At 36.6% G+C, this 57671-nt stretch carries 47 protein-coding genes, 1 tRNA gene and 1 other RNA gene (2 of these 49 cut by a window edge); 25 read left to right on the forward strand and 24 right to left on the reverse strand.

The genetic code is table 11. The features are described from left to right. The 3 genes in view from I5M19_RS07385 to I5M19_RS07395 are tightly spaced (at most 53 nt apart) and all read right to left on the reverse strand, a layout consistent with a single transcriptional unit that may run on beyond the window. Nucleotides 1–570, reverse strand: partial view of a sensor histidine kinase gene (locus I5M19_RS07385; RefSeq protein ID WP_200065563.1) — the 5' portion only. The gene continues 225 nt to the left of window position 1, outside the view; 570 of the gene's 795 nt are visible here — the first part of the coding sequence; the start codon lies at nucleotides 568–570; its stop codon lies beyond the left edge, outside the window. Then, the gene (locus I5M19_RS07390; protein WP_200065564.1) at nucleotides 537–1199 is read right to left on the reverse strand and encodes a hypothetical protein; all 663 of its coding nucleotides are present in this window, start codon (nucleotides 1197–1199) and stop codon (nucleotides 537–539) included. The genes I5M19_RS07385 and I5M19_RS07390 overlap by 34 nt, the downstream gene beginning before the upstream one ends. A 53-nt stretch (nucleotides 1200–1252) precedes the next feature. After that, the gene (locus tag I5M19_RS07395; RefSeq protein WP_200065565.1) at nucleotides 1253–1642 is read right to left on the reverse strand and encodes a hypothetical protein; all 390 of its coding nucleotides are present in this window, start codon (nucleotides 1640–1642) and stop codon (nucleotides 1253–1255) included. 317 nt (nucleotides 1643–1959) lie between these two features. On the opposite strand from I5M19_RS07395, the gene I5M19_RS07400 reads away from it, so the two are divergent. Genes I5M19_RS07400 through I5M19_RS07410 form a run of 3 tightly spaced genes read left to right on the forward strand, consistent with a single transcriptional unit; the run spans nucleotide 1960 to nucleotide 13391 of the window. After that, nucleotides 1960–8556, forward strand: coding sequence for a polyketide synthase (locus I5M19_RS07400; protein WP_200065566.1), 6597 nt, complete (start codon nucleotides 1960–1962; stop codon nucleotides 8554–8556). A gap of 9 nt (nucleotides 8557–8565) precedes the next feature. Beyond that, the gene (locus tag I5M19_RS07405; RefSeq protein WP_200065567.1) at nucleotides 8566–12597 is read left to right on the forward strand and encodes a non-ribosomal peptide synthetase; all 4032 of its coding nucleotides are present in this window, start codon (nucleotides 8566–8568) and stop codon (nucleotides 12595–12597) included. A gap of 38 nt (nucleotides 12598–12635) precedes the next feature. Next, nucleotides 12636–13391 (forward strand): 4'-phosphopantetheinyl transferase family protein, encoded by a 756-nt coding sequence (locus I5M19_RS07410; RefSeq protein ID WP_200065568.1) that lies wholly within the window; start codon nucleotides 12636–12638, stop codon nucleotides 13389–13391. A 49-nt stretch (nucleotides 13392–13440) separates the two neighbouring features. Here I5M19_RS07410 and I5M19_RS07415 read toward each other — a convergent pair whose 3' ends face one another. Then, the gene (locus tag I5M19_RS07415) at nucleotides 13441–14844 is read right to left on the reverse strand and encodes an alpha-L-fucosidase (protein WP_200065569.1); all 1404 of its coding nucleotides are present in this window, start codon (nucleotides 14842–14844) and stop codon (nucleotides 13441–13443) included. A 190-nt stretch (nucleotides 14845–15034) separates the two neighbouring features. On the opposite strand from I5M19_RS07415, the gene I5M19_RS07420 reads away from it, so the two are divergent. The 6 genes from I5M19_RS07420 (at nucleotide 15035) to I5M19_RS07445 (ending at nucleotide 18641) form a co-directional block, all read left to right on the forward strand. Next, on the forward strand, nucleotides 15035–15463 hold the full coding sequence (locus I5M19_RS07420) for a MerC domain-containing protein (RefSeq protein ID WP_200065570.1): 429 nt from the start codon (nucleotides 15035–15037) through the stop codon (nucleotides 15461–15463). A 34-nt stretch (nucleotides 15464–15497) separates the two neighbouring features. Beyond that, nucleotides 15498–15941 carry a Fur family transcriptional regulator gene (locus tag I5M19_RS07425; RefSeq protein WP_200065571.1) on the forward strand — a complete coding sequence of 148 codons (444 nt, stop codon included), beginning with the start codon at nucleotides 15498–15500 and terminating at the stop codon, nucleotides 15939–15941. A gap of 101 nt (nucleotides 15942–16042) precedes the next feature. Next, nucleotides 16043–16867: an N-acetylmuramoyl-L-alanine amidase family protein gene (locus I5M19_RS07430; protein ID WP_200065572.1), complete on the forward strand. Its 825-nt coding sequence runs from the start codon at nucleotides 16043–16045 to the stop codon at nucleotides 16865–16867. Between the two features lie 87 nt (nucleotides 16868–16954). After that, nucleotides 16955–17728 (forward strand): TerC family protein, encoded by a 774-nt coding sequence (locus I5M19_RS07435; protein WP_200065573.1) that lies wholly within the window; start codon nucleotides 16955–16957, stop codon nucleotides 17726–17728. Between the two features lie 28 nt (nucleotides 17729–17756). Further along, nucleotides 17757–18197 (forward strand): phosphatidylglycerophosphatase A family protein, encoded by a 441-nt coding sequence (locus I5M19_RS07440; protein WP_200065574.1) that lies wholly within the window; start codon nucleotides 17757–17759, stop codon nucleotides 18195–18197. A 9-nt stretch (nucleotides 18198–18206) separates the two neighbouring features. Next, complete coding sequence (locus tag I5M19_RS07445) at nucleotides 18207–18641, forward strand: GNAT family N-acetyltransferase (protein WP_200065575.1); 435 nt, start codon at nucleotides 18207–18209, stop codon at nucleotides 18639–18641. A gap of 33 nt (nucleotides 18642–18674) precedes the next feature. On the opposite strand, the gene I5M19_RS07450 is transcribed toward I5M19_RS07445, so the two are convergent. Then, complete coding sequence (locus I5M19_RS07450) at nucleotides 18675–21107, reverse strand: alpha-ketoacid dehydrogenase subunit alpha/beta (RefSeq protein WP_200065576.1); 2433 nt, start codon at nucleotides 21105–21107, stop codon at nucleotides 18675–18677. A gap of 159 nt (nucleotides 21108–21266) precedes the next feature. Here I5M19_RS07450 and I5M19_RS07455 point away from each other — a divergent pair, with 159 nt between their 5' ends. The 4 genes from I5M19_RS07455 (at nucleotide 21267) to I5M19_RS07470 (ending at nucleotide 24978) form a co-directional block, all read left to right on the forward strand. Continuing rightward, on the forward strand, nucleotides 21267–21668 hold the full coding sequence (locus tag I5M19_RS07455; RefSeq protein ID WP_200065577.1) for a DUF1573 domain-containing protein: 402 nt from the start codon (nucleotides 21267–21269) through the stop codon (nucleotides 21666–21668). Nucleotides 21669–21792: 124 nt separating this feature from the next. After that, nucleotides 21793–22989 (forward strand): pyridoxal phosphate-dependent aminotransferase, encoded by a 1197-nt coding sequence (locus tag I5M19_RS07460; protein ID WP_200065578.1) that lies wholly within the window; start codon nucleotides 21793–21795, stop codon nucleotides 22987–22989. 112 nt (nucleotides 22990–23101) lie between these two features. After that, nucleotides 23102–23472, forward strand: a transfer-messenger RNA (tmRNA) gene (gene ssrA / locus I5M19_RS07465). Nucleotides 23473–23766: 294 nt separating this feature from the next. Continuing rightward, complete coding sequence (locus tag I5M19_RS07470) at nucleotides 23767–24978, forward strand: hypothetical protein (protein WP_200065579.1); 1212 nt, start codon at nucleotides 23767–23769, stop codon at nucleotides 24976–24978. Nucleotides 24979–25218: 240 nt separating this feature from the next. On the opposite strand, the gene I5M19_RS07475 is transcribed toward I5M19_RS07470, so the two are convergent. Next, on the reverse strand, nucleotides 25219–26787 hold the full coding sequence (locus I5M19_RS07475; RefSeq protein ID WP_200065580.1) for a PAS domain-containing sensor histidine kinase: 1569 nt from the start codon (nucleotides 26785–26787) through the stop codon (nucleotides 25219–25221). Nucleotides 26788–27018: 231 nt separating this feature from the next. Then, nucleotides 27019–28221, reverse strand: coding sequence for a hypothetical protein (locus I5M19_RS07480; RefSeq protein WP_214653033.1), 1203 nt, complete (start codon nucleotides 28219–28221; stop codon nucleotides 27019–27021). A 181-nt stretch (nucleotides 28222–28402) separates the two neighbouring features. Here I5M19_RS07480 and I5M19_RS07485 point away from each other — a divergent pair, with 181 nt between their 5' ends. Together I5M19_RS07485 and I5M19_RS07490 are read left to right on the forward strand one after the other, a co-directional pair. After that, entirely contained in the window at nucleotides 28403–28981 is a 579-nt protein-coding gene (locus tag I5M19_RS07485) for a nitroreductase family protein (RefSeq protein ID WP_200065581.1), read from the forward strand. 191 nt (nucleotides 28982–29172) lie between these two features. Then, a complete protein-coding gene (locus I5M19_RS07490; RefSeq protein WP_200065582.1) occupies nucleotides 29173–29985 on the forward strand; it encodes a murein L,D-transpeptidase catalytic domain family protein in 813 nt (270 codons plus the stop codon). A gap of 25 nt (nucleotides 29986–30010) precedes the next feature. Here I5M19_RS07490 and I5M19_RS07495 read toward each other — a convergent pair whose 3' ends face one another. After that, a complete protein-coding gene (locus I5M19_RS07495; protein WP_235985778.1) occupies nucleotides 30011–31477 on the reverse strand; it encodes a L,D-transpeptidase scaffold domain-containing protein in 1467 nt (488 codons plus the stop codon). 218 nt (nucleotides 31478–31695) lie between these two features. Between I5M19_RS07495 and I5M19_RS07500 the strand changes: the two genes are divergently transcribed. Continuing rightward, nucleotides 31696–32226 (forward strand): DinB family protein, encoded by a 531-nt coding sequence (locus I5M19_RS07500; protein ID WP_200065584.1) that lies wholly within the window; start codon nucleotides 31696–31698, stop codon nucleotides 32224–32226. On the opposite strand, the gene I5M19_RS07505 is transcribed toward I5M19_RS07500, so the two are convergent. The 9 genes from I5M19_RS07505 to I5M19_RS07545 form a co-directional block, all read right to left on the reverse strand. After that, nucleotides 32216–32845, reverse strand: coding sequence for an HAD family hydrolase (locus tag I5M19_RS07505; RefSeq protein ID WP_200065585.1), 630 nt, complete (start codon nucleotides 32843–32845; stop codon nucleotides 32216–32218). The genes I5M19_RS07500 and I5M19_RS07505 overlap by 11 nt on opposite strands. Nucleotides 32846–32858: 13 nt before the next feature. Continuing rightward, nucleotides 32859–34112: an MDR family MFS transporter gene (locus I5M19_RS07510; RefSeq protein ID WP_200065586.1), complete on the reverse strand. Its 1254-nt coding sequence runs from the start codon at nucleotides 34110–34112 to the stop codon at nucleotides 32859–32861. Between the two features lie 86 nt (nucleotides 34113–34198). Then, nucleotides 34199–35293, reverse strand: a complete 1095-nt coding sequence (aroC, locus tag I5M19_RS07515) for a chorismate synthase (RefSeq protein ID WP_200065587.1) — start codon at nucleotides 35291–35293, stop codon at nucleotides 34199–34201. An 80-nt stretch (nucleotides 35294–35373) separates the two neighbouring features. Then, complete coding sequence (aroA, locus tag I5M19_RS07520; protein WP_200065588.1) at nucleotides 35374–36687, reverse strand: 3-phosphoshikimate 1-carboxyvinyltransferase; 1314 nt, start codon at nucleotides 36685–36687, stop codon at nucleotides 35374–35376. 8 nt (nucleotides 36688–36695) lie between these two features. Continuing rightward, nucleotides 36696–37820: a chorismate mutase gene (locus I5M19_RS07525; protein ID WP_200065589.1), complete on the reverse strand. Its 1125-nt coding sequence runs from the start codon at nucleotides 37818–37820 to the stop codon at nucleotides 36696–36698. 56 nt (nucleotides 37821–37876) lie between these two features. After that, nucleotides 37877–38782: a prephenate dehydratase gene (locus I5M19_RS07530; RefSeq protein ID WP_200065590.1), complete on the reverse strand. Its 906-nt coding sequence runs from the start codon at nucleotides 38780–38782 to the stop codon at nucleotides 37877–37879. Nucleotides 38783–39013: 231 nt separating this feature from the next. Then, entirely contained in the window at nucleotides 39014–39916 is a 903-nt protein-coding gene (locus tag I5M19_RS07535; protein WP_200065591.1) for a sterol desaturase family protein, read from the reverse strand. Between the two features lie 2 nt (nucleotides 39917–39918). After that, a complete protein-coding gene (gene aroB, locus I5M19_RS07540) occupies nucleotides 39919–40977 on the reverse strand; it encodes a 3-dehydroquinate synthase (protein ID WP_200065592.1) in 1059 nt (352 codons plus the stop codon). Between the two features lie 2 nt (nucleotides 40978–40979). Next, entirely contained in the window at nucleotides 40980–41186 is a 207-nt protein-coding gene (locus I5M19_RS07545; RefSeq protein WP_200066120.1) for an RNA-binding S4 domain-containing protein, read from the reverse strand. A 103-nt stretch (nucleotides 41187–41289) separates the two neighbouring features. Between I5M19_RS07545 and I5M19_RS07550 the strand changes: the two genes are divergently transcribed. Beyond that, complete coding sequence (locus I5M19_RS07550) at nucleotides 41290–42480, forward strand: proline dehydrogenase family protein (RefSeq protein ID WP_200065593.1); 1191 nt, start codon at nucleotides 41290–41292, stop codon at nucleotides 42478–42480. On the opposite strand, the gene I5M19_RS07555 is transcribed toward I5M19_RS07550, so the two are convergent. Then, nucleotides 42467–42946, reverse strand: coding sequence for a DinB family protein (locus tag I5M19_RS07555; RefSeq protein WP_200065594.1), 480 nt, complete (start codon nucleotides 42944–42946; stop codon nucleotides 42467–42469). The two genes, I5M19_RS07550 and I5M19_RS07555, sit on opposite strands and share 14 nt — an antisense overlap. Before the next feature lie 258 nt (nucleotides 42947–43204). Beyond that, nucleotides 43205–43837: an HAD family hydrolase gene (locus I5M19_RS07560; protein ID WP_200065595.1), complete on the reverse strand. Its 633-nt coding sequence runs from the start codon at nucleotides 43835–43837 to the stop codon at nucleotides 43205–43207. Between the two features lie 63 nt (nucleotides 43838–43900). On the opposite strand from I5M19_RS07560, the gene I5M19_RS07565 reads away from it, so the two are divergent. Beyond that, nucleotides 43901–43974, forward strand: a tRNA-Ile gene (locus I5M19_RS07565). Between the two features lie 576 nt (nucleotides 43975–44550). Then, entirely contained in the window at nucleotides 44551–44982 is a 432-nt protein-coding gene (locus I5M19_RS07570; protein ID WP_235985779.1) for a DUF1810 domain-containing protein, read from the forward strand. Nucleotides 44983–45069: 87 nt separating this feature from the next. Here the strand turns inward: I5M19_RS07570 and I5M19_RS07575 are convergent, their stop codons facing one another. Beyond that, entirely contained in the window at nucleotides 45070–46236 is a 1167-nt protein-coding gene (locus tag I5M19_RS07575; RefSeq protein WP_200065596.1) for a glycosyltransferase family 2 protein, read from the reverse strand. A gap of 337 nt (nucleotides 46237–46573) precedes the next feature. Here I5M19_RS07575 and I5M19_RS07580 point away from each other — a divergent pair, with 337 nt between their 5' ends. The 4 genes from I5M19_RS07580 (at nucleotide 46574) to I5M19_RS07595 (ending at nucleotide 49966) form a co-directional block, all read left to right on the forward strand. Next, a complete protein-coding gene (locus I5M19_RS07580) occupies nucleotides 46574–47050 on the forward strand; it encodes a hypothetical protein (RefSeq protein ID WP_200065597.1) in 477 nt (158 codons plus the stop codon). A gap of 156 nt (nucleotides 47051–47206) precedes the next feature. Then, nucleotides 47207–47662, forward strand: coding sequence for a hypothetical protein (locus tag I5M19_RS07585; protein WP_200065598.1), 456 nt, complete (start codon nucleotides 47207–47209; stop codon nucleotides 47660–47662). An 11-nt stretch (nucleotides 47663–47673) separates the two neighbouring features. Continuing rightward, on the forward strand, nucleotides 47674–48330 hold the full coding sequence (locus I5M19_RS07590; protein ID WP_200065599.1) for a hypothetical protein: 657 nt from the start codon (nucleotides 47674–47676) through the stop codon (nucleotides 48328–48330). Then, nucleotides 48305–49966, forward strand: coding sequence for a response regulator (locus I5M19_RS07595; protein ID WP_200065600.1), 1662 nt, complete (start codon nucleotides 48305–48307; stop codon nucleotides 49964–49966). Before I5M19_RS07590 ends, I5M19_RS07595 begins: the two co-directional genes overlap by 26 nt. A gap of 79 nt (nucleotides 49967–50045) precedes the next feature. Here I5M19_RS07595 and htpG read toward each other — a convergent pair whose 3' ends face one another. The 4 genes from htpG to I5M19_RS07615 all read right to left on the reverse strand — a co-directional run bounded on the left by htpG (nucleotide 50046) and on the right by I5M19_RS07615 (nucleotide 55457). Continuing rightward, nucleotides 50046–51929, reverse strand: coding sequence for a molecular chaperone HtpG (gene htpG / locus I5M19_RS07600; RefSeq protein ID WP_200065601.1), 1884 nt, complete (start codon nucleotides 51927–51929; stop codon nucleotides 50046–50048). Nucleotides 51930–52101: 172 nt separating this feature from the next. After that, on the reverse strand, nucleotides 52102–52689 hold the full coding sequence (locus I5M19_RS07605; RefSeq protein WP_200065602.1) for a thioredoxin family protein: 588 nt from the start codon (nucleotides 52687–52689) through the stop codon (nucleotides 52102–52104). Nucleotides 52690–52750: 61 nt separating this feature from the next. Continuing rightward, entirely contained in the window at nucleotides 52751–54112 is a 1362-nt protein-coding gene (locus I5M19_RS07610) for a sensor histidine kinase (protein WP_200065603.1), read from the reverse strand. Further along, nucleotides 54102–55457, reverse strand: a complete 1356-nt coding sequence (locus I5M19_RS07615) for a sigma-54-dependent transcriptional regulator (RefSeq protein WP_200065604.1) — start codon at nucleotides 55455–55457, stop codon at nucleotides 54102–54104. The genes I5M19_RS07610 and I5M19_RS07615 overlap by 11 nt, the downstream gene beginning before the upstream one ends. A gap of 287 nt (nucleotides 55458–55744) precedes the next feature. Here I5M19_RS07615 and I5M19_RS07620 point away from each other — a divergent pair, with 287 nt between their 5' ends. Together I5M19_RS07620 and I5M19_RS07625 are read left to right on the forward strand one after the other, a co-directional pair. Beyond that, complete coding sequence (locus I5M19_RS07620) at nucleotides 55745–56998, forward strand: efflux RND transporter periplasmic adaptor subunit (RefSeq protein ID WP_200065605.1); 1254 nt, start codon at nucleotides 55745–55747, stop codon at nucleotides 56996–56998. A 101-nt stretch (nucleotides 56999–57099) separates the two neighbouring features. Further along, a protein-coding gene (locus tag I5M19_RS07625) for an ABC transporter ATP-binding protein (protein WP_200065606.1) crosses the window boundary here: on the forward strand, nucleotides 57100–57671 show its 5' portion. It continues 106 nt past the right edge of the window; only the first 572 of its 678 coding nucleotides appear in the window; it begins with the start codon at nucleotides 57100–57102; the stop codon falls past the right edge of the window.

Raw genomic sequence — 57671 nt, forward strand, 5'->3', positions numbered from 1 at the left:
TTTAATGGTATTATTTAATAACTCTTCTAAAACCCGATATATTGCGGTCGCGGTATGACTATCTAAATTACCTAATTCATTATCCGCATTGTTCAATATAGCGATATCTAATTTACCCGACTGGTTAATTATAGTGCAGTGTTCGGTTATTGCTGCCACCAATCCGTAATAAGCCAGGGTAGTAGGAGATAAGTTGTGAGAGATATTACGTACATCTTTTACTATTTTATCAATAGTGTTTTTGCTCGACTTAATAAACTCTACGTGATGCACATCATTTTCATCTTTAGGTTTAAACATTTCAATAATGAGTCTAAGTCCGGATAACATTGTACCTACATCATCGTGAAGATCCTGCCCGATACGTTTTCGCTCGGCCTCTTGTGATTCAATTACCGCACGTAAAAGCTCTTTTTGATGAGCAATCTCCGCCTGTTGAAACTTCTGTCGTTGTTTTAAAAGCTTATTTTGATTGCGTATGGAGTATAATATAAAAGAAACAACAAGTAAAAATGTCCCTGCTATGCCTAAAATTATTAAGATGTAAATATTGTCGTTTTTGTTTTGCATTTATAAAAACCTATAGCAAACAAAATATACTCCAATGCTAATATACTTTCAGAAACGCCGAAAATAATATGAATTAAAGTATGGTTTGCTTTTAAAATGTAATTTGAAGATACAAACATCAAAAGACCACTTGCGTAGTAAAGAAGCAAGCCAGTGTTTATCCAATTATAACAATTATCCGCCCAATTTACATTAGTATCACTATCATTTTGTTTAAACAATAATTGCATACTATATAAAGCTATCAATATAGCCCCGATAGGTCTGGTATAGCTATTAAATTGTTCCTTATTTTGGATAAAAAGTAAATTTATGATACATAGGATAGCGAATGTTATTGCAATGGCTATTAACTGTCTTCTCTTTTTTTTATCATAAAAAATCATGAAATATAATGACAAGCAACAAAATTCAAAAATCCCATAAAGATGATAAATTAAAATAGAATTGCCACCGTAGATTATGTAGATGCGATTAATAAGATTAATAATTGCAGAAATAAGTACATACCAAAATATAACTTTTAATGCCTTAGGCAGATATTTATATTTAAAAACTGCAAAGAATATTGGCAATAAAGCTGTAGATGGAATAATATAGTGTGTATAAAGTCTGTAAAAGTTAAACATAACAATATTTATAAGCCTTAAATATATTAAAGCTTATAAATATTTGTCATAAATTATTGGCATAAATCGCTTTCAGTATCACATTCCGGAGGGCATGGCTGCGTCATATCATATACGTTGCTTTGTCCGTCGCCGCCAACACCACCATCGGTATCCGGAACTATTACTAATATATCTTTGCCATCTACCACAGGTACCAGCATTAATTTTGCTGTTTTTGGATCATTAGGTGACTCTAACCCAATATATGCTCTTACTGCTTCTGCATCAGGGTTATATAAAAGGATGTTTTTAAAGTCAATAATTGGAATTGAAAATGATTTAATATTAAATTCCTGTTGAGAAGTTACTAAATAGTTTCTCCAGTTTTCAGCCAATTGTATGGCATAATCTACAGGGATTGTTCCTTCAGGTCCGCTTGATGAATTGTTTTCGTTACTCATGTAAAAATTAGTGATATTGTTAAATAAATATTAAAAGATGTTTAAAAAACGCCTGAAATTACCGCTTTAGATATCAGTATTAAACGATTTTTTACGAATGAACAAAATGAACAATGTTATTTGCAGCAATAAATTAACTTTCACTTTAATTGAAAGTTATACGCTATTCATGATATGCTTATAGTTATTATCTGTAGATTAAAATGAAAATTTTGGAGAATTCTATGTGCTCCCTACAACTAAAATCTCTATATTAATGCCGTTTTTCGATCTTAATTTAAGATGGAAAATTTAGAACCTGAACTTCGTGTATTAAAATGGATATTCTATCAGCTAATAGTTATTTGGGCAATTCTGATGAATTGCTTCTTCATCAATTATTTGAGCAACAAGTTGAACAAACGCCGAATACTATTGCTGTACAGTTTGATGATGAAAAACTTACTTACGCCCAATTAAATGCCAAAGCTGACCATCTGGCAAGCGAAATAAGCCAAATCGCTCCCGAATCTTTAATAATAGGTGTAAGTACAAGTCGTGGTATCGCAACTATTATTAGTGTTTTGGCTATCCTGAAATGCGGTAAGGCTTACCTGCCACTTGATCCAACCTATCCTAAAGACCGACTCGAGCAAATTATAAATGATTCTGGCGTAAGCTTATGTTTAGCTCCGTCTAACGAAGATATTTTATTCAAACATCTGTCAATTAACATTCTTCCTTCGGATAAATATTATGATACTGTAGAATTTACTGCAAACAATAAAAAAACGACTGTTGCTTATGTGATATATACTTCCGGATCAACCGGTAAACCCAAAGGTGTTTGCGTTGGTCATTCAGGTGTTATCAACCTTATCCTGTGGCATAAAAAGCACTCAAAACTCAGGGATGGAGACCGCACTTTGCAATTTGCACCTTTGAGTTTTGATGAGTCGGTAAAAGAGATATTTTGCACCATAACCATTGGCGGTACACTTGTATTAGTGGACAACGAGCGTCGTTTGGACCCATACCGTTTATTAAGATACGTAGACGAGCAACAAGTGAACCGCATGATATTGCCATTTGTTGCTTTGCAATATTTTACCGAAGCGGCAGATGTTGAAAAATTCTATCCTGAAAGTTTGCAGGAGTTTATCACAGCTGGTGAACAGTTAAAAATAACGCCCCAAATTGTAAGATTTTTCGTTGCCCTGCCTCAATGCGATTTTTATAATATGTATGGCCCAACAGAGGCGAGTGTTACAAGCACGTCTTTACATTTAGAGGGATCGCCTTACTATTGGTCATTATTGCCTGCTATAGGTAAGGCTATTGATAATACGGAGATGTTTGTGCTTGACGAACAGCTTAAATTACTGCCTGATGGTGAAGTAGGTGAGTTGTGTATCAGCGGTGCCAACCTGGCTTTAGGTTATTTGAATAGAAAAGATCTTACCGGGGAGAAATTTATTGATTGGGAATACGCGGGTAAAATTATACGCATCTATCGTAGTGGTGATTTATGCCGTGTGTTAACCGATGGCAATATTGAATATTTAGGACGTAAGGACACCCAGGTAAAGATAAGGGGTAACAGAGTAGAGATAGGAGAGATAGAAGTATTACTAAACCATCTGCCCGGCATTCAGCAGGCGGTAGTTATAGCCAGAGAAGATAATCCGGGTGACAAAAGACTTGTTGCTTACCTGGTTTCAATGCTTGGTAAAGGCAATACGGCCCAAATTAGAGATATTATTGAGCAGAAACTGCCTGATTATATGATGCCGTCGGCTTTTGTGTGGCTTGACGAATTGCCTAAAACAACGAGCGGAAAGGTTGACAGGAATGCATTACCAAAACCCAATTTAAAAAGACCAGAATTAAACAACGTATTCCATCCACCATCTACTTACACTCAAAAGCGGTTAACTGAACTATGGAATGATCTGCTTCAGTTAGAGAATATTGGCATTAATGATAATTTTTTTGAACTTGGTGGAAATTCGCTTATAGCTTTAAAAACTATAACCGCATTAAAGAAGCAATTTGGTTACCAATTGCCCGTAACAAAATTATACCAATTGCCGACTATCAGCGGTATAGCAGCTCATTTAGATGGTAAAAGTAACACAGCAACAGAAGTCGTATTACCAAAATCACCTGCAAAAAACAATACGGATGTAGCTGTAATAGGAATGGCAGGCAGATTCCCCGGGGCAGATACTATTGAAGAACTTTGGAATATTTTAATAGAGGGTAGAGAAACAATTAAATTTTTTACTGACGCCGAGTTAGATCCATATATTCCTTCTTCAATAAAAAACGCATCTAACTATGTTAAAGCTCGCGGGATCATTAACAAGGCTGATGAATTTGATGCAGCGTTTTTTGGATTGAATCCAAAAGTAGCCGAATTGATGGATCCTCAACAACGTATCTTTTTAGAGATAGCATGGGAGGTGTTGGAACAAACCGGCTATTTGCCTTCGAAGTATAAAGGATCTGTAGGAGTTTTTGCCGGTTGTGGTAACAATACCTATTACATTAACAATGTAATATCAAACAAGGAATTGATAAATAATGTTGGCGAATTTTTAGTTACTACGCTTAACGAAAAAGATTACATTGCCAGCCGTACCGCTTATGAGTTGAATTTAAAAGGCCCGGCAATAAGTGTGCACTCAGCCTGTTCAACTTCATTGCTGGCCATTGCAGAGGCGGTGGGAAGTATTCGATCTGGCCAGTGCGATGTGGCCTTGGCTGGTGGGGCATCAATTACATCTCCAATAAACAGCGGGCATTTGTATCAAGCAGGTACAATGCTGAGCGCCGATGGACATTGTCGTTCATTTGATGCCAGAGGTGACGGGACAGTGTTTAGCGATGGGGCTGGGGTGGTGTTGTTAAAAAGCCTCGCCGAAGCCGAAAAGGATGGCGACACTATTTACGCTGTTATTAAAGGGGTAGGATTAAATAATGATGGTGCGGGTAAAGGAAGTTTCACAGCCCCTAATGCAACCGGACAAGCCGGAGCAATTAAAATGGCAATCAATAATTCGGGCATTTCCGCGGGTGATATTAGTTATGTTGAGGCGCATGGTACGGCAACTATACTGGGTGACCCAATAGAAATAGAAGGGCTTAAATTAGCTTTTGGTCAGCAAGAAAAAAAACAGTATTGTGCAATTGGTTCTGTAAAAAGCAACCTGGGCCATTTAACAGCCGCTTCGGGCGTAGCAGGTTTTATAAAAACTACGCTTTCCTTACACCACCGGCAAATTCCGGCTTCCATAAATTATGACACTCCCAATCCTAATATTGACTTTGAGAACAGCCCTTTTTATGTTAATACACAATTGACTGATTGGGGTAATGGGGAAAAACTTATAGCAGGAATAAGTTCATTTGGTGTTGGAGGTACTAATGTTCATGTAATATTAGCAGATTACTTACAAGCCCCTAAAGTTAGTTCTGCCGGGCGCGATGTTCAACTTATTTCCTGGTCTGCAAAAACCGAGAACAGTGCCGAAAACTATCGGGAGAAGCTAGCAGAATACATCAAATGTAATCCTGAGGTTTCAATTGCGGATATAGCTTATACGTTACAAAACACTAAAGAAAGTTTTAATCAACGATCTTTTGTATTAGCTGACAGTAGAGATGATCTTATCAATAAACTCTCTGCTACTGATGGTGTAAATTCAAACAAACTTACGATAAAGGGCAACGAAGTTGTTTTTCTCTTTCCTGGTCAGGGATCGCAGTTTGTGAATATGGGAAAAGACTTGTACGAAAAGGAAATAGTATTTAAAGAAGCGGTAGATGAGTGTGTTTCATATTTAAAACACACCATACAGGAGAATATTTTGGAAGTAATATTTAATAATAGTACAAAAGATGAGGCTGAAACTGCTCTAAAAAATACACTCTATACTCAACCGGCATTGTTTATAATATCGTATGCAACTGCTAAACTATGGATGAGTTGGGGCATTATGCCAACTGTACTTACCGGACATAGCATTGGAGAATTTGTGGCTGCACATTTTGCCGGAGTATTTTCGTTAGCCGACGCTGTTAAGTTAATAGGCGCAAGGGCAGAAATAGTTAGTAAAGCCGAAGCAGGAAATATGCTTTCTGTCAGATTGCCTGAGGAACAGCTAAAAGCGATATTGCCGGATACACTTTCAATAGCTGTTATTAATACCAGTAAAACATGCGTGGTTGCGGGCGCGACGGAAGAAATTAATAAGTTTTCTGAACTGCTTGATAAACAAAATATCGCAAGTCGTTTATTGCAGACCAGTCATGCTTTTCATTCCGCTATGATGGATGATATTGTGGAGCCGTTTGAGGCGATAGTAAAGCAAATAAAATTAAATCCGCCTGTAAAACCGATAGTATCGGCTGTTACCGGTAAATGGCTGAGCGAAAAGGAAGCTACAAGCGCCACGTATTGGGCACAGCATTTAAGAAATACGGTACGTTTTGCCGATGCTGTTTCCTTTGTAACCGAAGACGAAAGCCGTATACTACTGGAAGTTGGACCGGGAAATGTTTTGGCTACGTTAGTTCGCCAGCAAACTGCCGGTAAAGAGGTGAAGGTTATTGCTGGTTTTACAAAAGAAGAACCATTTGGATATAATTCAGTTTTAAAAGCTTTAGGATTATTATGGCTTAACGGAATTGAGCCGGATTGGAAAGCTTTTTACGGTGAGCAAAACCGTTTAAGGGTTGACTTGCCAACTTATGCTTTTGACAGAAAGCGTACCTGGGTAAACCCTGCAACGCTTGTTAATACCGTAATGCCAACTTTTGAGGTTAAATCAGAAACGCTAATTGAAAATTCAACCGAAATACCCGTAATTATGGCGGATAGAAAAAATACATTAATTCCTAAGCTAAAAGCGATCTTTGAAAATGCATCAGGAATTGATATAGATAGTACAGATGTCAGCTTTGTTGAGGCAGGCTTTGATTCGCTTTTGCTCACACAAATCGCTACTAATCTTAAAAAGGAATTTAATGTACCTGTTACTTTCAGAAAGCTTTTTGAAGATTATAGCTCGTTGGAATCATTAGCACTTTACCTTGATGAGGTTTTACCCGCAGATAGCTATCAACAAGAGGTTACGTCTCAATTTTTACAATCGCATAATCAAATTATTACCCCGGCAGGCATAAACGGGGCCAACCCTGCGTTGGATATGATAGCCCAACAATTACAAGCTTTAGCCAACCAGGTTGTCAACTTACAAAATGGGAATCATCAAGCCATCCGCCCATCAACAACGACAAAACCCTCTGCAAATGGCCATGCGCTGTCTGCTGTTTCACAGTTCGATCTTACACCTGAAGAACATATAGAAGCAAAAAAACCTTTTGGAGCAACAGCCCGGATAGAAAAGCATGTACAGGGGTTAAATGATAAGCAACAAGCTTTTTTAGAAAAGCTTGTCATTGATTACAATAAGAAAACGCGCGGTAGTAAAGATCATACTCAAAAGCATAGGTCTTACATGGCCGATCCTCGGGTAGTGAGCGGCTTTAGGCCACTTACAAAAGAGATAGTTTACCCGATAGTTGTAAATAAGTCGAAAGGTAGTCGCTTATGGGATATTGATGGTAATGAATATATTGACGCCTTAAATGGTTTTGGCTCAAATATGCTCGGTTATCAACCGGAGCCTGTAAAAAAAGCTATACAGGAGCAATTGGAAAAAGGTTACGAAATTGGGCCACAGCATGAATTAGCAGGTGAGGTGTGTGATCTGCTTTGTGAATTTACAGGATTTGATCGTGCTGCACTTTGCAGTACAGGCTCTGAAGGCGTTTTAGGCGCAATGCGCATAGCACGTACGGTAACAGGTCGTTCTATTATTGTTGCATTTAGCGGTTCATATCATGGTATAATGGACGAGGTTATAGTACGCGGCACCAAAAAGCTACGTACAATTCCCGCAGCTCCGGGTATTATGCCCGAAGCTGTACAGAATATGCTGATACTGGATTATGGCACAGAGCAATCGCTGCGGATAATTGAAGAGCGCGGTCACGAAATAGCTGCGGTATTAGTGGAGGTAGTACAAAGCCGTCGACCTGAATTTGTACCTGTTGATTTCTTAAAAAAATTACGAAAAATTACCGCTGCAGCTAAAACCGCGTTGGTATTTGATGAAGTTATTACCGGTTTCAGAATGCATCCGGGAGGTATGCAGGCTATATTGGGCATTAAAGCAGATATAGGCACATACGGCAAAGTAATTGGCGGTGGTTTACCGGTGGGTGTAATAGCTGGTATTAAGGAATATATGGATGCACTTGATGGGGGATATTGGCAATACGGGGATAGCTCTACGCCGGAAGCCGGTGTTACTTACTTTGCAGGTACATTTGTAAGGCATCCCCTGGCGCTTGCAGCTACAAAGGCCTCGTTACTTTATATGAAAGAGAAAGGCCCCAACTTACAACAGGGTCTAACTGATAAGACCACTTACCTCGTAAAAGCCTTGAATGAAATTTGTCAAAAATATAATACGCCATGCTTTGTGGCACAATATGGCTCTTTATGGAAGCTGAAATATAGAGAAGAATATCCTTACAGCGAATTATTTTTTACACAAATGAGGTTAAAAGGAATTCATATTTGGGATGGTTTCCCTTGTTTTATGACTGATGCACATACACAGGCCGACATAGACACTATAATAAAATGTTTTGAAGAATCGGTAAGTGAATTAGTTGCCGCTGAGTTCATACCCTCAAGTGATTCTTTTGCTGATGTTGCCGCACCATTTGTAGAAAAAAGATACGATGACAGGAATGTGCCGCCCCTTCCCGGTGCGAAACTCGGACGTGATAAAAACGGAAATCCGGCGTGGTTTATCAGTGATGACAAAATGCCCGGAAAATACATTCAGATTAAATGATAATTGAATTTGGAATTAGAAATTTTTACTAAAAACGGCCTTCCTGTTGATTTTGACCCGTTTGCAGGACCCGAAATTTTATTGATTGCCCCGGCAACAGAACCACAGATAGAGATTTGGACTTCCTGTTTAATAGGTGGTTCGGATGCAAGTTGTGCTTACAATGATTCCGCTTCATTGTTGTTAACCGGCCCGTTTGACGACAATGCCATGCGCCTGGCTTTACAGGCATTATCAGATCGCCATGAGGCATTACGCACCGTATTTAGTGGAGACGGTAAGACTATCTGTGTTTATAATAATCCAAAAATTAGCTTCGATTATCATGATATCTCCACTCAGGAAGCTGAACAGAATGCATCATTTATACAAAATTATGCAAGGCAAAATGCAATCACTCCAATGGACCTGGTATATGGCCCGTTGTTTAAAACGGCTCTGTTCAAATTAAATAATGATGAACATTATTTAACATTTATTGCGCATCACATTATCTGCGACGGCTGGTCGGTAGGAGTAATTTTACAAGACCTGAGTAAACTTTATACAGCCTTTGCAAAAGGAATAGAACCGATATTGCCTCCGGCCCCACAATTTAGTGATTATGCGGTTGATCAATCATTTTCAGAAGAAGATGCAACTTTGCGAGAGAACGAAGCTTTTTGGATAGATCAGTTTAAAGGGAGCGACCACCTGCTGAATTTACCAACAGATAATCCGCGACCAACATATCGTACTTTTAAAAGCAATCGTGCCGATTTTAATTTAGAAGCCAATTTGGTTAACGATATTAAAAAAATGGCACGTAAGGCGGGCAGCAGTTTTGTTACCGCGTTGCTTGCTGCTTTCGAAGTTTTTTTACAACAAATAACAACTCAGGACGAAATTATTTTAGGCCTGCCCTCTGCGGGGCAATCTGCTACAGGCAATTACGGCCTGGTGGGGCACTGTGTAAATTTATTGGCTTTACGTACCATACCTGACAGAGAACTGCAATTTGTTGACTATTTAAAACAGAGAAAGACTGCCATACTTGATGCTTACGAGCATCAGCAGTATACATTTGGGAGTTTGCTGAAAAAACTAAACATTCCTCGCGATGCATCACGTATACCACTCGTCCCTGTAGTGTTCAATATAGATATCGGCATGGATGAGGGGGTGGATTTTTACAACCTTAAACACCAGTACATTAACAATCCAAGAGAATACGAAACATTTGAGATATTCCTGAACATTACCGATCAAAAGGATGGATTGATATTAGAATGGTCTTATAATTCCCAGTTGTTTAGCCCTGAAACCATCACACGAATGATGGATGAGTTTGAGTATCTATTAAGGCAGATTGTTAAAAATCCGGAGATTATGATCGGAAGAATTCCGACTAAAGATGCACAGGAAATTAAAAATAAATTACAATTATGGAACAATACTAAAGTTAGCTATCCCAAGAATAAATCGCTTTCTGCCATAATTAGTGATACAGTTACAGTCAATTATGAAAACGTTGCCTTACAGTTCTATAAGCAAAAATATACTTATAAACAGCTCAACGAAAAATCTAATCAGCTTGCTCACGCCTTAATAAAATTTGGCCTGAATAAAGGAGATCGTGTTGCACTGTTAGTTGACAGATCTGAAAAATTAGTGGTAGCATTATTGGCAATAATGAAAGCCGGGGGGGCATATATTCCGCTTGATCCGCTTTTCCCGGTTAACCGGATTAATTATATGTTGACGGATTCGGATGCGAAATTACTGCTGACTGAAAGCAATTACAGCGGACAGTATATTCATGGCAATGAAGTTTTACTTGATAATGTTTGGCACGAACTTGCCGAATACCCTTCTAATGAACCCGATGTATGTATTAAAGGCGACGATTTGCTTTATATATTATACACCTCAGGATCAACGGGTTCACCCAAAGGGGTACAAATTGCACATCATAATGTGGTTAACTTTCTGTTGAGCATGCAAAAAGTCCCCGGTATAACACCTCAAGATAAATTACTTGCTGTTACTACCATTAGCTTTGATATAGCCGGGCTCGAAATATTTTTGCCCCTCATAACCGGGGCCCAACTTATATTAACTGATGCAGTTATAGCCAAGGACGGCTTCGCTCTGCTTGAGATAATTAAAAATCAGAAAATTACCCTAATGCAAGCTACGCCATATACCTGGCGGATTTTGTTAGAGGCAGGTTGGCAAAATCAACCGTTAAAAGCAATATGTGGAGGCGAAGCACTGCCGCTTGATCTTGCATCGAGGATACTTGATCGTGCATCATCACTATGGAATGTATATGGTCCAACTGAAACCACCATATGGTCAACAATAAAAGAAATTACTAATGCTGACGAAACAATCACAATAGGTAAACCAATAGATAATACGAGTATTTATGTATTAGACAGGTTTCTTAATCCCATAGCACCAGGAGTTGCGGGAGAAATATACATTGGTGGCGAAGGAGTGGCAAAAGGTTATTGGAAAAAACCGGATCTGACAGCCGAAAAGTTTATAGACGATCCATTTTCGGCTATTTCCGGTGCAAAAATGTATCGTACGGGCGATATTGGAACTTTTACCAGTGATGGAGAATTAGTTTATCTGTCAAGAACAGACAATCAGATAAAGATACGCGGTTACAGAATTGAAACAGGTGAAATTGAGCACTATCTTTCAAAGATTAGCGATATAAAAGAAGCAGTTGTTGTAACCAGTGCCGATTATAATGGCATTCAAAAACTGGTTGCTTACGTAGTAGTTTATGACAATACACTGAGTGAAAACAATAATGAGAATATAAGCAATTGGCGTATTGAATTGCATAGTTCACTACCTGATTACATGATACCTGATAATTTTATTATTATATCCGAAATACCATTAACACCTAATGGTAAGGTGAATAAAAAGGCACTTATTACTCAACAGCCATTAATTGCTGCAAACATTGGCCAATATATTTCCCCACGCACTGATACCGAAAAATTAGTACATGATATTTGGAAAGAGTATTTAGAAATTGAAAGGATAAGTGTACTTGATAATTTCTTTGAACTTGGCGGGCATTCCTTAATAGCAGTACAGGTGATGGCGCGTATTGAGAAGGAAACCGGTAAACGTTTACCATTAGCAGTACTGTTTGAAAATTCTACGATAGAAAAACTGTCGCTTGTGCTGCAGAGGGATGGTCGTTCCATTACATGGGATTCTTTAGTACCTATAAAGCCAAAAGGTAATAAAATGCCTATTTATATTGTGCATGGTGCAGGTTTAAATGTACTATTATTCAATACATTAGCTAAACATATGGATGATGACCAACCTGTATACGGTTTGCAGGCAAAAGGGCTAAACGGGGTTGATGAACCGCTTAATAGAATAGAAGATATTGCAGCACACTATATTTCATCTATTATGAGCCAAAATCCGGACGGGCCTTACGCTCTTGCCGGCTTTTCATTCGGTGGCATCATAGCGTTTGAAATGGCCAGGCAACTGGAAGCGTTAAATAAAGAGGTAAAAATGTTGGCGATGTTTGACACATACGCTTATCGCACACCGCATTATGATCCATGGTTATTAAAGCATTACAAACGGGGCATGTATTTTGGACGCAAGCTTTGGTATTCTGTAACGTTTCAGGAAGGTTTTATTAAAACCATTAAGCACAGAAGCAAAGCACTTAAAAGAGGGGCGACCCGCTTTTACTGGCGATTTAGATATGGTAAAGAACAAAAACAAACAGGTTTTTTTGGTTATTCTAATAAAATTGATCAGATGAATGATATTGCCCAAAAACACTATAGAATACAACCATATGAAATAACAATAGAGTTGTTTAGAGCAGAAGTACGTTCATTTTACCTTGATGATTTTGAATATATGGGGTGGAAGCCCTATGCGCTTAAAGGAATAAATATTCATAATATCCCCGGTGAGCATAACACGATATTTAAGGATCCAAATGATAAAGTTTTTGCTAAAATATTACAGGAGTGTTTAGATAAAGCGGTTAAAAGATAAATCATAGTTTAATACCTGGTATTTCAAGAAGTTTGCGCATGGGAATAAAAATTGGTTGGATTGCAGATAGAATAGTGTGGAAGAACTCGTTTTTAGAATATCGCATTAAACCCAATGAAATGCATATTTGGCGCATAAATATTGATGATTTTATTAACCAGACTGATTTTTTAATCCGCCTGCTAAATAATTCGGAAATTGAGCGTGCAAACAAATATTTCAGGGAAAACGACAGGATAAGATTTATAGTAAGCCGCGGAATGCAACGGTCTGTTTTAGCGAATTACCTAAATATTCCGGCGGCGGAACTAAGATTCGCTTTGTCAGAAAATAAAAAACCGTACATTTTAAACACCAATCCCGATAATGTCCGGTATAATATTTCACATTCCGGATGTTGGATATTATTGGCTATTTCATCTACAGAGGTAGGATGTGATGTCGAATATGTTGACCCTTTATTAAAATTTAATGATGTAATTAAAGATCACTTTAGTACCCAAGAAACCGAATATATTGGTAAGGACAACTCCACTAAAAAGTTTTTCACTTTATGGACACGTAAAGAGACGATTTTAAAAGCCACGGGCGAGGGGTTAGGAGATATTTTAAGATCTGTACCATCACTAAATGGCGAACACCCATTACCAGATAACATTTCCGGTCATAACAGCGAACTTATGCTTTTGAGTTTCAATCTGGATGTTGATTACGTAGCCAGTGTAGCCTCTTTTAACTCTAATACTTTTCCATTATTTATTGATGCCGGTTTTTTAAATAAAGCATGTTATTAATCTAATTACGGAAAATTGCAATAATCTTCTTTGGCTTTAAAATACTTAATTACCTTCTTTCATTATAAACACCAAATTCGGCTATGGAAACCTGGTGATCTGCTTTATCTATCCAAACCCTTACCTTATTTCCCCAAACTCTGTTAAAGCGGTTTATTTTAACCTTAGCACTGTTCTCGGCAGATAAAATAGGTGTCCATTTGCCATCTTTTAAATATTCCAGATGATATTTGGTAATGTTTGGTTTCTGTTCGGCTATTGTAATATTATTAAAAGCGATATCGTGCCCGAAATCAACCTCATACCAGGGCTTTTCTACTTTAGGATTCGATACCCACGAAGTTGTAAAGTCATCGTCGTTGGCAAAGTCCATTATTTCAGAGTCATCACTCCAACTGGAATTCGCCATTTTATTTTTCGCCAAATTGGTAGATATTATCGGCGCACCTGTTGGCGTTAACTTTGGTGCAGGGCCATCATTATGCCATAACTTACCAATCTGCTTAAGTGCTGCTAAGGCATTATCATCAATTAACCCCTCCGTGTTTGGTGCAACATTGAGGATAAAATTGCAATCAACTTTATTTAAGGGTATAATATTATCATTAACTAACTTCACCGGATCTTTAACAGGCGTGGTAGGAAATGAAGTTTTCCAAAACCAGTTTTGGTTAAGAGGGAGGCAGGCTAGTGCAGGCATACGATTAGTTTCCTTAGAAACTCTTTGACCGGCACCCATTTCATAGGTTTTTATATCTGTATAATACAAACCTTCTGCGGGATATTTTGCACCATTCAGATCCATTAATACACAATCAGGTTGTAATGATTTTACCAGATAATAAATATCTTCAAATTGTATATCATCATAGGATATTCTTGACCAGGGAGCATCCCAGCCATCAATTATTAAAGCTTCAATTTTTCCATAGTTGGTTAATAGTTCGGTTATTTGTGCTTTTACCATCTCAAAATCTTTTTGAGTAATGGCATTGGGCCGCAAGCGATGATGGGTATCTAATATAGAATAATATAGCATTACTTTAAGGCCGTTTGCCCGGAATGCATCTGTAAATTCTTTAACAACATCCCGTTTAAGTGGACTGTTCATTACATTGTAATCGGTGGTTTTAGTATCCCAGATGCAAAAACCGCTGTGATGTTTAGTGGTAAGACAACCGTAACTCATATTTGCAGATTTAGCAGCTTTTGCCCACTGATCACAATTTAATTTTGTTGGGTTAAAAATAGTTGGTGATGCGTCGGGGTCCGGCCAGTCTGCATTCATATAAGTGGGGATATTAAAATGAATGAACATGCCAAATCGCAAATCAACGAATTTCTGCTGAAGTACTGTTAATGATTGAGGCTCTTTAATATTTTGACAAGTTGCAGGAGCAATATTGATTAATAAAATTGTAAAAACTGATAAAGCAAATAATTTGATAGACATATTTATAATTATAAAAATATGTGAGCAATATACTATTTAGAGGTTTTATTAGCTAACATCCATCAAAAAACATGAATGAAAATATGTGATGATAAAAACGCAATCGTCATAGATATGTCGTAATACACATAAAATTAACTTTTTGACATGCTAAATGAAATATTGTTGCATTTGTGATTATATTTGCAACATGAGATCATCTAAGATGAACCTTAAAAAATTGGATAATATTGGAATGACGGCATCGACTTTATGTGCTATACATTGCGCAGCTGTACCCATATTTTTTACCAGTTTACCACTTGTCGGTCTGGGTTTTTTAGCTAATCCATGGGTAGAATGGATAATGATATTATTTGCGCTTTTAGTAGGTGTTTCATCTATAGGAACATCCGTAAAAATTCATCATCGCTTATTGCCGTTGATATTATTAATTGCGGGTTTTGTAACAGTGATTGCGGGCCATTTGCTCATTAGCGGCTGGCTGGAAGCCGTGGTAGTGCCATCTGGGGGGATAGTAATTGCGATAGCGCATTTTGTAAATTATAAATACGCCGGTACCTGCCAGGCCGGAGATAATTATTTTCATTTAAAACATGATCATTCCAACCACAATTAATTGTGTTATTTTGGTATAATTACAGCAAATTAGAATGACACAGGTAAAAAACACCTTCCAATTTGAAGATATGCTGAAAAAGCATCATTTGAAAAAAACTGCTCCGCGTTTAAGGGTACTCTCCATGATGTATTCAAAAACTACAGCTACATCACAACCCGATCTTGAAAATGTAATGCATGATATTGATAGGGTTACACTATATCGTATTTTAAATATTTTTGAAGAAAAAGGAATAATTCATAAAGTATTCGACTTGAATGGAACTGCTAATTATGCAGTATGTTCATCCGGCTGTCAGGAAAATCACCATCACGATGAGCATCTGCATTTTAATTGTACACGATGTAAAAATGTTTATTGTATTAATGACCTGTATTTACCGGGTTTAACACTACCTGAAGGTTTTAAAGCCGAAAGCTTTACCTTATATGCTAATGGCATATGCCCCAAATGCGAAAAAAAACCTCATCATTAATATTAGTAATATTTGCAATAATGTTGCATAACAGTAAATAATTTTATTACTACAGATATTATTTTATCAAAATATACGTTAAGGCTAATTTCATTATATAAATGCTTAAAAGACATTTAAGACTATTAATTGTAATTGGTCTATCAGTTTTACCGTTCAAGGCAATTTGTTCTGTTACATATTTAACGGACACCATCAAAATTCAAGGATTTAAATTTAAAACAATTGTTATTGATGCAGGGCATGGCGGTAAAGACCCCGGTGCTCATGGTAAATATTCACAGGAGAAAAATGTGGCCCTGTCTATAGCCAAAAAATTACAGTTAGCCATACAAACCCAGATAAAAGATATAAATGTAGTGATGACCAGAGCCGATGATACTTTTATTGAGTTGAACAAACGTTCTGATATCGCCAATAAAAACCAGGGCAACTTATTTATATCCATTCACTGTAATTCATCACCAGAAGGAACAGCAAGCCGACCTAATAAACGAAAAGGAGTAATGTTACTGGTTTATGGTTTTCATCGGGTGCAGGAGCAGTTAGAAGCTGTAAGAGAAAACGCCTCTATATTTGCAGAGAAAGACTATAAGGATAATTATAAGGCATATGATGAAAATGACCCCGCCAATGTTATAGTCTTAAAAGCATTTACACAAAAATATCGTAAGCAAAGCATACTATTTGGCGACTTGCTTAATAATGAATTTAAAAATACCGACAACAGAGAAAGTGTTGGTGTAAAGGAGCAGGGGGTATTAGTGCTGGCGCATAGTGCGATGCCCGCTGTATTAATTGAAACAGGGTTTATTAATAACCCGGATGAGGAGGAATACCTGAATTCGGAACAGGGACAAAATGAAATAGTACAATCTATAATAAGAGCTGTTCAAGCTTATCGTATTTCAATCACTGCACAATAACTTTTAAGTTATCAAATTACCAATTTTGTTAATTTAAATTAACAGATACTATATTTGCCGCTATCCGCAGATCACTAAAATAACCAGATGGATTTTTTACATACCCTGTTAGGCGATGATATAAAGGCAGGGTTACTTATAATTCTGAATTTAATTGTTATTGAGAGTTTACTTTCTGTTGATAACGCAGCGGTGCTTGCAACTATGGTACTTGATCTGCCAAAAGACCAGCGTAGCCGGGCATTACGTTATGGAATAATTGGTGCATATGTTTTACGAGGCATTTGCTTATTGTTGGCATCATGGTTGGTGAAAATATGGTGGCTTAAACCATTAGGAGGTATCTATTTAATTTATTTGGCAGTAGATTATTTCAAGTCAAAAACCGGTGTTGATAATAATGATGAAAGCATTGATAAAAATAAAAATTGGCTTTATCGTTCTACAGTTGGATTGATAGGCACATTTTGGGCAACAGTTGCTTTAGTAGAATTAATGGATCTCGCCTTTTCCATTGATAACGTTTTTGCCGCAGTGGCCTTTACCGATCATGTGTATTTAATTTACATAGGTGTTTTCATAGGTATTTTGGCAATGCGTTTTGTTGCTCAGGCATTTGTTAAATTAATAGAACGTTTTCGTTTTTTAGAACTTGCGGCATTTATAGTAATAGGTATTCTGGGCATAAAGTTAACAGCTTCTTTGTATACGCATTTTTGGCCAGAAACGGCATTCTCATTATTTATTGAAAAAGATAAAGCGGATGTAATTGTCTCTATTTTTACTGTTGCAATATTTGTTATTCCTGTGATAACCTCTCTGTTATTTAATTTCCCCAAAAAGAATGCTAATTCAAAATGAAAGTAGCTTATAATTATAATCTATATAAATGCATAAATTAATTGCATCCATATTTGGAATAGGTTACGTAAAAGGCGGCGGTACACTGGCTGCCATAGTAACCTGCCCGTTGATTTATTGGATCTGGCAATGGCATACGCCTGCTGCCCTACCGGTAATTACTTTGTTTATAACTTTATTGGGTATATATGTAGGCGATAAGGTGGAGCCCTATTGGGGAAAGGATAGTTATAGGGTAGTGATTGATGAAGTTTCGGGAATCTTGGTAACGATGTTATTTATTCCGGCTAACTTATATTTGTTATTATGCGGGTTGATATTATTCCGTTTTTTTGATATTTTAAAACCATTATACATTCGTAAAATGGAAAAACTGCCGGGTGGTACAGGTGTAATGATGGATGATGTTTTAGCCGGAATTTATAGTAACATTGTATTACAAGTAATGGTTTATTTTTTAAAACTCTGACCATCTAATATGGAATCTTCAATAGACATAAAATATCAACGTGAAAACGTACTTGCCCCCCAAGAGTTTATTGATGTTTTAAAGCGCAGTACTTTAGCCGAGCGCCGGCCGGTAGCTGATGTTGATAGAATAGAAGCCATGTGTAATAATGCTAATCTCATTATTACTGCACGTAATAATGGGAAACTGGTAGGTATTGCGCGATCGTTAAGTGATTTTGCATTTTGCACTTACCTGTCGGATCTGGCAGTTGATGAAGCATTTCAAAAAATGGGGATAGGCTTAAGACTTATCCGTGAAACTAAAATACATTCTATTAATGCCAAACTTATCTTACTGGCGGCTCCCGCAGCAATTAATTATTACCCAAAAACAGGTATGACCCATCATCAACATTGCTTTTTGTTGGATGATATCAACGATTTGAAAGTAAGCGATAAATAGTATACAATAGCATTTGATTAAATATCGCGCTGTTTAATAAATAGCAGGATATTTTGCCGGATTAGCCTCATGCATCATTTTATAAACCGCTTCAATCACATCATCAACAGATGGTTTGCTGAAGTAGTCGCCATCAGAACCGTATGGAGGACGATGTTCAGCAGCACAAAGTGTTTTTGGCTGTGCATCTAAATAGAAGTAACCATTTTGGGCCTCAATTACTTTTTGCAGAATATAAGCAGATCCTCCGCCAGGAATATCCTCATCAATCACCAATAATTTGTTGGTTTTTTGTAAGGAAGTGCCACAAGTATTATCTGTATCAAAAGGGTAGAGGGTTTGCGGATCAATAACTTCTATATTTATACCCATAGAGGCAAGTTCCTCGGCAGCTTCCATAACAATACGCAAGGTAGAGCCATATGTAACTACAGTTACATCAGTTCCTACTTTTATCACTTCGGCCTTGCCAAGTGGTATTGTAAATTCGCCGACATTAGCAGGCAACTTTTCTTTTAAGCGATAACCATTCAGACATTCAATAACTAAAGCTGGCTCGTCACCGCGTAAAAGCGTATTATACATACCTGCGGCTTGCGTCATATCTCGAGGTACACAAATGTGAACACCTCTCATAGAGTTAAGTATAATTCCTAAAGGCGATCCCGAATGCCATATCCCCTCTAAACGATGACCGCGTGTACGTACAATAAGCGGTGCTTTTTGCCCACCCCTTGTACGATAGCTCAGGCTGGCCAGATCGTCACTTAAAACGGTTATGGAATATAACAGATAATCAATGTATTGAATTTCAGCAATAGGTCTTAAACCACGCATGGCTAAGCCCATACCCTGGCCTATAATAGTAGCTTCGCGTATACCGGTGTCAGTAATACGTAAATCAGAATATTTCTTTTGCAAACCTGCAAAGCCCTGATTAACATCACCAATCGCGCCAACATCTTCACCAAAGGCTACAATGGCTTTATCACGTTCAAAATTGGCGTCAAAACATGCGTTCAATACTTCTCTGCCATCTTTTAGAGGAGCATCGTCAGCATACTCCGGGGCAATAACCGGTACCAGCAATGGCGATTGCGGTGTCCCTGTAAACAGCTTGGAATTAAACCGTTCTGTATTTTTTATATTCTCATCTGCAAGCCAATTAAGCAAAGCCTGTCTTTCCTCCGTTTGTTCATGTGGTGTTAGGCGCAAAGCTTTACGCACGGTTGCAATAGTATCCTTACGACCGGGGTCAATACAAGTTTGCAGGGAGGTAGTTACAGCAATCAGATCATCCTTTTTTGAAGATTGATTGGCCATTTGTTGAATAAGGTGTACAGCAGTAATGTTTTCCGATTTTATCTCATTCTCCAAATCGGCCCATGCTTCACGCTGGCATTCCCTTACGTGCTTTTTGGCATTCGCCTCCAGTTCGTCTATTTCTTCGGAAGTAGCAATCGCCGATTCTATCATCCAATTGCGCATTTGCTGCAAGCAATCATGTTCGTTTTCCCAAGCCAGACGTTTTTTTGATTTATAACGCTCATGCGAACCCGACGTTGAGTGGCCTTGAGGTTGGGTCATTTCAATAACATGGATCAAAACAGGTACATGTTCCTCGCGACACAATTTAATGGCATGTTCGTAAGTTTCGCAAAGCGCTACATAATCCCACCCGGGTACTTTAAAAATTTCGTATCCGTTACCATCCTCATCACGTTGAAAGCCCTTAAGTACTTCTGATATATCTTCTTTAGTAGTTTGAAGATTTGCAGGAACAGAGATGGCGTATGCATCGTCCCACACTGAAATAGCCATGGGGACCTGTAATACTCCGGCAGCATTAAATGCTTCAAAAAACAAACCCTCGGAAGTTGAACCGTTTCCTATTGTACCAAAAGCAACTTCGTTTCCATTTACTGAAAATTGTTTCAGATATTCAAGTTCTTTATTCTTACGGTATAACTTTGATGCATAAGCTAACCCTAATAAACGCGGCATGTGACCACCTGTAGTGGAAATATCCGCAGCTATATTCATGGTTTCTGACTGGTTAGTCCAGTTTCCATCTTTATCAATATAACGGGTTGCATAGTGGCAGTTCATTTGCCGGCCCGCAGATGCAGGATCTTTATCTATATCCGGATTTGCATATAACTGAGCAAAAAATTCCTTCAGGTTGCTAATGCCGGTAGCAAACATAAAAGTTTGGTCGCGGTAATAACCTGCACGCCAGTCGCCTTTACGAAAAGCCTTAGCCATAGCCAGTTGTGCAACCTCTTTACCATCACCAAATATGCCGAACTTAGCCTTACCTGTTAGAACTTCGCGCCTGCCAATAATACTCGCCTGGCGGCTTTCAAATCCAACACGGTAATCTGCAATCACGATCTTCCTGAAATCGTCAAAACTTAGCTCAGCAGCAGTTAAACTGTTAGCTGTATTTAATACAGTTTCGGGCATATAAAATTTTGTTTAGGCGGTAAAATTAGGAAATTCTATTCTGTTTTTTGGTATAATCGGCCTTAAATCGGTTATTGTATGGTATAAAACGCATTGTTTTTACAATAGTTTTAAATTTACATTAAACCTTTTATATTTGTAATAAGCAAATATATAACTATGAAAAAAATATTGATGATATGCGCGGTACTTATTGGCTTTGCCTTTACCGCATCTGCCCAAGATAATGAAAAAGCTGAATTTAAGTTCAACGAAGAAAAACATGATTTTGGAAAAATACCGCAAGGCACACCTGTTACAACCGTGTTTGAGTATACTAACGTAGGTACTCAACCACTTATCTTAACAGAAGTAAGACCTACTTGTGGCTGTACCATAGCTGATTATACTAAAACACCGGTTAAAAACGGTGAAAAAGGTACAATAAAGATCACTTACAATGCAGCTGTAGTTTCGGCCTTTAATAAAACCATTGTGGTTACCTCAAACGCGAAAACACCTGTTAAATATTTGAATATTGTGGGTGAAGTTGTAGCTAAACCTGCGGTAAGCAGTAAGTAACAATTTTAATTTAATATTATATAAGGTATCGGAGAGTTCTCCGATACCTTTTTTATTTGATTTTGTTTCGCAAAAATACTATAGGATATAGATTGAGATTTAACTGCTTTTATTAATTTTGCGCATGCCAAAAATATCGCAAAAGGGGGTACAAATGCCCGCTTCGCCCATTCGTAAATTAACCCCGTTTGCTGATAAAGCTAAATTAGAGGGCAAAAAAGTATATCACTTAAATATTGGTCAGCCGGATATTGAAACACCCGAAGGGATGTTGAGTGCCATTAAAGGAATAGATTTTAAGGTGTGGGCCTACACACCATCAGAAGGAACTTTAAGCTATAGGAAAAAACTTACCGGGTATTACAACAAAATAGGTTATAACATCTCCCCGGAAAACATCATCGTAACAACCGGAGGATCGGAAGCCATTACTATAAGTATGATGGCCTGCCTTGACCCGGGTGATGAGGTGATAATCCCCGAACCATTTTACGCCAATTATAATGGCTTTGCCAACCAAAATGATATCATAGTAAAACCAATATTATCATATATAGATAATGGTTTTGCCTTGCCGCCTATAGCTGACTTTGAAAAATTAATAACGCCTAAAACAAAAGCTATAATTATTTGCAACCCTAATAACCCAACAGGTTATTTATACTCGAAAGTAGAATTAGAGGCTTTAAAGGAATTAGCGTTAAAATACGATCTATATATTTTTGCAGATGAAGCTTATAGAGAGTTTTGTTATGACGGACGGTTATTTATATCTCCTATGCATTTAAGTGGACTGGATGAAAATGTTATTGTGATGGATACGGTAAGCAAGCGTTACAGTGCCTGCGGAGCCAGGTTAGGATGTTTAATAACCAAGAACAAGGCTGTGATTGCAGCAGCGCTAAAGTTTGCACAGGCAAGGTTAAGCCCAGGTATGGTGGAGCAGATAGCAGGGGAGGCCGCTGTAGATACCCCCGATGAATACTTTGAAGCCGTGAATAAGGAATATACGCTTAGGCGTGACACGTTGGTAAATGCACTTAACAAAATGGATGGTGTTTATTGCCCTAACCCGGGAGGAGCTTTTTACGTGGTGGCAAAGCTGCCAATTGACAATGCTGATAAATTTTGCCAATGGATGCTGGAAGACTTTAGCTATAAAAACCAAACTGTAATGATGGCGCCCGCTACAGGTTTTTACAGCACACCGGATGCCGGGTTAAATGAGGTTAGGATGGCCTATGTATTAAATAATGACGATTTAAACGAGGCCATGATATGCCTGGCAGAAGCGTTAAAGATTTATCCCGGCAAACGGTAAATTAATTTAGCAACAACGGTGGAATAGCTTTTGCAAACAGCAAACTAAAAATACGTATATTTGTAGTTGGATTATCTGCTACTGAAACTAACCATTGCTACTCTAACAAAATGGGGTCGACCGGAATTGACAGGATGGAGATAAATAGGTAAGCATGCAGCGCGTTGGGTGAATTAGCGCTATAATCTGAACGCTCAAACTTACAAATGGCGAAAATAACTACGCCTTAGCTGCCTAATTTAGAATTAGAATAGCTTTTGTCCCGCCGGTTTTCGGTTTCATTGGATCGGCATACGGGGCATCGAAAAATGAAAATAGCCTGCTTAAGGGTGTGGTAAGCAAGCGAAATAAAGCATCTAAGGAATAAGGTACAGGTAAGCGGTTAACCTTCCATATTCCCGACAATTAAATAACAGCTAAGCATGTAGAAAGCTTATCTTATACCATGTTTGGACGAGGGTTCGAATCCCTCCGGCTCCACAAAACGTTCGTAAGTTACTAAACACTTGCGAACGTTTTTATTTAATAATTAGCCGCAAATCAGATAGGAAATGGTTTGTTATTTATTTAGTAGCCTCCACCGAATCACTTACCTTAAGTTGAACGTCTGTTTAGCTTACGTTTTTGTTAGAAGGCACATCAATTTGGATACAAAAAAATAAATGAAAAATTATTATGGAATAATCTCTCAATTTGCATCATCTATTTATAAAATTAACTGCTTCGATTTGAATACCTATTATACAATATCAACTAAATTGAATCAGATCTAGGCTAATGAAGAAACCAATAATAGTTTTACTTTTAATATTATTGTCGTTTCAAGTTGTTCTTTCACAAACGAAAGAAATTAAAGGCGACACCGCTTATTGGTACAAAAGAAATAGGGCATTTCAACGAACTTTGAAATTAAAGGATTTTGAAACATCAACTGATGAATTCAATTTCAGATTTAGCTATTATGGTCAAATAATTGAAATTAAAAAAGATAGTTTTAACATTAATGGGAATATAACAAATTATATTTATCATACTAAAAAAGCAAATAGAGGTAAAGTTGACACCTTATTTAGCAAAATAATTTTATCGCCAGAAAAAGCTAAAAGCATCTATAACGTTATTGTAAACTCTATGATTTTAATATTGCCGTCTGATAAAGAAATAAAGAATTGGCAACATGGAGCTGACGGAATTACTTATTTCGTCGAATACTCTGATAAAAAAAACTATTGGATAAAAAACTACTGGACGCCTTCAGCGCAAGACTCTATTCCCGAAGCACTAATAGTACTGAGTTTTATTAAAAAACTTTCTGATTCATTGAATTTGGAAGTGACCTACAAAACCTTTAAAAACGGCTTACCAAAGCAAGGCTGTTATAATTCAGGAGGGATGACAAATACTTGTTATAATTCAAATGCTTTTGAATTAGGATATAGCGGAGCAACAAAATTACCATTAGGATTTTACACTTCATATAGTGCCTCATATATAGGCAAAACAAAAGTAAATTCGGGGGTTGTTCTACAATACAATTTTGACAATAACAACTTTTACCACTTGAATTTTCAGATTTCAAAATGGAATATACTAGGTAAAGAATCCCAGCTTTCTGATTTCATTGTTTATAACTATCAAAACAGAAAACTTGATATTGACTGGCCAAACAATAATTTTCAAAATCATCAAATTGTATATGGATTAAACCTAAAAAGAAATTTTAGTGTAAGAACCGGATTGGACTACTTAATAAATAAAAATAAAAAACTCGGAGTTTATTTATATGCGTCCAAATATCTTCGCAAACCAAACATTAGCACAGAATTATCATCCTCTATATTTAACAATCAGATAAATTACAAAGCGCAAATATTTAGATCTTTCAACTTAAACCGGATACTGATGGTAAACCGGATTACTTTAGGATTGGCTTATGAAGAGTTTATGCATTATAACGATGTTTACTTTAGCATTAGATTATCATTATAAACTACAGGCGCATTAGTTTTCCTTTTTGAATCTTTCTGTCGCTTCAATCGCATCAAGCAAATCTATAACCAATATTAAAAAAATCTTCATTTTAAATAGCAGATTCAGAATTGGTTCTTAGGCAATCGGCCCGGCTCCACAACATCTTTCTTATTAATTTTAATTCCTTTAAAATATCGGTGCGAAATTCGATATAATTTGTCACTACAGCTCTTTGGGAGTAACTAACAGTGTTTAAATTTAATTCTCTATTCCGGGGGGCGGCAGCAAGGTTAATGGGAAGGTAAGTGTGAATGTGGTTCCTTTATTTAATTCGCTTTTAACTGTAATATTACCACCGAGTCTTTCTACTTGCATCTTTACCATAAATAGCCCCATTCCTTTACCTTCAACACTCCAGTCAAAGCGCTTATATAAACCAAATAAATGCACCCCATGTTTAACCAAATCAATGCCTTTGCCATTGTCACTTATATATATGTAAATGTTTGTTTCACTTAGTTTACTTGATATATTGATAACAGGTTGTATATCCGTTTGCCGATACTTTATACTGTTTACTATTAAATTCTGAAATATACTATACAAGTAACTTTTTAAACTTAATAAACTGCTTATGGTACCGAAGTCATAATTGATATTTACATTATTTTTAGTGATAATATTATTGATGCTCATTTGTATCTCTTCCAACAGTATAGGTAACGAAACTATTTCAATCTTATCATTTACTTCGCTATTTACCTGTAAAATGTTATTAAGATCAATAATTACTTTATCCATATTATGGACTGACGCAGACAGCGCGTTTAGAATTTCTTTATTCTCGATATCGTTTGAATTTGCAGACCTTAATAAATTTGACAAACCAATTATATTGGCTACAGGTGCTCTTAAGTTATGCGATACTATATAGGTGAACTGTTCCAGATCCTTATTTCGTTGTACAAGATCCGCTGTCATTTTTTCGCGTTCTTCTTCAGCGTTACGCGCTTTGGTTACATCCTTAAAATTACAAACAATTGCACTTATGTTAACATCATGCAGCATATTAGTAAACGCACTTTCAATCCACAAATAATAGCCCTTTTTGTGTCTAACACGATTAGTAATCTTATACGCATGTCCTGGTTTCGTAAGTAAGTAATCAAAAAATAACTTAACACGTTCCACATCCTCCGGATGAACAATATCTACAGCATTGCCGGTAGTATCTTTATCTCCCCATCCGATGATTCGTTCACAGGACATACTTCTGTAAAAAACTTTTAACGTACCATCAAATAATGTAATACCATCATAGCTGTTTTCTATAAGCTTCCTAAATCTTAATTCATTAGCAATTATCTTTTCAGTATTTACCTTCACACGCCTTTCCAATTCGGCATTTATTGCGGCCTTCTTTTCCTCAATTTTTTTACGTTCGGTAATATCCCGGGTAACCTTAGCAAAACCAATTAAATGACCATTATCATTGTACAAGGTTGTAAAAACAACATTCGCCCAAAAAGCTGATCCATTTTTCCTTACTCTCCAACCTTCACATTCATATAACCCATTTTTCAATGCCTGATTAAGATTGTGACGTAAAAGTTGCTTTTGCACATCATCAGAGCGATAAAATATAGATATATGTTTTCCAATGACTTCATGAGACTTATAACCCTTTATATTCTCGGCACCTTCATTCCAGCTTAAAATAAATCCGTTAGGATCAATCAAGAATATAGAGCAATCTTTTAAACTGGCTACAAGCAGCCTGAATAATTTTTCGTCTACACTTCGGTTTTCATGGTCAGAAACACTCACAGGAGTATGATAAACGGGCAAGTTGTTTGATCATTTGCCGGACATTAAAATATATTATAGTTTATAAGGTGTGAATCAAATTAAAATCCTTTAGCACACTTGCTAAATTAATAACACCTATTATTTTTTGCAATACGTATTTCTACTTGATTTTATCCTCTTTTATTAAAACAGATACAGCCTATATTTATAAGTAATATAAACACCATGATTAACAATTATAGAGGTAAATTATGGCTGCGGATTATATTGATACACTACCTCGTAGGGTTGATTACGCCATTTGGATGATACCTGACCAATATGCAGATCTTCCTTCTGAGGAGTAGGTTCGCAAAAAGAATAAAAATTACCTTTATAATTTAATGATGTGCCTATAGGTTTTGTAAACTGAACGGCCATGGTGATATGACTCGAATAAAGTACGGCTATCATAGGTAAATTATAAATCTCCTTTACCAGGTAAAAAAACAATGCAGCCCTGTCGTCACAATCGCTGTATTTTGCAAACAAGGTTTCTTCGGGTGATAAACGCTTTTCTTTTCCGTAATTACCTTCATCATCTTCATACAAAAAAGCCGACCGGGTAAAATGCATTAAATAATCAACACCTTTTACGGGTGTCATTCCTTTTAAATTCCTTTTTAGTAATGGAATTAGCGAGGCATAAGTTTCCCTGCTAAGTGGAATATTAAAATAGGTGCCAAAATCAACCACCGGATAATTAGCAAAAATGGTTTCAACATCAGGATTAAGCTTAATGTTAAAATTATAGGTTTTATGGTGATATGTAAATTGTAATTCCTTATCGGTATACGCTTCGGGTTTAAAGTCAGGCATTTTAGTGACCTGATATGAAAAAGCTTTGCCCTTGTCTGCAATTATAACACTTATCGGCTCCGGGCGATCCTGATTAATATTATATCCCGGATAATCATGATAATTTAAACAAATGTACTTTTTACCTTCTATCATAAAATAGGGGATATCTGAAACATCCTCATTATTTAATACATAAAATATTACTTTATCTTTTGTTAATGCTAAACGAGCATCATATCCTGACTTTCCTAATAAAAACCATTTATATAAAGTGTAACGCCCGTAATTATCAGCTTTGGGACTAAGTTGTTGAGCTGTTTTGCGAATGAGTTGATAAAAAAGCCAATCATTTAACTCATGCCTTACTTTATAAGCAATTAATGAATCAATTAAAGGCCGGTAGTTTACTATATTTGCCGTATTATAAAACGCTGAAGTAACTTCTGATGTTAACAATTTTGGCACATCAATTAAGAAAGCCTGATCAACCTCACTGTTAAATGTGCCATCGTAAAATTCAAAACATATTCTTTGCTCATTATCACGCCCATATAAATTATAGGTGATAACAGTAAAAAATAAGATATAATATATTTTACGGATATAGATCATACACTGGTTAATGTAAATTTACATATAATTTACAATTTAATAACATTAAATTAACATGAAATGTTGATGTATAATACACGTAAATTTAACGTTGGAAACAATAGGCTAAACCTATTTTAAAGTATTTAATAGGCGTTATTTACAACATTTGCCTATTTTCGCACTTAAAATATATACAACAATGGAAAACAATTTCTCTGCAATTGCGAATACAATAAAAAACCGTCGTACTGTTAAAACGAGTATGATGAATGGTAATAAAATACCTAATGGTCATATTGCCTCTATATTAGAACTTGCCGATTGGGCACCTACACACGGATTAACTGAACCATGGCGTTTTGTGGTATACGCAAAACCGGATGAGTTTTGTAAACAACATGCAGAATTATACAAACAATATACACCTGAGGAGTCGTTTAATCCAACAACGTATAATAACCTTAGCAACATGGGTAGCAATGTTTCACATATAATAATACCGATCATGAAACGCGGCGATTTGCCAAAAATTCCTGCTTTTGAAGAAATTGCAGCTGCTTCATGTGCGATACAAAATTTACTATTAGGTGCAACGGCATTAAATATTGCATCATTTTGGAGTACAGGCGGGATGGCCTTAAAACCAGCCATGGCTGACTTTTTTAAATTACACGATGAGGATAAAATAATGGGAATACTTTATTTAGGATACACTGAGGAACATTTGGAAGGCAGACGTAAAATTCCTGTTGAAGATAAAATCGTCTGGAATCAATAAGAAATTGACTTTAGATTTAATTCATTTCTAATAGAATTACTTTTATAGAAATTTATTTTCATAAAAATACATTATTATATTGCTGTGACGATAATATATATAGCATTATTTATATTTGTATATCACAATTAACACCCATACCAAAGCCTGTTAACCTTTTTATTTAAGTTATTAATTAAATTCGGAGAATTATGAGAAAGAATCTGTGGTGGATATTTAGCACATTATTGTTGTTTGCTGTAACAGTTATAAGTTGGAGACCGGCAAGTAATAGTGATATAATTAATACAAATACTAAATCATCAGTAACTGTAAATGGTAAACTTACTGCCAAGGAATTATTTGAACAATATGTTTCCGATATCTATCAAACAGCTAACTTACAACAGGCAGGCCTTAATTTAGCCGTATTTCAAAAAGCGGTTACAGGATATACCAATCTTAAATTAAGTAATAAATTAGATCAAAATAGTTCAATTATTACAGTTGTTGATTTTACAAAATCAAGCAAAATTAAACGCATGTGGATAATTGATATGCTTAACAAACATTTGATATTAAATACCTGGGTTGCACACGGACAGGGTAGTGGTGGTGATATTGCTAAAGAATTTTCTAACAATAATGAATCGCACCAAAGTAGCTTAGGTTTTTATTTAACCAACGAGGTCTATTTTGGTAAACATGGCCGTTCATTACGTTTAGATGGACTTGATGCAGGAATAAATAGTTCTGCCAGAGCACGTGGCATTGTTATTCATGCAGCTGACTATGTTAGTCAAAGTGCTATAAACCAATTAGGACGTTTAGGACGTAGTTTTGGTTGCCCTGCGGTTTCTCCCGAGGTATCAGAAACCGTAATTAACACCATTAAAGGCAAAAATATGTTTTTTATAAATGGTAACGATGTTAATTACGATTCTAAATATCTTGATGAAACGGAAGCTGCTAATTATATAGCAGATGTTTTAAAACCTGCTGATAATTCAATTGCTAAACTTTAGTTTACATTAACTTATTTTTATAAAATTATAAATTCCCGGCAAGTTGATCTGCCGGGTTTTTTTTGTTCATTATTTTTTGCATGTGTGCATATAGTACAATATCTAATCCGTAAACGTCCGGGCGAAATTGAATTGTGCCATTTTCATCTTCCCAACATGTCATATAGGTAATATATATTGGTGTTTTATTTGGTAAAGCTATAGTAGTAGGATCGGGGTTATCTTCTCCCATATCCTTAACTATCGTCTCATATTTAGAAGTGTTTCCAAATAACTCGTGTGCTAATCCCTGTGGGTTGCCTAAACGCACACATCCATGACTTACAGCCCGCATACTATTGTCGAATGCTGCTTTTGCAGGTGTATCATGCAGGTATACACTGCTTTGATTATTGAAGAGGAATTTTATTTTACCCAAAGCATTATCGTTTCCCGGGCGTTGTTTAAAGCTATATTCATCTTTATTTACTGATGACCAATCAACAGTCTCCGGATTTTCTATTACTTCACCATCTTTATAGGCGTCTATATTATTATTTGCTAAGTAATATCTGTCATTTGCGGCATGTACAATAATTTCCTTACTGGCTATACTTTGCGGTATGTTCCATACCGGATTGACCTGTACACTATGGATAACACTATTCAATTGAGGCGTTTCTCTGCTGAAAGGACGATCTACTTTATCGCTTTCATCATATTCTACAAGAGTATTGGTTTTATCAATATTACGTCCCTCACCAACACAAACTTTCATGTTTAAAACTGAGTGTCCGTTATCCATTACATCAAGCCTGTAGTCAGGGATATTTACCACAACAAATTTACTGGCTGTAGGCTTGTTTTTCCATCTAAGCCTTTCCATATTAACAACTAAATACCGGGCGGTTTCTTTAACTGTCATACCTTTTGCTTGTCCACCATCGGTAAGCATTTTTTGCAGAGCCAGATATTGGGGATCCTTAGGTTGTATACTATCTAAATAATGTTTTATATCCGCCGTATGAAATATTTGTGACATTGATGCACTATCAGGTCGTTTAGTTTCTGTATAATACCTCGCATATATTCTTCTGGGGCTAACAATACCAAATTGCATGGCATTGGAATAGTTTATTAAAGAGTTGGCTGATAATAGTTCCAGCATTGCCAAATCATGGTATGCTTCATCTAAGGTTTTTATTGCTTTTTTATCCTGAAATTTCTTTTGTAAGGCTTCTATCTCATCGGCTTGAAAAAGCTCCGGTTCAAGACCATGTTGGGTAACTTTATAAAAATAATCTGAACTTAAATCAATTTTGTTTTTAAGTATATGATCGATTGATAAAACCGGATCAAATCCGTTTTGAGTGTAAAATGCAGTGATTAATTTAGGGTTAGCCAGATTGTCCTTTTGCTCAGCTAATACTTTTTCAAACACCGCTGCGAATTCATCGGGAGTGGCGCTTTTAAAAACCTTATTTTTAGTTTCCTGAAACAATTGCTTGCCCATATCTGAGCGGCTTTTTTTACAGCTCTGAAAGGTAAGTGTAATTGTAAATATTGAAATTAACAATAAAGCAATTGTAATTTTCTTTGATGTATGTTTTGATATCATATTGAATTTTAAAATATTTTTAAATTATAATACAATCCCCATACCACTAAAAAATCGTATTGCACGTTACAGGTAATATAAGTTGATTGATTACAAGTTTTTATATTTACAAAATGGAAAAAAGCAAACTTTCTGAGCGATGGTTAAGGGGGCCTTTACCAAGTATCCCTGCTCTTTTACAACCAATAGCACATGCTTTATTACAAGCTAAAGATGAGGTAAATAGCATAATGAAAGACTTTCCAGAAGAACTTTTATGGCTTCAAGTTGCCGGACTAGCTTCTCCGGCATTTCATTTACAACATATGAAAGGTGTAATTGACAGGTTATTTACCTATGCAATGGAAAGCCAATTAAATTACGACCAGCTAACTTATTTAGCAGAAGAAGGAAAACCGACTACAAAACTATACACTTTAAGCCTTTTAATAAAATCTTTCAATGATCAAATTGATACAGCGATTAAAGAGTTAAGCAATGTAGATGAAAACACATTAACAAAACATTGTGAAGTAGGACGCAAAAAGTTGCCCTCAACTGCTATCGGGCTGTATGTGCATGCAGCTGAACATATTATGCGACATGTGGGTCAGTTGTTGGTTACCGTAAAAATATCGCGCGAAATGAATACGATTAGCTTATAATATTAATTATAGAATTATAACTGGCGCTTCTATAGGTTACAGACGCATTAACGTGCATATCTTTGGGATCAAATAAAAAAGTATCAATACCCAACTCATTAGCCGCTTTTATTTCAGACTGCGGATCATCACCTATTACCAGTACATCATTTATTGTATAATGGTTTTCCTTTATTATTTTAAAAAATACATCTTTTTTAGTTTCAGTAGACTGTTCAGGATCAACTATATATATTCCTTTAAAATCAGCCTCAATACCTAACATCTTCACTTTACTCGTTTGTAATTTTGTAAAGCCGGTTGTAACCAAATACTTGTCAATGTTAATAGATTGTAAAGTTGCGTATTGTTCATATGGTACCATTGGCTCGTTAAAAGTGATATTCTTAAGTAATTCAATTCCTTTTGCTGTTAATTCCGCGCCGAAACCAAACTCATCCGCTACGTGCTGATAGGGGCGACGTGTAAGTTCATCTTTTGCTTTTGTGATACCATGTCTGCTTTCTTCCGGCAGTTCTTCATCTATCAGCTGAAACAAACGTCCGAATAGTTTATCTGCAATGGAGCTTACCGGATAAATGGTATTATCTAAATCCAGGATCAATACACGTTTTTTCATCTTATGTTAAATGTTATATTATAGCTAACTCAGCATTTTCATTAAGTGCATCCATTAGCCTTTTATCATTGTTTCTGAAACGGTACATTATAATTAATCCCCCGGTTACTATTAGGCAAATTGCACCGAGTAACCACCAAAGTAATTTAAAATCACCGTAAACAATTACCTGACTACCTAAAGCAGGTGCTATTACCTGCGCTGTAGACCAGGATATGGTATATAGCGCAGCATACTGCCCCCGGTTATTATTATTGCTTCGTGCTATCCAATAAGAATTCATAAAAGGCATACTCACCATTTCACCCATAGTAATTACAACTACTACTATAACGCCTGCAAAAGCAGACGGAGGTAATACATTAAGCAGCACAAAGCCAAAGCCGGTAATTATAACACCATATGTAATGTAGATGAGCGTGTGTTTTTTGCCTTCCAGATAATTGATAAGTACCATCTCCACTAAGGCTATTAATAAGCCGTTAAGCGCAAGTAAAAACCCTATAAACCGTACATTAAAATGCCATTTTAATTTATAAAACACAGGTTCCATAATAAAAAACTGAAAAAAGCATATACTGAACAAGGTGATAAGAAATATAAACAGTAGATATACCTTGTCTTTGTATGCGGAGGAAAGAATAACAACTTCTTTATTATTATCAGAAGGTTTAGGAGTGCCGGAGCGGGGGATAAGTTTTAATAACAATAATCCCGCAAAAATATTGGTACAACCATCAACCCAGAATAATAAATGGTAATTAAATGATGCTAAAAAACCGCCTAACGCGGCACCCACCGCCCATCCTAAATTTACTGCCAGCCGGTGTAAAGAGTACGAACGTGTTTTGTTTTTCGGGGCACTATAATGAGCTATAGCTGTTGAATTTGCGGGGCGAAATGCCTCATTACAGAAACTCAGCACAAAAGTTCCTATACCAAGAGTGATAAAAGTATGCTGATAACCAACTAAAATAAACATTAAGCCACCGCTTATTAATGCAATGGCTTGTACATCATAAAAACCGAATTTATCGGTTAGTTTGCCACCCGTAAAGGCACCAATAATGGAACCCAAACCAAATAAGGCCATAATATAACCTGCCTGTACCACCGTGAAATGCAATTGGTTGATACAGTAAATTGTCATGAAGGGGACAACCATAGTGCCGCTACGGTTAATGAGCATCACAATACTTAAATACCAGTTGTTTATTGATAAACCACTATAGGCATTTTTGTAAATTTTAATAACAGAGGATTGCATGGCCAGCAAAAATAAAAGCACTCGTAAATATCTATCGAATATTATCGAAAACAAGAAATTAATTATAATACCAAACGCAAAGTAAGCTATGCCAACTTTGCGTTTCTGTTTCTTAACCAGTGGTCAGCTATAACCAATGCCGCCATGGCTTCAACAATGGGGACGGCACGCGGCACTACACATGGATCGTGCCGGCCCTTACCAGATATTTCTGCGGAATTTCCCTGACTATCAATAGTTGCCTGATTGTGCATTATAGTAGCTACCGGTTTAAACGCAACCCTAAATTCAATAGGCATTCCGTTACTTATTCCTCCCTGGATGCCTCCTGAAAAATTAGTGCGTGTTTGAATATTACCGTCACTGTCTTTTATAAAAATATCATTATGCTCTGACCCCCGCATTTCGCTGCCGGTAAAGCCCGAACCAAACTCAAAACCATGTACAGCATTAATACTGAGCATGGCTTTGCCTAATTCAGCATGCAGCTTATCAAATACAGGTTCACCCAAACCAACCGGACAATTTTTTATATAACAACTTACCTTACCGCCAACAGTATCGCCCTGTTTTCGTATGTCATCAATAAAATTGATCATTTCTTCGGCAGTTGCGGGATCAGCGCATCGTACAATATTTTTTTCGCGCGCAGTTAAAAAATCATTTGCATCATCAATAATTACGTTAGGCGCGTTTATTTTCCCTACACTGCTAACGTGCGCTAATATTTCAATTCCGGCAGTTTTTAATAAAAGTTTAGCTAACCCTCCGGCTGCTACACGTGCAGCTGTTTCGCGGGCCGATGAGCGGCCGCCGCCACGATAATCACGAATACCGTATTTAGTTTGATAGGTGTAATCGGCGTGTGATGGCCGGAAGACATCCACATTGTGTGAGTAATCTTTGGAACGCTGATCTTCGTTCGGTATCATCATAGCGATAGGAGTACCGGTCGTCTTTCCTTCAAAAGTACCCGAAAGAATTTTTACCGTATCACTCTCTTTACGCTGAGTAGTAATTTTTGATTGACCGGGTTTACGCTTATCCAACTCCGCCTGTATATAATTTATGTCGATATCCAGTCCTGCTGGGCATCCATCAATTATTACACCGATAGCTTCGCCATGCGATTCGCCAAAAGTTGTTATTCTGAATAACTGACCGAATGAATTACCTGCCATAAATATTTGCTTAAACCCCTATAAGTTGAGGAGCGATCATAAACTTATTAATTATTATTACACTAAAAAAACACGACCTTTTAGTTATGCTGATACTCGGGTTTAAATCCTGCTTTTTCAAGATCTTTCCAAAACGCAGGGTATGATTTCTCTACAACATCAGCATCCTCTATCTCAACCTTGTTAATTAGCATTGCCAAGGGCGCAAATGCCATTGCCATACGGTGGTCGTCGTAAGTGTTAATGAATATACTATCGGGTATAAACCTTTCACTACAATCGAGCTTGTAAACCTGTCCATTTTCTATCAGCTTAACGCCTATTTTAGCTAATTCTGTTTGCAAGGCTAAAACACGGTCAGTTTCCTTTATTTTTAAGGTCTCTAATCCGGTAAAACTTGCTTCATGACCTAAAGCCGCACACACTACAATTAGCGTTTGTGCAAGATCCGGACATGCTTTCATGTCGAATATTTTACGAATAACCGGTTTGGCTTCTTTGGTCAACTTTACCCCACCATCTTTAAATTGTGAGGTAATACCAAAATTAGCCATAATCTCGGCGATAACACTATCACCCTGTAAACTGTACGGCGTAAGCCCAGGTAAAAATAATTCTGCCTCATCGCTTAAGGCTGCTATAGCATACCAATAAGATGCTGCACTCCAATCCGGTTCAATATGTAAAGAAGTTTCAGCAAAGTCCTGATGAGGTATAGAGATGATATTGTCTGTCCAGGTATGACGTATATTTGCCTGCCCTAACATTGCTAAGGTCATTTCCACATACGGACGAGAGGTTAACTCACTTTCTATATGCAATTCCAAACCAAAAGGCAGTTGGGCAGCGATGAGTAACAATGCAGTTATATACTGGCTGCTTATGTTACCTTTAATACTGATCTTACTAGTTAGCTGCTCGAAACTGCCTTTCAGTTTGATGGGAGGATATCCTTCTTTCTCTTCGTATTCAATATTGGCGCCCAGTTTTCTAAGTGCATTAACCAATATACCAATTGGTCTCTGCTTCATACGTTCACTGCCTGTTAATATAATATCATTATCACTTATGGCATAATAAGCGGTTAAGAATCGCATAGCTGTTCCAGCAGGGCCAATATTTACTGTTTCCGTTTCCTGTTTGGCTTCAATAGCTTCTACTTCGTTTTTCTCGTCAGTTCCTATTACCACTTTTGGACTTTCTGAGCTGGTTCCTTTAAGAATTCCGGATAAAGTAACTGTGTCCGCTGCATCTGAAACGTTTACTACCTTTACCTTACCATTACTTAATGCCTCAATGATAAGGGCACGATTACATTCGCTTTTCGATCCTGTTAATTGTACAGTTCCTTTTACATTTCCATTGTGTTTGGAAAGTATAATACTATGCTTCATTTTACCGATTAGGCGTGTGTTAATTTTTCTGTAGCTACTACCTGGCTTTTATTCATTATTTCGGTTTGCTTGCGTATAGATTCACTGTGTATTAGTTCCAGTAATTTCTCAGTAAATTCTGTACTTAATTTTAAGGCTTTAGCATAGCTGGTACGTTTGTGTAAAATTTCATCCCAACGGTTAACCTGTAAAATGGTAATGTTATTATCTCTTTTATAGGTTCCAATTTGCTCAACTATCTGCATTCGTTCAGCCATTTTTTGTATAACCAGGTCATCAATTTTATCTATATTATTACGCAGGTCCGCTAATTTGTCATTGATCTCTGCGTTACGGGTTTCGGGTTTCCGCAACGTTAAATTGGCTATCAATTCTGCCAAAGCAGCAGGTGTTACCTGTTGTTTCGCATCAGTCCATGCCACACTTGGGTCAATGTGTGATTCAATCATTAAACCCTGCATATCCATATCCAGTGCTTTTTGAGAAATGTAAGGGATAAGGTCGCGGTTACCTGAAATATGGCTCGGATCGCAAATAATGGGTAAACCAGGCGCATGTGTCTTAAGGTTAATAGCCAAATCCCACATGGGCTCATTACGGAAGGCAGATTTTTCATAAGACGAGAATCCACGATGAATGGCTGCTAATTTGGTAATGCCTGCGTTATTAATACGCTCTAAAGCACCTATCCATAAAGTAAGGTCGGGGTTTACCGGATTCTTTACCATTACCGGAATATCAACCCCCTTTAATGCGTCTGCAATTTCCTGTACAGTAAAAGGGTTAGCGGTTGAACGGGCGCCAACCCATAAAATATCAACACCTGCGGCTAACGCTTCTTCAACATGTTTAGCAGTTGCAACCTCAACTGTTGTTGGCAAGCCGGTTTCTTCTTTCGCGCGGTTCAGCCATTTAAGACCAATGCTTCCAATACCTTCAAACTCTCCTGGTCGTGTACGTGGTTTCCATATTCCGGCTCTCAGGGCAGTTACTTTGCCTGTTTTTGCCAGTAAATGTGCTGTTGCTACTAATTGATCTTCTGTTTCGGCACTGCATGGGCCGGCTATAAGAAGAGGCTCTTTACCTGTTTGTATCCAGGATTCAAGGGGCTGTATGTTAAGGTCTATTTTCATATCGTTTTTTTGTTACGGAAATTTAAATTTTAGTTATTCGTATGTTTTTAATAATGTTAATTCTGATCTAATTTTTTTATATTGATATATCTTTTTGGTTTTTCAGATTTTAGCAATGGAGGAGTGGGATCTTCTTCAAAACGCTCATATTCACCCAGAATATTAAAGTTGTGGGTGTATTTTAATATCTGTCTTATAGCGGCATCGTAATTTTTGGTATCGTTCCATTCTATATCCACGTAAAAATTATATTCGTTACGTTTACCTAAAACAGGCATGCTTTGTATTTTACTCATATTAACATTTTCCTGTGCGAATATGTTAAGTACTTTAGCTAAAGCACCTACCTCATTACTTACCTGAAAACATAGAGATGCCTTATTCGCTTTTTTCTTTTTAACATTTTCGTGGGTTGTTAATATCAAAAACCTCGTGAAGTTTTTCTTGTTCGATTCAATCCTGCGCTCCAAAACATCCAACCCATAAAGCTTTGCTGCTAAAGTGTTAGCAATAGCTACTGTGTCGTCAAGTTGTTCGTCACGGATACGTTTAGCACAAGCGGCAGTATCGTTACTTTCTACTATTTTTAAATGCGGATATTCATCAAAAAAATCAATACACTGACGTATGGCAATAGGGTGGGAGGTTACGTATTTTATATTTTCGAACCGCACTCCCGGTAAAGCCATAAGGTGCAATTGTATAGGAACGTAAACTTCGCCAACAACCGGAAAAGTATAGCTTAAAAGTAAGGAGTAATTTGGCAATATGCTGCCCGCAATGCTATTTTCAATAGCCATTACCACATAATCAGCTTCTTTGTTTTGTAATGCCTCAAAGGTTTGCTTGAATGAGTTACATTCAATGGTATGTATTTCTTCGCCAAAATATTTAAAGGCGGCTTCTTCATGGAATGAAGCACGTATTCCTTGTATAGCAACTCGAGGTCTTTCTGTTTTCATATTTGCTTTAAAGCAAAAAATCCCGGCTTTTGGGCCGGGACTTTTTATTTTTATGTATATTTTGTTTTGTACATATTAGTCCCGGCTCTTACTTGTAAAGTAAAAGTAGTAACCATAAAAATATGCACGTGAATTATTCATTGTTTTTGTTATGGCGTAAATGTACAAGTAAAAATTAGTTTGTCAATAGATAATTTTATTTTTTGTAAAAAAACTCCCCTCAACAAAATTTTATTCGTTTTTTAAGTTAGTTTTTAAATATTCACGTTGCATAACTCTTGCTGTTTGAGTTACTCCGTCATGACTCCAGCCAGGTGGGTAAAACAAATACCGAAGTTTATTTTTATATCCGGGCGCATTTTTTACATCTTTCAACAAATCCCTCCATTCATGAAAGACAATATTTACGGGTCCAATGTTTTGTGGTTGTTTAGTTAATCCGTACTTAACTGGTTCAGCCGGATCCTCATCATTAAAGGTACCGAACAGTCTGTCCCATACAATAAACATCATACCCATATTTTTATCCAAATAAGGAATATTTGAAGCATGGTGCACTCTGTGATGAGCAGGTGTAACAAATATTAACGCATACCATTTTGGCAATGGAATATGATATTGTGTGTGTACCAAATTACCATATAGTTGTGTTAATAAATATGCGTAAAGTATATCAACTGCTGTAAAGCCCATAAGAGCGAGAGGCAAATAAAAAAAAGTGCGGTATAAAGGTTCAAATACTGTTGAGCGAAAACCAGTACTAAAATTAAAATACTCGGAGGAATGATGTGTAACGTGCATAGCCCAAAATAACCGGCAATAATGACCAGTATAATGAAGCACCCAGTATAAAAAATCCTGTATTATGACCAATACTATCCAGTAAAGCACCGAATTTCTTATTTGGAATAATTTATACTGATAAACAAAGCTTAGTAAAACAAATGCACTTCCATTTACCGCTAAATTTAAAATAAAAGCAAGTGCAGTTAAATATATATTGGTAAGTGTATCCTGTTTTTCGTAGTAATGCCTGTTCTCACGATAACTTAGCCACATTTCCACTATTGTAAGTAATATAAGTAAGCCTACCAGTATCACTACAGCTTCGTTTCTTGTGTCTAAATGGGGCATCTTTATAAGGCGGCGTAATATCTTAAACTATTATAAAGTTCTTCTTCAGTACAAATATTATCAATACTAAATTGTCCTATTCTGGTAAGGAAAGTGCAGTTTATTTTACCGTTAAGGTTTTTCTTGTCCATTTGCATTATTTTAAATAATGCGTCAAAATTATTTTCATGCAACTGGTATTTGGGATATAGCGTAGTTAAAGTTGCTGTAATATCCTGTAAGTCGGCGTCCGGAAGGTCGGCGTTTTTATTTGACAGCCATGCTTCGCATATCATTCCTATAGCTATTGCTTCGCCATGTGATAAAGGAACCTGATCATTTAACAATGAATAGGTTTCTACCGCATGACCAATAGTATGACCAAAATTCAATGCCTTACGTATGTTCTTTTCGGTTGGATCTTCCAGTACGATCTTGTTTTTAATTTTTACAGAACGATGTATCAATTCTGGAGAAGGTTGGGTAAGATCATTCTGTTTTAGATCGGCCCACAGCTGCGCATCAGCAATTAATCCATGTTTCAGTAATTCAGCAAGCCCTGAAAGTATTTGTCGCGGTGGTAATGTTTTTAAGAATTCATTTATCATAAAAACCGCTTTAGGTTGGGCGAATGTTCCTACAATATTTTTAATTCCCTCTATATCAATACCTGTTTTGCCACCAACAGATGCATCAACTTGGGAAAGCAGAGTAGTAGGTATATGCACAAAATCTATCCCTCGCTTATAGGTTGATGCCACAAAGCCCCCCATATCACTAATAACCCCTCCGCCTAAATTTATTATAAGGCTATTACGATCAGCACCAAAATCGATCAGCATTTTCCAAACACCAATGCAAAAGTCAATATTCTTACTTTCTTCTCCGGCGTTGATCTCAATAATATCATAATTATCAAATTGATCAATTTTTTCCTTTACTACCGGCAAACAGTATTTACCTGTATTTTCATCTGTAAATATAAAAAAACGAGAATAGCCGGATTGTTTAATAAAGTTTACCAGCTCAACTATACTATTATCAAAATAAATAGGGTAATTATTGCTTTGTATAATTTCCATAATTATATTACTATGATCTTTTCACCCCGGAATTCCACAACATCACCTTTTTTAACTTTCAGGCGTTTACGATAATCTATAATGCCATTGTATTTAACTTCTCCGTCTTCAACAACTATTTGAGCTTCGCCACCTGTTTGCACCAAATTAAGTGCTTTAAGTAGCTGTATCATGGGGATATATTCGCCTGTTACCTTAAATTCCATCATGGCAGGCAAAAATAAACTATTCATGTGATAATGAGTTATCATTTTATAATTTTGCACAAACGGTTTAGATGGCTAAATATGGTCGATAAGCCATAAAATACACATGAATCAAAAAGATAAATTATCATTCGAAAATACCGAGATCGCTTTTCGTCACTCATCAAACGCTGACCTTAACCGCGCTTATTGGTTATTTAAAGTCATTAACGTTAATTTTTTAGTAAAGATTGGTCCACCTATTACCAACTTTGCCATTAAGATAGGCTTACCTATAAAGAGTTTAATTAAAGCAACCATATTTAAACATTTTTGCGGTGGTGAAACCATTGAAGAGTGCGAAAAAACCATAAAAAACCTTGCGCAGGGTGGGGTAGGAACTATACTCGATTATTCCATTGAAGGTGAGGATGATGAAAGTGTGTTTGATAATACACGTGATGAGATCATCCGTACGATAATTACTGCCTCAAAAAAAAGCGATATACCGCTTACTGTTTTCAAGGTTACTGGTGTAGGACGCTTTTCACTATTAGAAAGACTTGATGAAAACTTAAAATTAAGTGTTGATGAACAATTGGAATGGCAAAAAGTGCAGGATCGTGTGCTTGCTATTTGTGAGATGGGACATTCGTTAGGTGTTCCTGTAATGATAGATGCTGAAGAAAGCTGGATCCAAAAAACAATTGACAATCTGGCTATAAATATGATGCGCTTTTTTAACCGCGAAAAAGCTATTGTATATAATACCTATCAACTTTACCGCCATGATAAACTGGCTTCTATAATTATTGATCATGCAACTGCCGAGGCAGAGGACTTTATTTTAGGTGCTAAGATAGTACGAGGTGCATACATGGAAAAGGAACGCAAAAGAGCAGAAGAACAAAAGTATCCATCACCAATACAGCCGGACAAAGCATCTACCGACAGAGATTATAACGATGCTTTAGTTTTTTGTGCTGACCATATAGATAAAATTGCTTTTGTTGCAGGCACGCATAATGAAGAAAGCTGCAGGCTTTTGGCGGATATGTTAAATAAAAAAAAAATTAACCATAGAAATCCGCATGTTTATTTTTCACAATTGTTGGGTATGAGCGATAACTTGAGTTTTAATCTTGCCGATTCAAATTATAATGTAGCTAAATATGTACCCTATGGGCCTATTAAAGCTGTATTACCTTATCTTTTTCGTCGCGCCCAGGAAAATACTGCAATAGCCGGGCAAATGAGCCGGGAATTAAGCCTGATAGTAAAAGAAAAACAAAGAAGGAATAAAGTTAAAAACGGATAACGTCTGTATCAGCAGGTGTATAACCTAACAATCTGCTCATCGTTAACAGCTGCCCCTTGTGATGAAATTCATGCGTTATAACGTGCGTAAATAATTGGAGCGGGGTTAAATTTAATAGTATATCCTTATTTGGCAGGATTTGATCAGTAGGTACTTCAAGGCTATCTTTAAATTGAAGAATAAAATCATTTACCAGTACATCTATCTGTGCATACATCTGCCTCACAGAAGAAATGGTTTTTACTTCGTCTTCACTAAAATATGTGCGATGACTTTGTTGACCAACAATGCCCAGCCAATATAAATAAGTATTGGCACTATGTATTAAGAGGCCACTTATGGTGCTATTATTAAATTCAGGTATGTGTTTTAACAGGTCATCCGGCTTAATATTTTCACAATATGTAAACAATGCCTCGCGTGCATCTAAAATTAACTGATATTGGTGTAAGAGGGATTTATACATTAAAATTCAAAAACAATAATTAATCCAATATTTTGCCTATTCCCTTATAAATAAAAATTATTTGCGCGGCTTGCTACACTATATCGAGGTTTAAACTTTTAGGTTCCCATTATAATATCAAAGGCCGGCACTATTATTTTACGTTTGTAGCGTATCTCTGTTATTATTACTATCAGCATGTTAGCTTTCATTTCGGTTGCATTAATACTTATATCCAGACGATCTTTTTTAGTTTAATTAATTTAAGCTCATTTTTAATTAAACCAGATTTTCACGCTCGGTAAATTTGGCCAGTGTATCAGGGGTGGTCATCAAGAAAGTTTGTATGCCCAACTTAGCTGCTGACTCCAGGTGTTGCGGACTATCATCAATAAATAATGTTTCCTGTGGCATCAAATTATTCTCGCTTAATACCTGCTCAAAAAAGGCGGTTTCGGGTTTGCGCTTACCCCGTAAATGCGAATAGTAAGTTTTCTCGAACAGGTGTTCATTGTCATTATACTCAAATTCATTTTTAAGGTATCTCATAATATAGCTGTAGTGTATGGCATTAATATTACTTAATAAAAATGTACGGTATTTAGATTTAAATTTTAACAATAATTCATGATTCCCGGGGGCGACACCCACAAGCAAACTGTTCCATGCATCATCTATCTGTTGATCACTAATAGTTGGATTACCTGTTTTTTTTCTTACATATTCTCTAAACTCACTTTCTGAAATTTCTCCCCGGTCAAATTTGTCAAATATCTGATCCTGGTTTCTGTGGCCGAAAAATTCCTCAGTATTATTGATACCCAGATGTTTGAAAGCCGATTGCGCTTTACGAAAATCAATACTGAATATAACATTACCATAATCGAAAATAATATTCTTGATATTTTTCATTTTCATTTTTGTTAATTGAGTGCAAATACGTAATATTGCGCCTCGAAAATAGTAAAAATTTCAGCGCCTATAGCTCAGTTGGTTAGAGTAGAAGACTCATAATCTTTTGGTCCCTGGTTCGAGCCCAGGTGGGCGCACAAATTGGTAATTTACCAAAATGATAGCCTTGTAAGTCACTGATTTACAAGGCATTTTTATTTTTAGTAGTTCTTCTCGATCCTTCCGAATACACCATTTCTGACACCCAAACGCACACCCACCTTTATTTTTAGATTCGGGGTGTTTTTAATAGTTAATTAGCTGTAATACAGATATTTGATATAATAAATATGCGCTCAAAAAATACTGCAAAAGATCAGAAATCTGAGCCAAATTTCATCTAAACGCCCACCACTGAGCAAAAATTTCGGGATGTAATTATTCATTTATTCACTTAAAACTGTTAAAAGATGAGAACATCCCAGTCATTTGGTGTCAATTCACCATCAAAAATAAAAAAGCGAAGAATGGAGGTTACTAAAATTATGTCGCCATAATCATTAACAAAATACGTACGCTTATAGAAATGAAATGTTACAAAAAAGTCGAAAAGCGGAACACGGCGCTATCCTGCTGATAAGAGCGGGTTTGCAGGAACTTTGAAGCTCCGTATAGCTAAATCTGCAAAAATGATGAAAACCGGAATCAATTTGGCCTTTAAACTTGTTATATAAATGATGTATGACCTTAACAGATTTTTAAGCGCCCAGGAACGGGATTATGACATTGCATTAGCAGAAATAAAAAGCGGCCGTAAACGCAGTCACTGGATGTGGTATATCTTTCCGCAGATAGCCGGACTTGGGTTTAGTGAGACCAGTAAATTTTATGCGATAAAGAATTTGGCAGAGGCAGTAAATTACCTGCGGCACCCTGTTTTGGGACAACGCCTGATCGAAATATCAACCGCTTTGGTGAAACTGGAAGATGATGATGCGACACGAATATTCGGCAGCCCGGATAACCTGAAATTGAAATCATCTATGACCTTATTCGGGGCCTTACCTGATTCAGATCCGGTGTTTGCACAGGTATTAGTAAAATATTTTAATGGTATAAGGGATCGGGAAACATTACGATTGCTTACAATTGCCAATGTCGGTTAAGTTCATAATCAGGACTCTGCAACGGGTCGATTCATGGTACTAATACCTGGGCAATAAGAAAGGTGATTAGGTTTGTAATAAGCGCTATTATCCTACTTGCCTTTTGGATTTTTCCCACATGGCATTTTGACCTGTAGAAAAATATCTGATAATACCGGCTATTACAGCATAATTCATCATGCAAAAATAATAAGGAATAAAAAAGAGCTTGATTTTGATGGGCTTTATGCGTAATAAATACCCCATAAAGGCAGACAAGTAAAAAAACAGTTGGCATACCAAGGCAACCATATAATGTACACCACCCTGGTTAGTAACTATTAAAAAATTAGCAACAAAGGCTATAATCAGCATAAATGGTGTAATCGTCCATCGTAGTACACGATGACTTATATACTGAAAGGAAAGCATAGGGTATCTGAAAGGATTTAACAAATCGGTAAGGCGCAGTATAGATTGTATTCCGCCTGCCGCTATGCGTATCTTTCGTTTCAATTCTTCACCCACGCTTGCCGAGCCGAATTCTGTTGCCCATGCATCAGGCTCGTAAACAAGTCTTAAATGTTTTTGCGTAACTGACATTGAAAGCATAAAGTCATCCAGCACGGTATCTGCAGGTGGTGGTTTATACAGTTCGCGCCGCATACTTAGTAGCTCACCGGTTGCACCAACCGCGGTATATAGTTCCGAATCCCACTTTTTAAGCGTCGACTCGTATTTCCAGTAAAAACCCTCGCCTGCTGTTCCGTCTCCGGTGGTACTTTCCACCCTTTTTTCTCCTGCTACGGCCCCCACAGAAGGATCGGCATAGTGACGTGCAATATTGATAAGCGCGTATTCATTTAAAAATGTATTGGCATCGGTAAATACTACCACTTCGCTATTTACATGTTCCATGGCTGTGTTTATGGCATGCATCTTACCCTTACGCGGCCAATTATTTACTAATTTAACCTGGGGATATTTGTTTATAATATCTTCAGAGCCATCAGTAGATCCATCTGAAACAAATATGAAATTCAACTTACCATCGGGATATTTAAGATTGATCGTATTCCTGATTTTCTCTTCCAGGATAGCAGCTTCGTTATAAGCCGTTGTGATCATGGTAAGTGTCGGGAATTCAATTGTTTTAAAAACAGGCCTTTTAATGTTTAGTGCTTTCCTGATTTTTAGCAGTATATATATCACCACCCCATATCCTATATAGGTATAAACAGTAATAAATAAACTAACCCAGAATAATATCTTCATCGGCTCTAATATAATTAAATAAAGCGTTTTAAGATAAAAGCAAATATTTTACTCATTATGAACCTTCTTTATGTTTTTCAAACTGATTTATCCGTATAAAGCGTAGCGCACAATACCATTTTGATCACCAAAAAACTAACTACAAGAACGACTTACCGTGGTACACTTCACAAATAATAAATATTACCCTGAAGTATCAAAAGAAAATTTGGACTTACTATTGTTTAATATAATTAGTACTAATTGAAATTAATAAATAAAATTTGTTTTCAATTTAATTCAATAAACTTCTCATTGTAAGATAATTACTATAAATTTATAGCAAAAAGGAGTAAAAATGAAAAATCAGGAAAACCACAATGAGAAAGAAGAAAAAGTTTCTATGCCAATAAGAACCATGGTGAAGATCCCCATTTCAACGGCCATTAAAAGAACTGAGAATTGGAGATCTTTTATGGGTGCGCATTTCTCTGACAATAAAAAAGTTCCTAAAGCCGTGTTTATATCAAAAATAGATCTTTTAGATTTAGTCGAGGAAATACAGGCAAATGATTTACTTATGGGGGTAAGAGCTTACTTTACACTTGATGAAAAACATGTTAAAGGGAACGAAAACCGGTTAACATTTCTGATAGTACCTGTAAAGGCAGGAGAAGAAAGACTACCCTTTGATTATGTTGATGTTGTTAAAACAGACTCTGATATATCAAATCAGTTTGACACAGGACAAAATGATACGGCAAATTCAAATGTGTTTGATTTCACAAAACCCTGTCCGGATTGTTGCGACCCCACAAGTCCACTCTACAGTTAATAAATGCTTGAGTTTTAAGAGGCCGCAGCCGAATGTATTTTAGTTGTGAAGCGTCTTAATATTTGTTTTTTTCTTTATTAAATTCAAGCGTTGCTTTTTTAGTTAATTCAAATAAATGTGCTATTTTAAGGCAATTAAATTATTTTAAAAAAGAAAATGAAAAACCTATTAAAAGCCGAACCCACAAGAGTAATTATTCCTGTATCTACTGCTATTGAAAGAACAACTCACTGGAGGAACTTTATGAAAAATAATGTTGCCGCCCGGGATGATCGAAAAATACCTAAAGCAGTATATATATCAAAGGAAGACATTGAAGACATGGCCGAGCAATGCCGCGCTGATGACACCATTGCAGGTGTACGTGCTTACTTCACCCTTAACACTCCGTATTCTGAAGACATTAAAAACGAAGTGAAATTTGTTATGGTATTGGTAAAGATAAATGATACCAAACCATTTGGAGACGATATTATATATGCTCCAGGGGTGGTTACCGGTGAGGATGGATCAAAGTTTGGAGGAGGAGACGACTCAAACATTTACGATTTTACCAAGCCTTGCCCGGATTGCTGCGACCCGGAAAGCCCTCTTTTTGGCGGTAGTGTATAAGGATTTAAATAATGAAATCTTTATCCTCATTTTATCTGGGATATTTTGTGCCTGCAAGTACGCTAATCCCAATTGTAGCAGGATTACTTTATTATAAAAAGATAAATACACCTTTAAGAACATTACTGGTGTATTTAATAGCTTCGTTTATAATTAATGTTGCCGGAATAATTCTGGCAGATCACCATATTAATAATCTGCCTTTATTACATTTTTATACCATAATAGAAATAGTTGCTATAATGCTCTATTATTTAAAAGCATTCGGGCCGGGTAAGATTCATAAATGGATAAAGGGTATAATGATATTATTTCCTTTATTATGTATTGTTAATTTTTGCTTTTTTCAAAGTATTTATGAATTTAATACCTATACACGTCCGTTAGAGGCTTTAATTATAATTTTGATTACCGGGTGCTATTTTACTATACAACATGATTTAAAGAATTCAGCACTAATCACAAGATCAGGCAGATTGGTAGCTGCAGGGTTTATGATATATTTTTGTAGCTCTCTATTTCAGTTTATTTTCTCCAATATTGTCAGTCAAAAAGCGAGCGGGGATATTAAATTATTTATATGGGATATTCATGCTACTTTTGTACTGATTATGTATCTGTTGTTTTTTAGGGCAATAATTGATGAACGAAATAAAAGACAATATTGATGTACTTGTAATAACAGCTATGATGTGTTCATTCACAATAGTTGTATGTTTTTTAATCGTTATATACCGCAAACAGCTCGATGTTTTCAGACACAAAAATGCTAATGAGGCTAAAAGTATCTTTTTAGCCACCATGAGCCATGAGATTCGCACACCAATGAATGGTGTAATGGGCATGGCAGGATTACTCCAGGAAACCGAGCTTAATGACGAACAGAAGGAGTACACTCACGCAATTATTCAGAGTGGTGAAGCTTTATTAAGTGTTATTAATGATGTGCTTGATTTTTCTAAAATAGAGTCAGGCAAAATGGTGCTTGACCAACACGAATTTTCTTTACGCGAATGTGTGGAAGATTTGCTTGATGTATTTGGAGGTAAGATTGCGTTGAGCGATGTAGAATTATTGTATCATATTGATGATAAATTGCCGGAACGTATAATTTGCGATAGCATGCGTTTACGGCAGGTACTAATTAATTTAGTAGGAAATGCCACAAAATTCACACGAGAAGGTGAGGTGTTTTTGGGAGTAAAGTTAAAAACTCACGATGAATATAATATTGAAGTTGAATTTGAAGTAACTGACACTGGCATAGGCATATCCGCCGAAAAACTTCCAAATTTATTTGAGCCCTTTGCTCAAGCTGATACGGCTACCGCAAGAAATTATGGAGGCTCAGGCCTTGGGCTTTTAATTTGCAAGCGCATGGTAAATCTGATGGGCGGGGATATTACAGTACAGAGCGAAGCAGGCAAAGGCAGTACCTTTAAATTTACAATTAAGTGCGAATTAACCCGGCAATCAGAAAATATAGTTATAAAGCCTGACATGTCCGGAGTAGAAGGTTTGCACGTGCTGGTAGTGGACGATAATAAAACGAGCCTGCAATTATTATGCAGACAACTGGAATTATGGAAAATAAACACTGTAAGTGCAATTACCGCTAATGAAGCACTATCTATTTTAGATACTAACCAGCATTTCGATTTAATAATAACCGATTTCAGGTTAGCAGACATGGATGAAGTAATGCTCTCAACTGCTATTAAAGCAAAAAATCCAACAGTACCTATAATTTTATTAAGTCAAATAGGTAATGATGTCGGAAGAAAAAATAAACATTTATTTACTGCTATAATTACCAAACCGGTTAAACAACAAGCCTTAGCACATGCCTTATTAACAGCACTTAAATTACGGCCGGCAACTGAACAAAAACCACAAGTTTTGCTTCAAAAAGATTTTGCGCTGACTAATCCGTTAAAAATTATTGTGGCTGAAGATAACAAGGTGAATCAAATGGTAATATTAAAAATCCTCGACCGTTTAGGTTATCAGCCATCTTTAGCTAACAATGGCTTAGAAGTTATAGAACTATTAAATCAGCAACCATATGATTTGATACTGATGGACATGGAAATGCCCGACATGGATGGTTTAACAGCTACGCGCCATATCCGTAAAAACAATGGAAGTCAGCCTCGTATTATTGCTATGACTGCTAATGTAATGATAGAACACCGGGACGAATGCTACAGTGCAGGTATGAATGATTTTATTTCTAAACCCATAAAAATGGATACTTTGCTTTCACTTTTGCAACAAAATAAAAAATCTATGTTTACGAATTGATCTTCCTTTTAGATATTTAGATTCGTGCGCTGTTATAAATAGAAAGTGCGGAATAAAAATTCCGCACTTTCTATAATACTTAAATTAAGCTAACACTTCGGTTAACAAATTCGGTAAGCTCGGCACCTGTTAACAACCCTTGGGAGAGTAGTGCAAGATCGAATGCCTGTTTCGCCAACTTGGCTTGGGCATCGGCATTATCATCCTCTAAAATGCGACTTATTAATTTGTGGTTAGCATTAACAACCACTTTATAATTGTCTGGCATATTACCGTAAAAGCCCATACCGCCACCCATGGCTGCCATATCCTTCATACGGCGCATAAACTCATCCATAGTAACAGTTACAGGCAGTTCATCCGGATTTAAGCTTTCCAGTTCCACCTTATAAGCTGGCTTATTTATAGCCTTGTCAAATATTTCTTTAACTTTCGCTGATTGTTCCTCAGTTAAAATATGCTCTGGTGCATCGTCTTTTTTTATCAATTTATCGGCAACATCAGCATCTACACGCTTTAAAGATGTCTTTTCAAGTTTCTGCTCCAAATGACTGATAAAGTGATTATCAATAGGAGAGTTCATCAGTAATACGTCGTATCCTTTTTTACCGGCCGACTGTATAAAGGCATCCTGCTTTTGCGGATCGTTAGTGTATAAGTAAACTAACTGCCCCTCCTTGTCGGTTTGTGCAGCTTCTACCTCTTCTTTATACTCATTAAGTGTATAATTTTCTTTTTTGGTATTAGTAAGCAACACAAAATCTTTAGCTTTATCGTAAAATTTATCCTCGCTCACCATACCGTATTTTACAAATAAGCCAATATCGGTCCATTTGTCTTCGTAAGCTTTGCGGTCATTTTTAAACAACTCTGCTAACTTATCAGCTACTTTCTTGGTGATATAACTATTTATTTTTTTAACATTACTATCTGCCTGTAAAAAACTGCGCGAAACATTCAATGGGATATCCGGTGAATCAATTACGCCATGTAGTAACATTAAAAATTCAGGTACTATATCTTTTACTTCATCGGTAATAAATACCTGACGGGAGAATAATTTGATCTTATTTTTTTGGAATTCAAAATCATTCTTCAGTTTAGGGAAGTACAATACTCCCGTTAAATTAAACGGATAATCAACATTCAAATGAATCCAAAACAAAGGATCTTCACTAAATGGATAAAGTTCTTTATAGAATTTAAGATAATCCTCATCTTTTAAATCATTTGGTGATTTTGTCCAGATAGGGGTGGTGTCATTAATGATATTATCAACCTCAACTGATTTGTATTTTGGTTTACCGTCCTCTTCAACGCCGTCTTCTTCTTGTTCAGTTGTGGTACCAAATTTAACAGGTACAGGCAAAAACTTGCAGTATTTATCCAGTATTTCCTGCAGACGATATTTGCTGAGAAATTCTTCCGATTCTTTATTGATGTGCAACGTTATCTCTGTGCCTCTTTCTTCAAGGGAGCCTTCGCTTATTTCAAATTCAGTACTTCCGTCGCAAGTCCAATGGGCTGGTTTAGCCCCTTCCTGATAACTAAGCGTTTCAATTTCCACTTTATCGGCGACCATAAATGCTGAATAGAAACCTAAACCAAAACGTCCAATGATCTCGTTCGCATCTTTAGCTTCCTTAAATTTCTCCATAAATTCGGTAGCTCCCGAAAAGGCTATCTGATTGATGTATTTTTTTATTTCATCAGCAGTCATACCTATACCGTTATCTGATATAGTTATTGTCTTTTTGTCCTCATCAAATGCTACTTCAACACGCAGATCACCAAGTTCGCCATTGAATTGGCCCAATGAAGCAAGACGTTTCATTTTTTGTGTGGCATCCACTGCGTTTGATACTAACTCTCGCAGAAATATCTCATTATCAGAGTATAAAAACTTCTTAATAATTGGAAAAATGTTTTCGGTGTGGATCGAAATTGTTCCTTTTTCTTGCATGGTATAATGTGTTTGTTAAGTTATTATATAAGTCACTAAACGCAATTACAATGCGCGTTCCAAACAGAAATATTTGACAAATTGGCAGGAGCATACTAACCCCAATAGGACATAAGCAGGTGCTATTATGTCTTTTAAATAAAGGGAAGCATAATTGGATGGTATTTACAATCTAATTAGTTCCGGCGGCTAATTTTGGTGCAGGTACAGGTTTATTTAGAGCAAACCGTTTGCTGATAATTGCAAGGTCGTTATCATTTAATTTGGAAGTGGTTTTTAATATCTTGGTAAGATAGGCCACTTCTTCTTCACTGGCGGGGCAACCTACATTATCGCCATAAGTATCCATGGGTGCACCGGCAGGCCTTACCTGGCTATCTGCCAAAACATTTCCTTTGGCATCCAATATAACCCAAAATGATAAGCCGGACTTTTCACCATGAAATTTAGTCATCATCTCCATAGAGCCGGGATTTTCTAAATTCTTTTTCTCGGGTTGTTCCATAACATCCAACGTAGTTATCACATAGTTATCATCAAACATTTTTTTACACGTAGGGTCGTTTAGCGAAGCTTCCATTTTTTTGCACCAACCACACCACGACGCATGAAATATCAGCATCACATTTTTATTTTCTTTAGCAGCCCTTGCATAAGCCTGTTGCATCACTTCCTGGCTTCCCGGCATTGGCGATTGTGCAAAAACATTAGTTTTTACGATAAACAAGCAAACGAGTGAAAATAAAAGCAACTTTTTCATGATGTTTAAATTTTGTATAGTAAAATTACAAATAAGTATTTTAATTGATATTACAGCCTTACTATTTGTTTTGCTGAGCAAACGTTAATATAAAAGCAGAACCTTTACCCTCTGTTGATTGCACCTGTATGTTGCCTTTGTGCAGCAACATGATCTGCTTACATAAACTCAGCCCAATTCCGCTGCCTGTTTTACGCGTGCTAAAAAAAGGAATAAATATTTTATCTAATAACTCGGGTTGCATACCCATGCCGTTATCCATCACTTTAACTAAAGTTTTGTTATTACTTAATACCTCTGCAGATAAAGTAATAAGCGGATTATCCCGTTCTTTTACTGCCTCAATGGCGTTTATTAACAGGTTTATCATTACCTGATCAATTAAGTTGATATCCGCTTCAATAGTCAATGTTGGGTCACGTAATATGATATCAAGCTCAATTTTCTTTTTTTCAAGTGTGGGGCGCATTAAGCTGTTCAGGTTCTCGAACATATTACGAACCCTTATTTTTTCGAGATCTAACTTCGTTATTTTGTTCAGGCTACGATAACTTTCCGTAAATTTAAGCAGTCCATCGCTACGCCTCTTAATAGTATCAATTCCAAGTTCCAGATCTTCCAATTCATTACTCAAGTGACTTTCTGTTATATCCGGACTTTTCAAACGATTTTTCAAAGTATCTGCTAATGAGGAAATAGGTGCAACGGAGTTCATAATTTCGTGAGTCATTACGTTCAGTAACTTTTGCCATGCTTTAGATTCTGTTTCATCTAATGCTTCGCTTACGTTTTGAAAGGCTACGAGTTTATATAATTTATCATCGCTCCGCATAATACTGGCTGTAACCAGCATTTTCACCTGCTGCTGATTACGGGTAATACTCAACACCTTGCCATCACCCGGTTTTAACTTCATAATGTCAGTATATAAGTCAGGCTCTCGTTTCTCAAGCGAGTGTATGGTTTTAAGATAGGGGATACCTAATAAAGTCTTAAATGCTTCATTTATCCAGCCTGTTTCTCCGGTTTCCTGCTCATAGGACAGTAAACCTGTATCTACTAACTCTAATATTTTTTGCAGGTAATGATATTGTGTTTCGCGTTCGCGGCTAATAAGTTTAAATGTTGTATTAATCTCATTAAACCCTTTACGCAGGGGCTTTAATTCATTAGGTGCCTTACGAACATCAAAATGTCTCGAAAAATCACGATAATGGATAGATTCTACAAACTGATTTACCTCTTCCTGTGCTTTTTTCTGAAATCGTATTAATTCTAATACTGAATATATCACTAAAGGAACGGTGATACCGGCATAAGGCCAATACGAGGTATTTACGACGATAAAAGAGGTAGCAGTTACCGCAATAAATAACAACAAAACCCGCAGCACCAGCCGCCATTCATAACGGTTAAATATCATATTTACTTAATCTGCGGTATAAAGCGGTGCGCGTTAATCCTAATTCCTTTGCCGCGCGTGTTATGTTACCATTGTGTTTATCAATTACACGTAGTATGGCGTTCTTTTCCAATGTGCTTAAAGGCACGTTACTTTCCTGTTCCGGCATAGCATCCGTTGAATTTTCCAATATGGAAAATATCAGATCATCAGCTTTTAATACCGGTTCATCCGCCATAATTACTGCACGCTCTATGGTATATTGCAGTTCACGTACATTTCCCGGGTAATTATAAGTTTTTAATTTTTGAATAGCACTTACATCAAATTGCATAGCAGTTTTAAGGTACTTACCCGCATATAATTTGGCAAAATGCTCAGCTAATATTATGATATCATCATTTCGTTTACGAAGTGGTGGCATATTGATCTCCACTGTGTTTATCCTATAAATCAAATCCTTACGAAAGCGATTTTCGTTAGCCAGTTCGGATAAAGGCAAATTTGTTGCGCAGATCAATCTAATATCAACATCAACGGCCTTATTTGTACCTAACCGCGTTACCTGTCTGTTTTGCAAAACGGTGAGTAGCTTAGCTTGCTGCTGAAGGCTGATATTACCTATCTCATCTAAAAAAAGTGTTCCACCTTCAGCTTCTTCGAAACGGCCGGCACGGTCTTCTCTTGCATCGGTATAGGCACCTTTTTTATGACCAAATAATTCGCTTTCAAATAAGGAATCGGTTAAAGCTCCCACATCTACCTTCACAAAGGGTTTATCTGCCCTTAAAGAACGTTCATGAATTGCCTTAGCCATCAAATCTTTACCTGTCCCGTTCTCACCTAATATTAAAATATTGGCATCAGTAGGGGCTATTTTATTCACTTTATGAAAGATGTCTTCCATAACCTCTGACTCACCGAGGATATTGGTTTGCCCGTTACTACTTTTTGAGGGTTTGGACGTTTTTACTCCCTCTTTCTTATCCAGCAGATCTTTGATGGTATCTATAAGTTTTTCATTATGCCATGGCTTTACAACAAAATCGTTTGCGCCTTCTTTTAACGAGCGTACCGCCAGATCAATATCGCCGTAAGCAGTTATCATTACCACACAAACATTAGGTTTCCATTCTTTTATTTTGCGCAGCCAATATATGCCCTCGTTGCCGGTGTTTATTGCACTGTTAAAATTCATATCCAGTAAAACCAGATCAACCTGATTGCGCTGTAGCAACCAGTTTAAATTTTCAGGATTTTTTTCGGTGATTATTTCCTGAGTTTCTGTCTTAAGTAATAACTTAACTGCGGTAAGCACATCCGGATCATCATCAACAATTAAAACAGTTGCTTTTTTTAAGATCATAGTATAAAGGGTCAGGGGTTTATATTGTAATTTATTTATAGGTGCAAATTAGCAATTGAGTGTTAAATATCATACCATTTATATTAATACATCTATTAAACTGAAAATCAATCAGGAGTAATTAAATATTCATTTACAGGGTAATTTTGCATTGTATCATAACCGAACACTTGCTGTAACAGAAGCGTACGGTGCAAATACAGGTTTATAGCTTAAAATATTGAAATACAGACTTTTAATTTGTGGCATGTGTTTTTGTATTCAATAACAAAATATTATTAATTACTGTGGATAGAGTTATACAAAAAAAGAAATGGAGCACTAAACGACTGATGACCATTGCGGGTATATCAGGCGTAGTTATATTGGTTGCAGGAAGCATTTATTTTACATCTGGAAAAAGCAAGCTGAATGTTGATACTGAGCGTATTACTATAAGTGAAATTAAAAAAGGGCCGTTTCAGGAGTTTATTCCTGTAAATGGTGTAGTTATGCCGCTTACTACTATTTACCTGGACGCTGTTGAAGGCGGGCGTGTGGAAGAAAAATTTGTGGAGGATGGGGCTGATTTAAAAAAGGGGGATCCGATACTTAGGCTATCAAATACGGATCTGGAGTTAAATTTGGCTAATCAGGAAACTGCGGTATATGCAGCTCAAACGCAAATGCAGATCTCGCATAATAATGCGCAACAAAATACCATCACCAAATTAAATCAAATGGCGGATGTTGATAATGCATTTAAGGAAGCTGAACGGATATACAATCTGGATAAGAAACTTTATGAACAAAAAGCTATAGGCTTACAAGAATATAAAGCAGCTGAAAATAATTACAATTACCAGTTAAGACGCAAAAGACTTACTACTCAAATATTAAAACAGGATACCATTTTAACAGAACAGGAACAACAACAGGCCAGTGAGCAGTATGCGCACATGCGAAGCACTTTAGAACTGATGCGCAGAAAAGTTGCTGACCTTACTGTTAGGGCACCTATTGACGGGCAGCTTACCTCTATGGATGCCGAAGTTGGACAAAACAAGAACCGAGGAGAACATTTAGGACAGATAGATGCGCAAAATGGATTTAAGGTTAGGGTTGATATTGAAGAACACTATCTTTCACGCATATATAATGGTTTAAAGGGAGATTTTACATTTGCCAATAAAACATACAAACTGGTTATAAAAAAGGTATTTACACAAGTTACAAATGGCCGTTTTCAGGTAGACATGCAATTTGTTGGTGATATTCCTAAAGGCATACGCAAGGGGCAAACCTTACAAATACGTTTGGCTTTGAGCGATGAGACTACCGCGCTTCTTGTACCAAAGGGCGGTTTTTACCAGCAAACAGGAGGAAACTGGATATTTAAGGTTAGTGAGGACGGAAAATATGCATACAAGGTTGATATACAGCTTGGAAGAGGTAACACTGATTACTATGAATTACTGCAAGGATTAAAACCTGGTGATAAAGTTATAACATCAAGCTATGAAAATTATGGGGATATTCAGGAATTAGTGCTGAAACAGTAGCCATTGATATAATTAATAAAAATTTATAAAAGACATATAATCACAATTAAACAATTAAAACAAAAAGAATCCGGACGCAAGAAAGGATTTAGGAGGGGCTTATGATAAAAATTACAAACCTTGAGAAATTCTACCGTACAGAAGAGGTGGAGACCATCGCTTTAAACAAACTTTCTATGGAAGTTAATACCGGCGAGTTTGTGGCCATAATGGGGCCATCAGGCTGTGGAAAATCCACTTTGCTAAATATTCTGGGAATGCTTGACGACCCGGACGAAGGTAGTTATGTTTTTAATGGTGTTGAAATTGCACACTTCAATGAACGTAAACGTGCCGACTTAAGGAAGCATAATATCGGTTTTGTTTTCCAAAGCTTTAACCTTATTGATGAATTAACTGTTTTTGAAAACGTTGAACTACCGTTGATTTATACCGGAGTAAGTTCATCTGAACGTGTTAAAAGGGTAGAAGAGGTGTTAGACAAAATGCAGATTATGCACCGACGCAACCACTATCCGCAGCAATTATCCGGTGGTCAGCAGCAACGTGTGGCTATTGCCCGCGCTGTTGTAAATAAACCAAAACTAATACTGGCGGATGAGCCTACCGGTAACCTGGATAGCAGCAATGGTAATGACGTAATGGAACTGCTTACCGATTTGAACGAACAAGG

The sequence above is a fragment of the Mucilaginibacter segetis genome (assembly GCF_016522075.1).
Classification (GTDB): domain Bacteria; phylum Bacteroidota; class Bacteroidia; order Sphingobacteriales; family Sphingobacteriaceae; genus Mucilaginibacter; species Mucilaginibacter segetis.

Bases quoted from the DNA above. Each gene is read 5' to 3' on its own strand.
- aroA (WP_200065588.1), bottom strand. From the start codon at position 36,687: ATGAAGCATAGTATTATACTTTCCAAACACAATGGAAATGTAAAAGGA.
- I5M19_RS07455 (WP_200065577.1), top strand. From the start codon at position 21,267: ATGAAAAAAATATTGATGATATGCGCGGTACTTATTGGCTTTGCCTTT.
- I5M19_RS07505 (WP_200065585.1), bottom strand. From the start codon at position 32,845: ATGAAAAAACGTGTATTGATCCTGGATTTAGATAATACCATTTATCCG.
- I5M19_RS07490 (WP_200065582.1), top strand. From the start codon at position 29,173: ATGAGAAAGAATCTGTGGTGGATATTTAGCACATTATTGTTGTTTGCT.
- I5M19_RS07555 (WP_200065594.1), bottom strand. From the start codon at position 42,946: ATGTATAAATCCCTCTTACACCAATATCAGTTAATTTTAGATGCACGC.
- I5M19_RS07590 (WP_200065599.1), top strand. From the start codon at position 47,674: ATGAAATCTTTATCCTCATTTTATCTGGGATATTTTGTGCCTGCAAGT.
- I5M19_RS07535 (WP_200065591.1), bottom strand. From the start codon at position 39,916: ATGCCCCATTTAGACACAAGAAACGAAGCTGTAGTGATACTGGTAGGC.
- I5M19_RS07575 (WP_200065596.1), bottom strand. From the start codon at position 46,236: ATGAAGATATTATTCTGGGTTAGTTTATTTATTACTGTTTATACCTAT.
- I5M19_RS07585 (WP_200065598.1), top strand. From the start codon at position 47,207: ATGAAAAACCTATTAAAAGCCGAACCCACAAGAGTAATTATTCCTGTA.
- I5M19_RS07595 (WP_200065600.1), top strand. From the start codon at position 48,305: ATGAACGAAATAAAAGACAATATTGATGTACTTGTAATAACAGCTATG.
- I5M19_RS07445 (WP_200065575.1), top strand. From the start codon at position 18,207: ATGGAATCTTCAATAGACATAAAATATCAACGTGAAAACGTACTTGCC.
- aroB (WP_200065592.1), bottom strand. From the start codon at position 40,977: ATGGAAATTATACAAAGCAATAATTACCCTATTTATTTTGATAATAGT.
- I5M19_RS07440 (WP_200065574.1), top strand. From the start codon at position 17,757: ATGCATAAATTAATTGCATCCATATTTGGAATAGGTTACGTAAAAGGC.
- I5M19_RS07470 (WP_200065579.1), top strand. From the start codon at position 23,767: ATGAAGAAACCAATAATAGTTTTACTTTTAATATTATTGTCGTTTCAA.
- I5M19_RS07435 (WP_200065573.1), top strand. From the start codon at position 16,955: ATGGATTTTTTACATACCCTGTTAGGCGATGATATAAAGGCAGGGTTA.
- I5M19_RS07510 (WP_200065586.1), bottom strand. From the start codon at position 34,112: ATGCAATCCTCTGTTATTAAAATTTACAAAAATGCCTATAGTGGTTTA.
- I5M19_RS07395 (WP_200065565.1), bottom strand. From the start codon at position 1,642: ATGAGTAACGAAAACAATTCATCAAGCGGACCTGAAGGAACAATCCCT.
- I5M19_RS07430 (WP_200065572.1), top strand. From the start codon at position 16,043: ATGCTTAAAAGACATTTAAGACTATTAATTGTAATTGGTCTATCAGTT.
- I5M19_RS07450 (WP_200065576.1), bottom strand. From the start codon at position 21,107: ATGCCCGAAACTGTATTAAATACAGCTAACAGTTTAACTGCTGCTGAG.
- I5M19_RS07605 (WP_200065602.1), bottom strand. From the start codon at position 52,689: ATGAAAAAGTTGCTTTTATTTTCACTCGTTTGCTTGTTTATCGTAAAA.
- I5M19_RS07550 (WP_200065593.1), top strand. From the start codon at position 41,290: ATGAATCAAAAAGATAAATTATCATTCGAAAATACCGAGATCGCTTTT.
- I5M19_RS07580 (WP_200065597.1), top strand. From the start codon at position 46,574: ATGAAAAATCAGGAAAACCACAATGAGAAAGAAGAAAAAGTTTCTATG.
- I5M19_RS07480 (WP_214653033.1), bottom strand. From the start codon at position 28,221: ATGATCTATATCCGTAAAATATATTATATCTTATTTTTTACTGTTATC.
- I5M19_RS07400 (WP_200065566.1), top strand. From the start codon at position 1,960: ATGGATATTCTATCAGCTAATAGTTATTTGGGCAATTCTGATGAATTG.
- I5M19_RS07425 (WP_200065571.1), top strand. From the start codon at position 15,498: ATGACACAGGTAAAAAACACCTTCCAATTTGAAGATATGCTGAAAAAG.
- I5M19_RS07485 (WP_200065581.1), top strand. From the start codon at position 28,403: ATGGAAAACAATTTCTCTGCAATTGCGAATACAATAAAAAACCGTCGT.
- I5M19_RS07610 (WP_200065603.1), bottom strand. From the start codon at position 54,112: ATGATATTTAACCGTTATGAATGGCGGCTGGTGCTGCGGGTTTTGTTG.
- I5M19_RS07410 (WP_200065568.1), top strand. From the start codon at position 12,636: ATGGGAATAAAAATTGGTTGGATTGCAGATAGAATAGTGTGGAAGAAC.
- I5M19_RS07560 (WP_200065595.1), bottom strand. From the start codon at position 43,837: ATGAAAAATATCAAGAATATTATTTTCGATTATGGTAATGTTATATTC.
- aroC (WP_200065587.1), bottom strand. From the start codon at position 35,293: ATGGCAGGTAATTCATTCGGTCAGTTATTCAGAATAACAACTTTTGGC.
- I5M19_RS07495 (WP_235985778.1), bottom strand. From the start codon at position 31,477: ATGGGCAAGCAATTGTTTCAGGAAACTAAAAATAAGGTTTTTAAAAGC.
- I5M19_RS07460 (WP_200065578.1), top strand. From the start codon at position 21,793: ATGCCAAAAATATCGCAAAAGGGGGTACAAATGCCCGCTTCGCCCATT.
- I5M19_RS07500 (WP_200065584.1), top strand. From the start codon at position 31,696: ATGGAAAAAAGCAAACTTTCTGAGCGATGGTTAAGGGGGCCTTTACCA.
- I5M19_RS07530 (WP_200065590.1), bottom strand. From the start codon at position 38,782: ATGAAAACAGAAAGACCTCGAGTTGCTATACAAGGAATACGTGCTTCA.
- I5M19_RS07415 (WP_200065569.1), bottom strand. From the start codon at position 14,844: ATGTCTATCAAATTATTTGCTTTATCAGTTTTTACAATTTTATTAATC.
- I5M19_RS07390 (WP_200065564.1), bottom strand. From the start codon at position 1,199: ATGTTTAACTTTTACAGACTTTATACACACTATATTATTCCATCTACA.
- I5M19_RS07570 (WP_235985779.1), top strand. From the start codon at position 44,551: ATGATGTATGACCTTAACAGATTTTTAAGCGCCCAGGAACGGGATTAT.
- I5M19_RS07545 (WP_200066120.1), bottom strand. From the start codon at position 41,186: ATGATGGAATTTAAGGTAACAGGCGAATATATCCCCATGATACAGCTA.
- I5M19_RS07420 (WP_200065570.1), top strand. From the start codon at position 15,035: ATGAGATCATCTAAGATGAACCTTAAAAAATTGGATAATATTGGAATG.
- htpG (WP_200065601.1), bottom strand. From the start codon at position 51,929: ATGCAAGAAAAAGGAACAATTTCGATCCACACCGAAAACATTTTTCCA.
- I5M19_RS07525 (WP_200065589.1), bottom strand. From the start codon at position 37,820: ATGAAAATAGACCTTAACATACAGCCCCTTGAATCCTGGATACAAACA.
- I5M19_RS07615 (WP_200065604.1), bottom strand. From the start codon at position 55,457: ATGATCTTAAAAAAAGCAACTGTTTTAATTGTTGATGATGATCCGGAT.